Origin of the sequence: Amycolatopsis sp. CFH S0740 (genome assembly GCF_004522315.1) — a bacterium.
In the GTDB taxonomy this organism is placed as follows: Bacteria; Actinomycetota; Actinomycetes; order Mycobacteriales; family Pseudonocardiaceae; genus Amycolatopsis; species Amycolatopsis nivea.
Window position 1 is genome coordinate 1 of the sequence record NZ_SDLS01000048.1, and the last position, 44,344, is coordinate 44,344.

The following is a 44,344-nucleotide window of genomic DNA, read 5'->3' on the forward strand; positions in this document are numbered from 1 at the left end:
GGGTCCACCCACCCACACCCGCACCTTAAAACTCAAGCTCAGGGTTCCCCTCACGTACGTCCGCATGGCCTCGAGACGGGAATGCGTTATTCCGCCTGGCAGCCAGAAGGGCGCCGCCGGGATTCCCGGCGGCGCCCTCACCGCTGATCAACTGCCGCGGCCCCCGCGGCACAGCTGCCGAAAAGAACGCTCAGGCGCTGGCCTTCTTGCGCGTCGCGCGCTTGCGAGCCGGCTTGGCCGGAGCCTCGGTGTCGCGCTCCTCGTACGCCTTCACGATCTCCGCCGGGAGCCGGCCCCGGTCGGACACGGTGAAACCGTTGTTCTCTGCCCACTCGCGCATCGCCTTGTTGCGCTCGCGGTCCGCGGCGGTCGAAGCCGGCCGCGGGGACTGCCCGGCGGCCATCCGGACCTTGCGGCCGCCGACCCGGCGCGAGGCGGCGACATAGCGGGCCAGCTCTTCCCGAAGTGCGGCAGCGTTGTCTTCGGACAGGTCGATCTCGTAGCTCACGCCGTCAAGACTGAACGGGACGGTCTGTTCGGCGATGCTGCCGTCGATGTCGTCCACCATCTCGACATGGACTTTTTGCGCCATGATTCGCGTTCCTTCACCTTCTACAGGATGTGCCTGCGATTACCCTATCGTGTCGAGTGACGGTACGCGCAGCGCGACTCCATTCCGGTTCCGCCGCCGGTGCTTTCCCGGCCGGTTCCCGAACACCTTCGGTGCCCAATCCGCGACGCCGCGCACAGTTCCGGCGCGCTGGAAAATTTCCAGTATCGCGGTATTCGCACGCGGTTTCCCGCTGAGCGGACGGAAGAGCGGCCCCGAAACGGCTGAAGGCCACCGGGTCGAAACCCGATGGCCTTCGGCGGTGCGAGGAGAAAACGCGAGCTAGTTCCGCCCGGCGGGCGCACCCGTGCGCGGGTCGAGCGGAAGCTTGCCCGCCCGCGGCCACCAGAAGTTGAACATGTTCCAGAGTCCGCCCGCGCGAGTGTCGAACGAGCCGTTCCCGACCCGGCCGGAGAACCAGTTGTCCTCGATGAACTTCAGCACCGAGGTCTGGTCGGTCCGGGTGTGGTCGACGTAGTTCACCTTGCTGTAGGGCGAGACGACCAGCAGCGGCAGCCGCGGGCCGTAGCCGCAGCGGTCGGAGTGCCCGCCGAGCCCGGCCGGCTTTCCGGTGCACACGGCCTGGTCCTGCGACGCGTCCTGCGAGCCGTTGACGATCTTCGGGTTCTCGTGGTCGTACCAGCCGTCGGAGTCGTCGTAGGCGAGCACGATCGCGGTCGAACGCCACTCCGGCGACTGCTGGATCTTGTTGATCTCGTCCACGACGAAATGCTGTTCGTCGAGCGGGTCGGAATAGCCCGCGTGCCCGTCCTGGTACTCCGGCGCCTTCAGGAAGCTCACCGCGGGCATCGAACCGGCCTTGAGCGCGGCGTCGAAATCGCTCGTGTCGTACTGGTGGTTGGCCTGGTCGGTCTGCCCGATCGCCTGCACCGAGGACGGCGGCAGGTGGTGCGGGTTCGAAGTGGACTTGTAGTACTGGAACGGCTGGTGGTGCGGGCTGTAGTCCACGGAGGACTGATTGCCGACGTTCGCGTGCTTCTGCCCGCAGACCGCGTAGCCGTTCTGAGTGCCGGTCGGCTTGAAGCCGCCCTGGAACCAGCCCCACGTGACGTGCCGGTCGTTCAGCAGGTCGCCGACATTGCGGCCCTGCATCGCGCCCAGGTTGTCCTTCGCGGTGTGGTTCTTGTCCGAACAGTCGTCCCACGCCGGGTCCGGGTCGTTGATCACGGTGCCGACGCCGTCCTGGTCCGGCGACGCGACGACGTACGGGTCGCTCTTCGGCTCGTGCGTGACCGGGTCGACCGCCTGGATCCCGTGCGTCTGCCCGGAGATCAGGTTGATCGCGCCCGGGGTCGACGGGCCGAAGACGGTGTTGAACGAGTTGTCGCTCATCGAGTAGTGCTGCGCGTACTTCCACATGCCGGTGACGGTGTTGCCGTCGTAGTAGTCCATGACCAGACCCGGCTCGCCGAACAGGACCGGCTGGCCGGTGCACTTGTCGGTCTCGGTCTTCTCGACGAACTTGTCCATCTTGCCGCCGTTGAACGCGGCCTGCTCGGCGCCGTAGCTGTGGTTCTGGTCGCAGGTGAGCGCCTGGTCCGGCCCGAGCCGCTTCGGGTTGTAGGCGTTCGGGTTCCGCGTCAGCAGCTTCTCGTCGAGGCCGTTGACCTTCGGCGTGTTCTTCGCGGCCTGGAACGGGGTGCCGTTCTCGTTGGTGGCCTTCGGGTAGGTGCCGAAGTAGTGGTCGAACGAGATGTTCTCGCCGAAGATCACCACGACGTGCTTGATCGGGGTGAGCGTCGGCAGCCACGACGCCGGCAGCGGGTGCAGCGGCTGGGCCTGCGCGGACGACGCCGCGGACCCGGTGACGATCGCGAGCACGGCCGCCGAGACGAGCGCGCCCGCACCGAGCAGGCGACGGCGCCGCCTGCCGAATGCTGTGTCCACTGAGGATTCCTCCTGGTTTCGCGGGGTGAGGATCGGGGCGCGCCTCAGGCGAGGAGCGCCCGGCCGAAGTGGTCGCCGGGACCGGTGACGCCGGGCAGCGCGAAGAAGTAGCCGCCGCCGAACGGGGAGATGTAGTCGACGAGCGGTTCGTCGATCAGCCGCTTCTGCACCGCCTCGAACTGGCGCTCGAGGTCCTGCTGGTAGCAGGTGAAGACGAGACCCATGTCGAGGTTGCCGTTGGCGTCGACCCCGCGGTCGTAGTTGACCGCGCGGCGCAGGATCCGCTGTCCGTCGGTCTGCGGGGTGCGCGGATTCGCCTTGCGGATGTGGCTGGTGAGCGGGATGACGGTGCCGATCGGATCGTCGGCGTACCGGGGTTCGTCCTGTTCGGACGCTCCGTCCAGCGGCGCGCCGGTGTCCCGGCGGCGGCCGAACATGTTCTCCTGCTCGGTGATCGAGACCCGGTCCCAGAACTCGACCAGCATCCGGATCAGCCGGATCACCTGGTAACTGCCGCCGGTCGTCCACGCGGGCTCGCCCGCCCCGGACACCCACACCAGCCGGTCCATTTCGGACTCGCCCGGATTCGCGGTGCCGTCCTTGAACCCCATCAGATTGCGCGGCGTGCCGGACGGCCTTGACGGCGAACTGAAGCCGTTGATCTTCCAGCGCAGCTGCATCCCGCCACGCGTCGCGCGGGTCAGGTCGCGCAACGCGTGCAGCACGGTGTCGGTGTCGCTCGCGGACAGCGTGAGCGACAGGTCGCCATGGCATTGCGGGGCGTCGAGCGCGTCGTTGGGGAACATGGTCATCGGCTTGAGCTTCTTGGGCTTGCGTTCGGCCAACCCGTACCGACCGTCGAAAAGGGACGATCCGACGCCGACGATCACGCCAAGATCGCTCTGCGGCACGACCGGGCCGAGCACCCCCGAGTCGGCGGGCGGAGCGGTGATCCCGAGCGCGGCCGGAGCACCGCCGTTCGTGAGAAACCGCGCGCGGTCGGTGATTTCCTGGAACAAGTGCGTCAACTCGGCACGATTCTCGGCGACCACGTCGAAGGACGCGATCACGCTCTGCGCCGGCGGCTGGCGGAGAATCGCCGCCTGCCTGGGACCGTGGAAGGGAACGGTTTTGGGTTCTTCGCTCGCGCTGGCCGCCACCCCCATTCCGGCAGCCGCGGTAATCCCCGCGCCGACGACCGTACGACGCAGGAAGGACCGGCGAGAGGACTCCGTCGTCACGAGATCCTCCTCGGCTCCGCGATCGCGGCGATCGGCGCGAGCAACTCGGTCAACTCGCTGACGTCGGCATTGAGCTTCTGCCGCTGCAGCGCGGACAACTGGCTGACCGGCGTCCACGAGTCGTCCGGCTTCTTGGCACTGTCGAGTGCGGCCGCCTGCGCCCCGTCGAGGTTCGCCCGAGCGGCGGCTAGGAAGGACCGGCGAGAGGACTCCGTCGTCACGAGATCCTCCTCGGCTCCGCGATCGCGGCGATCGGCGCGAGCAACTCGGTCAACTCGCTGACGTCGGCATTGAGCTTCTGCCGCTGCAGCGCGGACAACTGGCTGACCGGCGTCCACGAGTCGTCCGGCTTCTTGGCACTGTCGAGTGCGGCCGCCTGCGCCCCGTCGAGGTTCGCCCGAGCGGCGGCTAGGAAGGACCGGCGAGAGGACTCCGTCGTCACGAGATCCTCCTCGGCTCCGCGATCGCGGCGATCGGCGCGAGCAACTCGGTCAACTCGCTGACGTCGGCATTGAGCTTCTGCCGCTGCAGCGCGGACAACTGGCTGACCGGCGTCCACGAGTCGTCCGGCTTCTTGGCACTGTCGAGTGCGGCCGCCTGCGCCCCGTCGAGGTTCGCCCGAGCGGCGGCTAGGAAGGACCGGCGAGAGGACTCCGTCGTCACGAGATCCTCCTCGGCTCCGCGATCGCGGCGATCGGCGCGAGCAACTCGGTCAACTCGCTGACGTCGGCATTGAGCTTCTGCCGCTGCGGCGCGGACAGCTGGCTGACCGGCGTCCACGAGGTGTCCGGCTTCTTGACACTGTCGAGCGCGGCCTTGGCGCGTTCCATCCAGCTGTCCACCTTGGACAGCCCCGGATAACGTGGCGCGAGAACCGGACGCAGCACATTGAGGACCGCCTGGGTCCCGTCGAGGTTCGCGCGAGCGGTGGCGAGGTTGGTGCCGCTGCCGTAATCGGTGCGGGCGGTCAGTTCGAATTGCAGGGTGTTCTCCACGATCTCGTGCGCGCGCAGACCGAGGTCGTTCGGATCGACCTGACTGTCCGCAAAGGACTTGCGGAGTTTCTGCACGTCGCTGTCCAGCTGATCGGCCACCGGCGCGAGGGCGGCGAGGTCTTCGTTGTGCCACAAGCCGGATTCGAGCCGATGGAACCCGGTGAAGTCCGGGTTCTTGATTCCGCCGGGCAGCCCGGCGGCGGTGCCGTTGATGGCCTTGTCGGAGTCGCCGAAGGCGTTATAGGCCGCGCCAAGCCGTTCGTAGTCGAGATGCGCGACGAGCCAAGCGCTCTGGCTCGCGCCGCGATCATTGGCGCGAATGGCGTCCTTCACCTTGCCGACGTCGGCGGCCAACTGGCCAAGTCCTTGCGTCACATGGGCTTGATAGGACTTCAACGGTCCGAGCAGATCGTTCTGCGTCACCGGCGCGACGCCCGGACCACGTTCGGCACCGCCGCTCACCGTGACGGTCGGTCCGACAATCGCCGACGAATCCTCGGGGAGACAACGGAATGCGTAACCTCCATTGCCGAGCGTGACCTGCATCGGCCGGGTCGTCCCGCTGCCCAGTCCCTCGACCTCGCCGTAGACCACCCCGGTCGCCGGGTCGATCAAATCGACCTCGGCGGTCACGGTTCCGGTGTTGTGCAGGCGAAAGGTCTGCACCCCTGCTCGCGGATCCGCCCAGCCCTGCCCGCAGGCCGACCGGGAGATCTGGATCTCCGGATCCTGCGCCGAAGCCCCGTCGGGCCAGACCGCGAACGCGATCCCCGCCGCGACGACCGCGATCGCGACCCCACCGCCGATCCAGCGGGCACGCACAGACCCCGGCACTATTTCCTCCACTCACACGTTCGGGCTACCGGGACGGAATTATGCGTGCGGAAAGTGAAGAAACCCTGGCCGAGAACGTCGCCTACCCGGGAATTCACCAGGACTTCAACCAAAGAACGGAAGAAGCCGGACATAGCCGCCAAAGTGCGTGGTAGTGGCTGCCCGATTCGCCGGAAATAACACCCTCAAGCCATGTCCGGATCATTCGGAATGTCCGGTTCCAGGCAAGGGGAGGTCTCGCAGTGCCGGTCTCGCCAGGGTCTCCCGGACATCCAGAAATCCCGTCAGCCTGTGTCCGTACCTGCTTCCACAGCAAAGGAACGAAGACCCATGGCGGACACTCACTCAGACCTGTTCGACCTGAGCGGGAAATGCGCACTCGTCACTGGCGGCACCAGAGGCATCGGGATGATGATCGCGCGCGGCCTCCTGCAAGCAGGCGCCCGCGTCATTGTCAGCTCACGCACAGCAGACGCGTGCGCCGAGGCAGAGCGCCTACTGTCCGAATTCGGGGACGTCCAAGCAATTCCCGCCGACCTGTCCAAGCACGACGAGTGCCAGCGTCTCGCCGACCTGGTCACCGCCAGCTCGGACCGCCTGGACATCCTCGTCAACAACGCGGGAGCGATGCGACGCGAGCCGCTGGAGACGTTCCCGACCGAAGCCTGGGACGCCGTCCTCGACCTCAACCTCAAATCGCCGTTCTGGCTGGTCCAGGCCCTGCTCCCGGCACTGCGCAAGGCAGGCACCGCCGACGATCCCGCCCGGATCATCAACATCGGCAGCATCGCCGCCATCCACGTCGCCGAGGCGCCCAACTACTCCTACGCCAGCAGCAAAGCCGCACTCCACCAACTCACCAGGGTCCTCGCCAGGGAACTTGGCCCACAACACATCACGGTGAACGCGGTCGCCCCCGGCGTGTTCCCGTCACAGATGATGGCGGCCACCATCGACGCCATCGGCGACACGATCGCGGCGAAAGCACCGCTGCGCCGGCTCGGCCGCGACGACGACATGGCAGGCGTCGCCGTATTCCTCGCCAGCCGAGCCGGGTCCTACCTGACCGGCGCCATCGTCCCGGTCGACGGCGGCACCGCCACCACCGCCTCGGGCACCTAGCGGGGTACTGCCATGGACTTAAGGTCGCGCGGCCCCGTCCGGAGGCGCGGCTTTGCGGTACGTGAGGGGAACCCTGAGGGAATCAGATTCCCTGAGGGTTCCCCTCACGTACCTGGCGGGGGTACTGGCAGGGCCTCCCTCCGGCCGCGGGCAGGGCTTACCGTGAAAGGGTGGCCATGATCGATCTGCGCAGCGAGATCAAGGAGTTTCTGAGCTCGCGCCGTGCGCGCATCACACCTGAGCGGGCTGGGCTGCCCGCCTACGGCGGCAACCGCCGGGTCAAAGGCCTGCGCCGCGAAGAGGTCGCGCTGCTGGCCGGGGTCTCGGTCGACTACTACGTGCGCATGGAACGCGGCAGCCTCGCCGGGGCCTCCGACGGCGTGCTCGACGCGGTGTCCTCGGCCCTGCAACTCGACGAGGCCGAGCGCGACCACCTGTTCCACCTCGCGCGGCAGTCCAAGACACCGGGCGGTGCCCGCCGTCGGCGGCCAGCCGTGACGGTGCGTCCGGCGCTTCAGCAAGTGCTCGCCGCCGTCACCGACGCCCCGGCGTGGATCTGCAACGGCCGCTACGACGTCCTCGCCACGAATCGCCTTGCCCGCGCGCTGTATGCGCCGGTGCTGGCCGACCCGCGACGACCGGCGAACACCGCGCGGTTCGTGTACCTGGATCCCGACGCGGCGAGCACGTTCTTCGTCGACTACGACCGGGTCGCCCGTGACGTGGCCGCGAAACTGCGCATGGAAGCGGGCCGCAACCCGCACGACGACGAGCTGATCGCCCTGGTCGGAGAACTATCGACACGCAGCGAACTGTTCCGGCAGCGGTGGGCCTCCCAGGACGTCCGGCTCCACCGGTCCGGACGCAAACGCCTGCACCATCCCGTCGTGGGCCGGCTCGACCTGGACGTCGAATCGATGGACCTGCCCACCGACCCCGGCCTGCTCCTTAACATCTACACGGCTCCCGCCGGCACGGCCGCCGCGGACGGCCTAGCCCTCTTGGCGTCGTGGGCGGCCGGCCAGGAGGAACTGGCGACCGAGACTCCGGCACTCAGCTGATCTGCCCGGCTCCCCGCTCCGCCAAGCCAGCGCGGAAAACCCGGCACCCCGCAGCGCGGATTCCCGCTAGCGTGACAGCAATTCGCACGAAGGGCGGGAGCATGAACCACACCGAACTCACCGAACGTTTCGCCACCCTGACCACCGCCCACCTGGCCGACGGCTGCCTGCGAGCCCGCCTGACCGTGCGGTGCGCCCCAGCCGGGACCAGGTCCGTCATCCCAGGCCAGAAGCTCTCCGGTCGAGTCCTGCCAGCCAGGCACGCGGGCAGCGTCGACGTCTTCCTGGAAGCGATCACCGCCGCCAGCCCCGGCGACGTCCTGGTGGCCGACAACCGGGGCCGGCTGGACGAGAGCTGTGTCGGCGATCTCATCACGGCCGAAGTCGCGGCGGCCGGACTCGGCGGGATCGTCATCTGGGGGCTGCACCGCGACACCGCCGAACTCCGCGAAATCGGCCTCCCGGTATTCAGCCTCGGCTCCCTCTCCACCGGACCCCTGCACCTCAACGACCGCGCCGCCGACGCCCTCGAATCCGCCACCGTCGGCGAATGGACCGTGACCACCGACGACCTGGTCTTCGGCGACGACGACGGCGTTCTCTTCGTCCCAGCCGCCCAAGCCGAGGAGGTCTTCCGGCTGGCCGAATCCATCCGCGAAACCGAACACCGGCAAGCCGCGAAGATCCGCGACGGCGTCCCCCTCCGCGAACAGGTCCGGTTCAGCGAATTCCTGTCCCGCCGGGAAACCGACCCGTCCTACACTTTCCGCCAGCACCTCCGCGCGAAAGACGGCGCCATTGAAGAATAAGAAAACCGCCCTGGTCACCGGAGTCGGCAGAAAAGCCGGAATAGGCGCCGCGATCGCCACCCGGCTGCAGGAAGACGGCTGGCATGTCATCACCACCTACTGGTCCGACTACGACCGCCGAATGCCGTGGGGCGCCGACGAAACCGTCCAGGGCATCGAAGCCGACCTAGCCGACCCGGAAACCCCGGCGATGCTGTTCGACCAGATCGACGACGACGTCCAAGCTCTGGTGCTAGCCCACTGCGAGTCCGTGGATTCCAGCCTGCTCGACACCACAGTGGACAGTTTCGACCGGCACTTCGCGGTGAACGCCCGCGCGAGCTGGCTGCTGATCCGGGAGTTCGCCCAACGCTACCGCGGACCGCACGGCGCGGGCCGGATCGTCACGCTGACCAGCGACCACGTGGTGCACAACCTGCCGTACGGGGCAAGCAAAGGCGCACTCGACCGGATCACCCTCGCCGCGGCCGGGGAACTCGGCCGCCTCGGCATCACAGCGAACGCGGTGAACCCCGGCCCGACCGACACCGGCTGGATCCCCGAAGCCCACCGCGAGGCGTTCGCACAGCACAATCCCCTTGGCCGGATCGGCACGCCACGCGACTGCGCGAGTCTCGTCGCGTTCCTCTGCGGCCCGGAAGGCGGCTGGGTGAACGGTCAAGTCCTCGTATCCAACGGAGGTGCGCCGTGAACGACAAACATCTCGCCTACGTCCTGCTCCCCCGCGGGGAAACCGTGCTGCTGATCCGCCGCGCGCCAGGGACTTTCCTCGGCGGGCATTGGGAATTCCCCGGCGGCACCGTCGAGCCCGGCGAAGCCCCGGAGACCACCGCGGTACGGGAAGTCGCCGAGGAAACCGGACTGCGGGTGCGGCTCGCGCGCGAACGGGCCCGCCAATCCTGGCCGGACCGCACCGGCAAACCGTTCACCGTGCACGCCGCCTACTACGACGCGCATCCGGAATTCCTCGGCGACCTTCAGCTCAACCCGGCCGAACACGACGACCATCGCTGGCTGACCCCCGCCGACGCGGCCGGACTCCCCCTGTCCGACCACGTCAGGCAGGTATTGCTCGGCTGAAATCCCGAGCCAGCTGCGCGGCCCGGTCCCGCAGCAACGACCGGGCCTCGGCGACGCACCGGTACTCGTCCGGCTCCACGTCGGTCAGCGCGTACACCCCGGCGAAGCCCGCTTCCCGCCATTCCGGCGCGGACAGCAGACATCGCCCGGCCAACGCGACGACCGGCGTGCCGCCCGCTGCACGGAGAACGCCCACTGGCGCTTTTCCGTGCAGCGACTGGGTATCCAGCGAGCCCTCGCCGGTGACGACGAGCCGCGCGTCGCGAGCCGCGGCCGGGAAACCCAGCAGCTCCAACAGCAACTCGATCCCCGGCCGAATGCGAGCGCCGAGTCCGGTGAGCACACCGAACCCGACGCCGCCTGCCGCGCCAGCGCCCGGGGTGGTGGCGTGCGCGGAGCCCACAACTTCGGCCCACCGAGCGAGCCCGCGTTCCAGCAACGCGATCTCGGACGGACCGGCGCCCTTCTGCGGCCCGTACACCGCGGCGGCGCCATCCACACCCAGCAACGGGTTATCCACATCGGACGCCAGGACAATGTCCACTTCGGGCAGTCCGGACAGCTCCACTGTGGACAACTCGGTCAACGCGGCACCGCCCGGCGGAAGCGGCGCGCCGGAAGCGTCGAGCAATCGCGCGCCCAACGCGGTCAGCAATCCGGCTCCGCCGTCAGTGCAGGCACTGCCGCCGACCCCGAGCACGATCTGCGTCGCCCCGGCGGCACGGGCGGCCGCGATCAGCTCGCCCGTGCCGTAGCTCGACGCGGTCAGCGGTTCCGGCCGACCGCCGGGCAGCCGGTGGAGGCCGGACGCCTCCGCCAGCTCGACCACGGCGACCGACCCGCGCAGCGCGTAGTACGCGGTGATCCGGCGGCCGGTCGGCCCGGAAACCCGCACCGGGACCCGCTGGAACCCGGCGGCGACAGCGGCGGCGACTGTCCCGTCGCCGCCGTCCGCCACCGGCAGCTGCCGCACCGGCTCGCCCGGCGCGACCTCGGCGAACGCCGCGGCCACCACCTCCGCGACCTCCGCCGCGGTGAGCGAGCCCTTGAACTTGTCCGGAGCGACCAGAACCGTCACGCCGCGGCCTTGAACGCTCGCCAGTCGCCGATTTCCGTGATGTCCCGCAGCTGCACGTGCGAGGTCTGCGGCCGCCGCAGCAGCATCGCGAACGCCGAACTGCCGTCGGCCAGTTCGATCACGCCCAGCTCCAGTTCCGGCGGTTCGGACGGGAGCACCCGGTCGCGCAGCTGGTCCAGCGTGAGGTCGTACACCTCGCCGGAGATCGCCGCGCCGCCGTGCGCTACCGGGACCAGCGCCGGGCATTGCCCGCCTACCGAATAGAACCGGTACTTCGCGGCCGTGGTCGTTTCGGCCACCAGCGGAGCGCCGTCGAGCAGATGGTGCAGAGGTTCGCCGCGCATCGCGCCGCCGTTGAGGAACATCAGAGGCATGGTGGTCCCTTTCTTTTTAGAGGATCGCCTTCACCACGTCGATTCCGAAATAGACGGTGAACACGAGCGCGAGCACGGTGAGGATCCACCCTGCTTCACGCCACTTCCCGCGGAAGGTCTTGATCAGCACGAACGCGATGAGGCCCGCGCCGACGCCGTTGGTGATGGAGTAGGTGAACGGAATGAGCGCGACGGTGAGGAACACCGGGATCGTGTAATCCGGGTCGTGCCACGGGATGTTGCGGCACTGCGCCACCATCATCCCGCCGATCACCACGAGCGCGGGCGCGGCGGCCTGCGCCGGCACGATGCCCGCGATCGGCGTGAACAGCAGCGTCGCCCCGAACAGGAGTCCGGTCACGACACTCGCCAGCCCGGTCCGCGCGCCCTCCCCGACGCCGGCCGCGGACTCCAGGAACACGGTGTTCGGCGACGAGCCGGACATCCCGCCCGCGATCGCCCCGGCCCCGTCCACGAACAGGATCCGGCCCATCCGCGGCACCCGGCCGTTCTTCGACAGCCCGGCCTCGGCCGACACGCTGGTAATCGTGCCCATCGCGTCGAAGAACCCGGACAGCACCAGGGTGAACAGGAAGATCGTCGCGGTCAGCGCACCCGCCTTGGCGAATCCGCCGAACAAATCGACGTGCCCGAGCAGCCCGAAATCGGGAGCGGCGACCACGGAATGCGGCAGCGTCGGAGTCGTCAAACCCCATTCGCCGACCCCGAATCCGTCGTGCAGCACCACCGCGAGCACGGTGGCGGCGGCGATGCTGATCAGCACCGCGCCGGGCACCTTCCGCGACATCAGCACGGTCATCAGCAGCAGGCCGAAGCAGAACACCGCGATCGGCCAGCCGTCGAGATGCCCGTCGAGCCCGAGCCGCACCGGGACGGTCGAATGCGCCGCGTCCGGGGTCCGCGTGACGAACCCGGCGCTCACCAGGCCGACCAGCGCGATGTACAAGCCGATGCCGACGGTGATCGCGGTTTTCAGCGGCCCGGGAATCGCGTTCATGATGCGTTCCCGGACCCCGCTGACCGCCATCAGCACAATGCAGACGCCTTCGAGCACTACCAGCCCGAACGCCTGCGCCCACGTCATCGCAGGCGCCATCTGGAACGCGACGATGCCGTTGATGCCGAGACCGGCGGCGAGCGCGAGCGGCGCGTTGCCGACGAGTCCCATGAGGACAGTCATCACGGCGGCGGCCAGCGCGGTCGCCGTCGTCACTTGCGCGGCGCTGAGTTTCGCGCCGGTGATGTCGGCGGAGGCGCCGAGGATGAGCGGGTTGAGCAAAACGATGTAGGCCATCGCGACGAACGTGGTCACGCCGCCGCGTACTTCCCGGCCTACGCTGGTGTCGCGAGCGCGTATTTCGAATAGTCGCTCCACAATGGACTTGCGCTGAGGTCCGGGAGCCGAGGTCACCGCTTCGTCGAGGCGTACCTGGGTCATGCGTCCTCCCCTTGCCGGTGGGTGTGCCGCACCGCACCCCTGGCATACGCACGGGGCGGGACGGCGGGACGTTTGCGTTTTTCTGGTGCTCCGGTCAGCACCGGGAGGGTGGCCCGGTGGGGTGGGGCGGGGAACGCTGAAGCCGATTCTGACCGGCATCAGCACTCGCCGAGACTCAGTACTCGATCCGGTCGGACCGGTTGAGCCAGGCGGAGAACGGGGCGAAAGCCTCCGGAGTGGACACTCGCGAAACCGGGGTCTGCCACGTTTCGCGCGGGTGCTCGAACAGCTCGTAGAAGGCCCGGTCGTCGAACCCGGCGCGGGCGGCGTCGTCGCGGTCGGCGGTGTACAGCACGCGGTCCACGCGCGCCCACAGCGACGAGGCGAGGCACATCGGGCACGGCTCGCACGAGGAGACGAGCACGCAGCCGGCGAGGCTGAACGTGCCGAGCGCCTGGCAGGCCGCGCGGATCGCGACCACCTCGGCGTGCGCGGTCGGGTCGAGCGACGGGGTGACGCGGTTGACGCCGGTCGCGACGATTTCGCCGTCCTTCACCACGAGCGCGCCGAACGGGCCGCCGCCGTCGGCGACGTTCTTCTCGGCGATCCGCACGCATTCGGCGAGCCAGGCGCGTTCGACGTCGGCATCGATGGACACGGTCATGACAGTACTGCTCCCAACAGCTCGGGTTTCGGGTTTGCTCAGGACCAGGCCGGACCGGCGGGCGGGGCGTCGTCGCGCAGGACGGTGCCCTCGATCAGGCCGTAGGGCCGGTCGGCGGCGTAGAACACCTCGCCGGGGTTGTCGAGGCCGAACGGCTCGAGGTCGACGAGGAAGTGGTGCTTGTTCGGCAGCGAGAACCGGATCTCCGCGATCTCCGGGACGGCCTCCAGCACCGCCTGCCCCATCGCGTACAGCGTCTGCTGCAGGGACTGGCTGTGCGTGCCGCCGAACGCGTCGAGCAGGGTGGCGAGCGCGGTCTCGTGCGCGTGCGTCCAGTCGGTCTCCTCGACCGAGTACCGCCAGGTCGCGGACACCGCGGTGGCCAGGATCCGGTCCTTGACCTCGACCAGCGTGGTGTATTCGTCGCGCGGGAAGCCCCAGAATTCGGATCCGGTGGAGTTGAGCACGGTCAGGTCCTCGACTCCGCCGAGCACCCAGGCCCGCTCGCCGTCGTAGGTGACGCGCGTGGTGCGGGTGCCCGCCCCGGACCGGGCGAACGAGTGATGCGCCGGCCGTCCGCCGACCTGCAGCCGCTCCCACGGATGAGCCACGATCCCGACCCGGGCGGCGTGGATGCTCTCCTGCGTGGACACGAAATGCCGGGCCAGCCGCAGCGCGAAGTCCTCGATCTCGCCGATGCCGTCGCGGGCGAAGGCGAAGACGGTGTTCTTCTGCGTGTCGGTGGCCAGCACCTTGTCGTTGGCCCCGGTCAGGTGGGTGTCGCTCATGTCGCCCGACAGCGACACGCTCACGGTGAGGTCGGTGATCCGGTGCTCGTCGCCTTCGCGGTCGACGCGGACCAGCCGGTTTTCAGCCTTCCCGTAGCGGTTGTCGCCAAGAACGATCGCCATTGGTCATCCCTTCTCGTTCGCTCGCCGAGTGAGTACACCTGCCGCGGCGTGGCCCGGGCCACGGCAGATCCACCGAAAGCGGCGACGGCGAACGGCCGGTTTTTCGTAGCTTCCGCCAAACCCCTCTGGTGTGCGGTACTGATGGGCGGAAGGAGGCGCGCATGCGGCTGGGTGCACTGCTCGACACCCCGGAGCTGGGGTTGCGGCTGCTGGCGGGCGAGAAGGCGCGCGACCGCGAGTTCGGCCGCGTCTTCCAGGCGACCCTGCAGGATCCGACGCGGTACCTCGACGGCGGCGAGATCGTGCTGTGCGGCATGCGCTGGCTGCCCGGTCCCGCGGACGCGGACGTGTTCGTCGGCAAACTCGCCGCCGCGGGGGTGACCGCGCTCGGGGCGGGCACCGCGGAGGTCGGCGGCCCGGTTCCGGACTATCTCGTGGCCGCCTGCGAGCGCGTCGGCCTGCCGTTGTTCGAGGTGCCAGTGTCGGTTTCGTTCGCGACCGTGGCCGAGCGGGTGATCCTGGGCCTCGCGGCGGAGCGCTCGGCGCCGGCCCGCGATTCGCACCGGCGGCTGGTGGCCGCGGTGACCTCCGGCCACGGGCTGTCCGCGCTGGTCAAGGCCGGTGCGGAGGAGCTGGGCACCGGCTGTCTCGTGCTGAGCGCGACCGGGCAGCAGCTGGCGGGCGGCCCCGAACTGCCCGCCGCGCGCCGCACCGCGCTGGCCCGCCGCTTCCTGCGCGCCGAACGGCTGCCGTGCCAGGACGGTCCGGTCACCCTGCTCGGCGCGGCCGGACGCTCGGGCCACCGGATCGCGAGCTGGTTCCTCGTGGTGGACGGCGATCCGGCGCAGTGGCCGTCCGCGCGCCGGGAGCTGGCGCTGGAACTGGCGGCGCTGGTCGGGCTCGAACGGTCCCGGGTGGACGAGGCCAGGCGGATCGAGAACCGCGCGGCCGAACCGCTGCTCCGGCTGGTGCTCTCCGACGACGCCGCGCCGGGCGAGCTGACCTCCAGGCTGTCCGCTGCCGGGTTCGCGCCGCAGGAACCGGTGACGACGCTGTCCGCCGAGGTCCGCGGCGGCGGGCCGGGCCTTGCGCAGGTGCTGGTGGAGGAGTTGCTTTCGACCACCGGACAGCCAGTGCTGGTGGCGACCGTCGACGGGGAGACCTTCGGCCTCTGCTCCTCGCGCGACACCGAAACGTTGCGGGAGGCGGTGCACACGATCGAACCCGCGCTCGGGTCCGCGCGGCTGACGCTCGGCCTGAGCCGGGCCGCGGACGCCGCCGGGCTCCGCGCCGGGGTGCAGGAAGCCCGGCACGCGCGCACGCTGGCCGCGCTGACGCCGGGCCGCGCGACGGTGCTGTCCGGCGACGAAGTGGCGTCGCATCTGCTGCTGCTCGCCGCCGTGCCGGAGGACCTGCGGCGGACATTCGGCGAAAAAGTACTGGGACCGGTACTCGCGTACGACGCGGCACACGGTTCCGAATTGATAACGACGCTCAAGGCGTTCCTGGAACATTCGGGATCTTGGACACAGACGTCGGCCACTCTGCACTTGCACGTGAACACCCTGCGATACCGGATCACCCGGATCGGCGAACTCACCGGACGCGATCCGAGCCGCTTCGCCGACCGCGTGGATCTTTATCTGGCGGGCTGCTTCACGCAGAACTGGGGGTGGTCTTGACCATCCGTCCGAAATGTCCTGCGGAAACGCCGGGCCGCGGGATTTTCCGTACCCCGTAACGGAAATCCAAGCAGTACGCTTATCCGTAAAGATTTATTGGGAATACTTGACCATTCGATGAACCAGGACGGCACTCGGGAGGAGGATGCACCATCCGACCGAGCGTCCTACTCTGAGGTCATGTACATCGCATTGCTGTCCTACACAGCCCCTCGAAACGAAGTCGACTACGCACTGGCCGAACACGCCGAGTGGCTGCGAAGCCAGTTCGCGCATGGATTGTTCCTCGTTTCCGGAAAAGGAAACGAGGACGCCGACCAGGTCATCATCTCCCGCCCGTGCCTGCGCGGCAAGCTGGACGCCGTGCTCGCCACCGACCCGCTCGTGCTGCAACGGCTCGCGCATTACCGCGTGATCGAATTCTCCGCCACCCGCACCGCGGGCGAGTTCCTGACCGTCAACGAGGCGCTCGCCTCCTGATCGCACCACTCACGCAGGATCGACCGAACGCCCGGACGCAGGTGGCCTCCGGACCGCTCCGCCCGCCACCTGCCGGACGTACTCCCGCCGCGAACTCGCCTATGATCACGCGAGATCTTTCGTTCCGGCCCGGGAGACCGCATGCATACGCCCGACCTCGTGTTCCGAGGCCGTCGCCTCACCAGTGACCGCGCCCTGGTGATGGCCATCGTCAACCGCACCCCCGACTCGTTCTACGACAACGGTGCGACCTTCGAAGAAGCCCCCGCGCAAGCGGCCATCCGCCGCGCGCACGCCGAGGGCGCCGACCTGATCGACATCGGCGGCGTGCCCGCCGGAAAGGGCCCCGAGGTCACCGCGGCCGAGGAGATCCGCCGCGTCGTGCCGACCGTCGAGTGGGCCCGCGAGCACTTCCCCGAGCTGGTCATCAGCGTGGACACCTACCGCGCCGAGGTCGCCGACGCCGTCTGCCGCGCGGGCGCGGACCTGGTCAACGACAACTGGGCCGCGATCGAACCGGAGATCCTCGACGTCGCCGCCGAGCACGGCGCGGGCTACATCTGCTCGCACACCAACGGTCTCGTGCCGCGCACCGAAGCGCTCCGGCCGGTGTACGACGACGTGGTCGCCGCGGTGGTCGAAGGCACCACCGAGCTGGCCGAGCGCGCGCTCGCCGCGGGCGTGCCGCGCGAGGGCATCATGATCGACCCCTGCATCGACTTCGGGAAGAACTCCTACCAGTCGCTCGAGCTGCTGCGGCACGTCGACGCGCTGGTCGCCACCGGCTGGCCGGTGCTGATGGCGCTGTCGAACAAGGACGTCATCGGGGAAACGCTGGACCTCCCGGTCGGCGAACGCGTCATCGGCACGCTCGCCGCCACCGCGGTGTCCGCGCTGCACGGCGCGGCGATGTTCCGCGCGCACCAGGTCCGCGAGACGCGGCAGGTCGCGGAGATGGTGGCGAGCATCGTCGGCACCCGGCCGCCGGCGAACGTTGTACGGTCGGTCTGATGCGCGAGATCTTTCCCGGCAACCAAGACCGCACCGAGGCCGACGTCGAGCAGCTCTACGTCTATCCGGACGTGCCGAAGTGGCTCGCGGTGAACTTCGTGTCGAGTGCCGACGGCGGGATCACCGTCGACGGCCGCTCGGGCGGGCTGTCGACGCCCGCGGACCGGATCGTCTACCGGCTGGGCAACGACCTCGCCGACGTCGTGCTGGTCGGCGCGGGCACCGCACTGGCCGAGGGGTTCGAGGGCCTGCGCCCGGACGAGAAGACCGCGGAGCGGCGGCGCAGGCACGGGCTGGCCCCGATCGCGCCGATCGCCGTGGTCAGCACCGGCCGTTCGCTGCCGCCGGACGCCCCGGTGATCACCAAGGCGCTGGTGCCGACGATCGTCGTCACGAGCGCGGCGACCGATCCGGAACTGCGCGCGGCGTGGGCGTCGGCTGGGGCGGACGTCCTGGTCGCTGGGACAGGCGACCCAACCCTGCACGAGGCCACCGGCGACCCGGCTCTGCACGCGGATCCGGACGACCAGCGCCCGCGCCCCCGGCACGGCGACGTCGACCTGCGGGCCGCGGTGGACGAACTGGCCCGGCGAGGCCTCCGCCGCATCGATTGCGAGGGGGGACCGCACCTGTTCGCGTCGCTGCTCGCCGCGGGCGTCGTGGACGAACTGCGCCTGACCGTCGCGCCGATGCTGATCGCCGGGGACGCCCCGCGCGTCGCGATGGGCGCGGCGATCGACCCGCAGCAGCTCGAACTTCTCTCCGCCCTGGTGGACGACAACTCAGTACTCTTGCGGTATCGCGTCCACTGACCCGATCGTGGCGCAACCGCTCTGCGCAACGCGCGCCGCGCTTGGCGGCTTTGTCCGTACGTGAGGGGAACCCTGAGGGAATCAGAGTCAATGAGGGTTCCCCTCACGTACCTACCGGCACCCCGCCGGGCAAGGTGTCAAGACCGCTGGACAGCATCGTCGGCTTCCTCGAAAGTCTTTTGCGCCTTGGCCAGTTCGTCAGCCGCTCGGGCAGCGCGTTGCTCCGCCTCGGCGAGCCGTTCCCGCAATTCGGTCACCCGCTCGTCGGCCTGCTCGGCCGTCCGCTCCGCGCGCTGCAGATTCCGCTCGGCCTCCGCCCGCGCGCGGACCGCTTGCCGCCGTTCCAGGGCGCGAACCCGAGCTTCCTCCTCGGCTTTCCGGTCCTTTTCGGACTGTCGGGTCTTCTTGGCCGGCGCGGGATTCGTCGGCAGCGACAGCCAGCGGTCGGCGTCCTGGCGGGCCTTCGACGTCAGCCGTCCGGCCAGTGCCAGCCGGGCGACGTCGGCGTCCGCGACGATCGCCTCCAGCGTTTCCTCCACCTCGCGTTCGACGGAATCGCTCAAGCCGGTCGCGTCCCGCACGATCCGCTGCACCAGCTCCGCGCGCTGGTGCGCCAGTTCGCGCAGCCGGGAGCCGTCGAGCTGCTCGTGCGCGTCGCGCAGCTTGTCGCCGAGCGACGCCAGCTCGGTCAGCGGAGCGGAACCGTCGCGCGCCAGGCGGTTGACGTACGCCGCGGCCGCGGTCGGCTTGCGCAGCGCGCGGATCCGGCGCGCCAGCTCGACGTCGCCCGCTTCCTTCGCCGCGCGGGCGGCCGCGGTGCGCTCCGCGACGAAGTCGGCCGGTTCACCTGCGTAGAGCCGGTCGGCGACGGTATCGAAATCCGTGGTTGCCACGTGTGCCACCGAACCACACGAGTAGTCCGAACGCGACGCAACGCGTAACGTGGACGTCCACCCAGCAAGGTCGAGTGAAGCGGGACGGTGCCCATGACGCCTCCGGGCCGGCTCGCGCTGACGGCCAGCCCCCTGGTCGCCGGCGCGCTCAAAGCACTGCAGATCGCCACCGAACTGCCGGTCGCAATGGGCGGACCGGTGTCGGCGGCTTCCCGTTCGCATGTCATCGACCAGCTGCGCGGCACCACCACCCGGTCGTTGCAGCACGTCCAGGTGGACACCGGGGCCGGGCTCGGCGGCAAAGCGGTGGCACTGGCCCGGCCGTCGACGGTGGTCGACTACCTCAGCGCACAGGGCATCACGCACAAATACGACCACGCGGTGGAACCCGAACGGCTGCGCGCGATGGTGGCGCTGCCGGTGCGCGTCGGCGAGAGCACGCGCGCGGTGCTGTACGCGGCGTCCCGGGATTCGATCACGTTCGGCGATCGACTGTTGCACGCGGCGACCGCGGTGGCGACGCGGCTGGGGCGCGACATCGAGGTCGAAGAGGAAGTGCAGCGCCGGCTGGCCGCGCCGACGGCTGTCCCCGCTGCCGAACGCGGCGACCTGCACGCCGAACTCACCGCGATCGCCGGGTCGATCCAGGACGAGAGCGCCCGGCAACGACTGCTGGCGGTGTGCGAGCGGCTGCGTCCGGAACTGGACCTGCCGGGCGTCGCGCTGACCCCGCGCGAGGTCGACGTGCTGCGCCTGGTGAGCGAGGGCTGCACGAACGACGAGATCTCCGACCGGCTCGGCCTGCTGCCCAACACGGTCAAGTCGTACCTGAAACACGCGATGCGGAAGCTGGCTGTGTCCAATCGGGTACAGGCGGTGAACCGGGCTCGCGCCGCTGGGCTGCTTCGCTAGTTTCGCCGGGAGGGCACCCTCCATGTGGGGTGGCTGGATCCGGTCCGGCGAGCGAAAATCACCCGCGCGGGCAGTGCGGCCCGCTGACGCGAAGGGATCGGCACGTGTTTTATGACCTGAGTGTCCGCGATTTCCTCGACCGCGCCGAAACGGTGTACCCGGACCGGATCGCGGTGGTGGACGAACCTGCCCAGCCCGCGCAGTCCTGGGGCGAGGTGACCTACCGCGAACTCGCCCGCCGCGCCCGCGCGCAGGCGGCGAACCTCGACGCGCTCGGCGTTCCGACCGGCGGCCGGGTCGCGATCGTCTCGCACAACTCCGCGCGGCTGCTGACGTCGTTCTTCGGCGTCTCCGGCTGGGGCCGCGTCCTGGTGCCGGTGAACTTCCGCCTCGCGCCCGCCGAGGTGCGCTACATCGTCGAGCATTCCGGCGCCGAGCTCCTGATGATCGACCCCGAGCTGAAACCGTTGCTGGACAGCGTAACCGCGAAACACGTGTTCGTCCTCGGCGAGGACGACGACAGGATCTGGGGCGGCGACGGCGAACCGCGCCCGTGGTCGGCCGACGAATCCGCGACCGCGACGATCAACTACACCTCGGGCACCACCGCGCGACCGAAGGGCGTCCAGCTCACGCACCGCAATTTGTGGCTCAACGCAACGACTTTCGGCCTGCACACCACGCTCAGCGACAACGACGTCCTGCTGCACACGCTGCCGATGTTCCACGCGAACGGCTGGGGCATGCCGTACGCGGTCACCGGTCTCGGCGGACGGCACATCGTGCTGCGCAAAGTGGACGGCACCGAAATTCTGCGCCGCGTGCAGGAACACGGCGTGACGATCATGTGCGCCGCCCCCGCCGTCGTCACCGCGGCACTGGACGGCGCCGCCACCTGGGACGGCGAAATCCCCGGCCGCGACCGAGTCCGCATCGTCGTGGCCGGCGCGCCGCCGCCGACCCGCACCATCGAACGCGTGCGCGCCGAACTCGGCTGGGAATTCATCCAGATCTACGGCCTGACCGAGACGTCGCCGCTGGTCACCGTCAACCGCTTCCGCAGCGAATGGGCCGACCTGGACCCGCACGAGCAGGCGAAACTCCTGGGCCGCGCAGGCGCTCCGGCACTGGGCGTCCGCGTCGCGATCGACGCCGACGGCGAGGTCCTCACCCAAAGCAACCACAACCTCGACGGCTACTGGGAAAACCCGGACGAAACCGCGCGAGTCCAAGAAGGCAACTGGTTCCACACCGGCGACGGCGGCACCTTCGCCGACGGCTACCTCACCATCGCCGACCGCAAGAAGGACGTCATCATCACCGGCGGCGAGAACGTGTCGTCCATCGAGGTGGAAGACGCGCTGAACTCGCACCCGGCCGTCCGGGAAGCCGCGGTGATCGGCATCCCGGACGAAAAATGGGGCGAACTGGTCACCGCGCTGGTGGTGACCGACGGAACCGAGGTGACGGCGGACGAGCTGATCACGCACTGCCGCCAGCACCTGGCCGGATACAAATGCCCGAAGCGAGTGGAATTCCTCGCCGAACTGCCGCGGACGGCTACCGGGAAGATCCAGAAGTTCAAGCTGCGCCAGCCGTTCTGGGAAGGCCAGGGCCGGCAGGTGAACTGAGCCGCGGCGCTCCTTCGGGCCGGGCCCGAAGGAGCACCGCGGCGGCTCAGGACTCTCGCTCCCAGGCCTTCGTGTATTCGCGATATACGCCGTTTTCTCCCCAGAACCACAGGCGCTCGCATTCCGGACAGCGCACGACCAGCGTGGCTTTGCCGAACAACTCGATGCCAGGAGCGTCGACGTCGAATTCGGCATTGGTCAGGAAGTACATGCTGTCCTGCGGGTCGTCGTCGCGGACGATGTTTCCGCACACGCACCGAATTTTCGCCATCCAACCCCCTCAGTCGCGCCTCGCGGCCTGCTTCCTCGACCAAGCGGCGGCGTCGGCACCATACCGGGCCAGCAGTCGCGCGAACTGAACCCGTTCCTCCGCCGACCAAGCGGCGGTGATCTCCTCGAACGCTTTCCGCTGTTCGGCAGCGAACCGGTTGCGTTCCGCCTCGCCCTGCTCGGTCAGCTCAAGCACGGTCCGGCGCCCATCGGCCTGCGAGGCCGCCCTGCGCAGCAACCCATCGGCGATGCACGCGGCGACCGTCCGGCTCGCCACCGGTTGCGCGACGCCCATCTCGACCGCGAGCCCGCCGACTGTCGTCTCGTCGGACGCATCGGCGATCACATTGAGCACGAGATTGCGGGACAAGTCCTTGTTCGACGCCGGGGTTCGCCGGCGCAGCCGGGACAGTGCCGGGCCGATCTGGTCCAGCACCGGATCGTCCGGGGTCCGCTCGGGAGAGCTGCTCATGCGCTTGATCCTAGGCCCGCACCAGCACAGTTGCATACCCAGCGACAAGTACATAGCATTAGGTATGTAAATACTCTGAGCAATGAATCGAGACGACCTCCCATGACACTCACCGCGATCGCCAACGCCCGGGTCTTCGACGGGGAGAAGTCCCTCGGCGTGCAGACCGTGGTCCTCGACGGCACGAGGATCGTCCAGGTCGGCGGCGAGATCCCCGCGGGCAGCGAAACCGTCGACGGCACCGGGGCCACCCTGCTGCCGGGGCTCGTCGACGCGCACGTGCACTCCGCACCCGGTTCGCTGGCGCTGGCACTGCGGTTCGGCGTGACGACCGAACTGGAAATGCAGGGGATGAACACCCGGGAAAACCGGGCGCACATCACCGGCGACGACACCGTGGCCGACGTCCGGTCCGCCGGTTTCGGCATCACCCCGCCCGGCGGTCACCCCAGCGAGCTGATGCCCGAAGGGTTCCGCCCGAAGTGGGACCTCCCGCCGGTAATGCCGCTGATGCCGTTCTCCACCACGCCCGAGGAAGCGGCCGCCTTCGTCCCCCAGCTCCTCGCCCGGGGCTCCGACTTCATCAAGTTCATGATCGACGACGGCAGCGTGGAGGGACATCCCGGACTGCCGTGTCTCGACCAGGCCACCGTGAACGCCGGGGTCGCGGAAGCCAAGAAGTACGGCGCTCTCACCGTCGCCCACGCGCTGACCGTCGACGCGACCAGAATGGCCGTCGAAGCGGGCATCGACGGGCTCGCCCACGTGTTCATGGACCAGCCGCACACCGCCGAGATCGTCAGCCTCGTCAAGGACGCGGGCATGTTCGTCATCCCGTGCATCAGCCTCAACGCCTCGCTGATGGGGATCACCGGCAGCGCGCTCGCCGACGACCCGCGGGTCGCCTCCCGCCTCGACCGCGAGTGGGAGGAAACCCTGCGCTCCAGCTACAACCGCTACCCGCAAGGCAAGCTCGAAGACGTGTACGACACTGTGCGGGCCTTGGACGCCGCGGGCGTCGACGTGCTGGCCGGCACCGATGTCTCCATGCCCGAGACGTTCTTCGGAGGCCTCGCGCACGGAGCGAGCCTGCACCACGAACTGCAGTACCTCGTGGAAGCCGGCCTCACGCCCGAACGAGCCTTGCGCGCAGCCACCGCGACCACCGCCCGCCGCTTCCGCCTCAGCGACCGGGGCCGCGTCGCCGAAGGACTCCGCGCCGACCTTCTGCTCGTCGACGGCGACCCGACCCGCGACATCAGCGACACGCTCAACATCCGCGCCATCTGGCGTCGCGGCGCCCGTCTGGCGGAATGACCCGAATCCTGCGCGGCGAGCCGGTTTTCGGGCAGGGCGAAGTCCTTTTAGGACAGTGTCAGTCGTCGGACGGCCGGTAAACCAGCCGCAGCACCCCGTTGCGGAACGCCGTCGAGTCCGCCAGCTCGAAGTCCAGCTGCGGCCCCTCCGCGGGGAACAGCCGCCGTCCCTTGCCGACCACCACCGGGTACTGCAGCAGGGTCAGCTCGTCCACCAGCCCGTGCGACAGGAGCCACCGCACGAGCGTCGTGCTGCCGCTGGTCATGATGTCGCCGCCCGCGCTGGACTTCAGGTCCGCGATCGCCTCGCCGAGGTCGCCGCGCAGGAGGGTCGTGTTGTGCCAGTCCGCCGCGGTCAGGGTGGTGGACGCGACGTACTTCGGCACGCTGTTCATGAACTCCGCGCCCGGGTCGTCCGTGCGGCCGGGCCACGCCTCGGCGAAGCCCTCGTAGGTCACGCGGCCCAGCAACATCGCGTCGGCGTCCGCCATGCCGTCGCCCACCGCGTGTTCGAGCTCGTCGTTCCAGTACGAGAGCGACCACTGGTCCGGCGCCTCGACCACGCCGTCGAGCGAGACGAACAACGTGGACACGATCTTGCGCATCGAGCGACTCCTTGAGGTTCGGGATCGCCGACACTATGGCGCAGCCGGACCCGCCGACGCAGCCGGTTGGCCCAATACTTGGTCTGTCAGGGCACTTCCGTTACCAACTCGAGTGCCCGACCCAGCGTCGCCAGCCGTTTTTCCAGCGTGTCGCCGGCCGGATACAGCCGGACCGTGTCGACACCGGCGGCGCGCCACACCTTCAGCCGCGCGCGGACCATGTCCTCGGTGCCGATCAGGGTCGTCGCGAGCACCATCTCGTCGGTCACCAGCCCGGCCGCGCCGTCGCGATCGCCGGACTGCCAGCGTTCCCGCACCTCCGCGGCGACGTCCGCCCAGCCTTGCCTGCTGTAGGCGTCGTGGTAGAAGTTCGTGCTCGCCGAACCCATGCCGCCCAGCGAAAACGCCAGCTCCTTCTTCCGCCCGCCGACCATCGGGCGCAGTTCGTCCTCATCGGACGCGAACGCGACCTCCGCGCCTTGGCACACCACGAGATCGCCGCGGCTCCGACCGGCTTTCGCGAGCCCGGCGTCGAGGTGGCGGAAGTACGCGTCGGCGCCCTCGGGGACGAAGCTCGTGCCGAGCCAGCCGTCGGCGAGTTCTCCGGTGAGCTCCAGCATTCGCGGCGACAGCGTGGCCAGGTAGATCGGGATGTCCTCGTTCGGCGTCGTCGACAGCCGCATCGGGCGGGACTCTCCCGGCAGCGGGATCTGGAAAGCCTTGCCCGCGAAGGAGATTTTCTCCCCGGCGAAGGCACTGCGGACGATCTGCACCGTCTCGCGCATCCGCGTCAGCGGCCGCGCGAACGGCACCCCGTGCAGCCCCTCGATCACCTGCGGACCGGACGGCCCGAGCCCCAGCGCGAACCGCCCGCCGGACATCTCGGCCAGGGTGAGCGCGGCCTGCGCGAGCGCGACCGGCGTGCGCACGCCGAGCTGCATGATTCCGGAACCGAGCCGGATCCGGTCCGTGCGCGCGGCCAAGTAGCCGAGCACCGACGGCCCGTCCGAACCCCACGCCTCGGCCACCCAGCATTCGCCGAGACCCAGTTTTTCCGCCTCCAGCACGAAATCCCGGGTCTCCGGCCAGCCGGACGACGCCTCGACGGTGGTGGCCGTGCGCATCATCCGGCGGCTTCCACGCGGTCCTTGATCGCGCCGAGCGTGGCGGTCATCGAGGCCTCGAACTCGCTCAGCCGGACGTGCACGATCTTCTGCTCCTTCTCCGGCATCCGCGCGATCACCTCGGTCACCCCGGACGGCCCCGGCCCCATCTGCGCCCACTGTGTGAGCCGCGTGCCGCCGTTCTCCGGGGCGAGGGTGAACCGCCAGACCGCGGTCGGATTGGCCGGATCGCTGACCGCCCAGGCGAAGACGCGCGGCTCCTCGCATTCGACGATGTAGGACGTGGTTTCCCAGTCGCCGCGCGCCTGGTGGTGGTTGCGCCCGACGAAGGACCGCCCGAGCGCCGGCGCGGAACCCTCGTCGCACCACCGGACCGACTGCAGTTCGCCGCTCAGTTCCGGCATCAGCGCGACGTCCGAGGCGAACCGCCACACCTGCTCGGGCGAGCCGTCGATCCACGCGTCCACCTGCACCGTCGGGGCGTCCGCGTACCGCGCGCCGGTCCACTCCATGGCGAGTCCTCCTCGGTTGGCGTCTCGACCAGCATAGTTGCGTAACTAGACTGACCCTGTCAACGCCACGGACCGCTATTCCTGCGGCGCGAACCTCGCCTGAACGTCCGGCCGCTGCGAGAGGCGTTCCGGAAAGCCGGGCCCGCGCCGCATCCGGGTGTCCTCGGCGGACAACGGCTCGCCGCAGTCCGCGCAGACGACGGTCGCGGTCGTGTCGTGCCCGCAGGCGTCGTGGTGCAGCACGATCGGCGGACCCGCTTCGGTGGCCAGCCACCGGTCGCCCCAGGCCGTCATCGCGGCCAGCACGCTCCAGAAATCGCGGCCCTTTTCGGTGAGCACGTAGTCGTAGCGCACCGGTTCGGCCTGGTAGGCGCGCTTTTCGAGCAAACCCTCGTCGACCAGCCTGCGCAGCCGGTCGGCGAGGGTGTTGCGTGCGATGCCGAGCGCCTGCTGGAACTCGTCGAAGCGGCGGACGCCGTAGAAGGCGTCCCGCAGCACCAGCGGCGTCCACCAGTCCCCGAGCAGGTCCATGGTCCGGGCGATCGAGCACGGCCACTGCGCGAAGGAAGTGCGTTTCATGACGGCGAGGATACGCCGTCCCACAGTGCAACCCAGCAGGTCAGACGCGATGCCCGACGGTCACGTCGACAGTGTCGGGCACTTCTTCGTGCTCGTCGCCGACCGAGAGCGTCCCGGACGGCTCCACGAGCAGCACCACCGCGCCCTCCTTCGACGACGGCTTGTGGAAGGTGCCGCGCGGGACCACGAACGCCTGCTCGCGGGTCAACGTCACGGTGCGCTCGCCGTCCGCTTCGCGCAGGCCGATCTCGATGCTGCCGTCGAGAACGAGGAAGAACTCGTCGGTGTTGTCGTGCTTGTGCCACACGTGTTCGCCGGCGAACCGGGCGAGGCGGATGTCGTAGTCGTTGACGTTGGCGACGATCCGGGGGCTCCACGGGGCGTCGAATCCGGCGAGCACGGCCCGCAGATCCAGGGGCTGAGTAGTCATGGCTCGATCTTGGGCCTGGTCTCGCGCCGCCGGGAGTGCTAGGAATCGCATATGCCGAAAGGATCCTCGCACCGTGTCGTGATGATCGTCGGCGACGGCTCGAATCCGTTCGAGATGGGCGTCGCGACGGAACTGTTCGGCCTGCGCCGGCCGGAACTGCGCCGGCCCTGGTACGACTTCGCGCTCGCGGCCCCCGGCGGGCAAGCTCGGATGCACCTCGGCTTCTTCACCCTCGCCGACGTCGCAGGCCTCGACGCGGTGGACAGCGCGGACACGGTGATCGTCCCGAACCGGCCGGATCCGGCTACTCCTGCCGACCCGGAAATCCTCGCCGCGATCCAGCGTGCGGACGCCCGCGGCGCACGGTTGATGAGCTTCTGCACCGGCGCGTTCACCCTGGCCGAGGCAGGCGTGCTGGACGATCGCCGGGCCACCACGCACTGGCAATGGGCCGATGAGTTCACCGCGCGCTACCCGCGGGTCCGACTGGAGCCGGACGTCCTCTTCGTCGAAGACGGCACAGTTCTTACCGCCGCCGGAAGCGCGGCCGCACTCGACTTGTCGCTGCACGTGATCCAACGCGATCACGGCGCGGAAATCGCCAACGCGGTCAGCCGTCGCCTCGTTTTCACCGGACATCGCGAAGGCGGCCAGCAGCAGTTCGTGGAACGCCCGATGCCGGAGATTCCCGACGCCTCGCTCGCGCCGGTGCTGGAATGGGCCCGGCAGCGTCTCGACCAGCCGCTCGCGGTCACCGACCTCGCCGCCCGCGCGTCGACCAGCGCCGCCACCCTGCACCGCCGGTTCCGCGCGGAACTCGGCACGACGCCGCTCGCCTGGCTCACCGCCGAACGCGTGACGCTGGCCCGCAGGCTCATCGAACGCGGCGAACATGGTCTGGACCGCATCGCCGCCCGCACCGGGCTCGGCACCGGCGCGAATCTCCGGCTGCAACTGCGCAGGCACACCGGCCTGTCGCCGTCCGAATACCGCAAACGATTCGGCCCGGCGGCCTAATTCGCCTCAGGGTCCACTGTGGACCCTACGAAGGGATTGCTCCATTCGGCCTAATCGGCGAAGTTCCGGTTAAGCCCCGATGACCGGAACCCGCCAAAGGTTTTATGCCAGACGAACGAAAGTTGGCCGGAACGGACAGAATTCCGCCGAGCCCTCACCGGATCGCGGACAGATCCGCTAGCTTGGCCGCAGACGGCAGAACGAACGGGGAGACGAGCATGGCCAGACGCCGCCCGCAGGGACGGAACGCCCGCAGCCGGGCTTTCGCCGCCCTCGCCGGAGGCGCGCTCGTGGTGCTGCCGACAGTGACGTCGTCCGGCATCCCGGTGGCGTTGCGCGCCGCTGAGCCGCCGTCGGCCGCCCAGGCCGCGCCCAGCGTTCCCGGACTGCCGCCGGGCATCACGCTCCCGCCGATCGGCGTCGACGGCAGCCTCCCGCAGCCGCCGGTCCCGCAGGCGCTCGGCGTCCCGGGCTACCCGAACGGCCCCGGCTCGGCGACCACCGCCGGCCCGCTGGGCATCCCGGACAGCATGCTGCGCGCCTACCGCAACGCGGCCGACATCATGGCCCGCGAACAGCCCGGCTGCCACGTCGACTGGGCGCTGATCGCGGCCATCGGACGGGTCGAGTCGAACCACGCCCGCGGCGGCTACGTCGACGCGCGCGGCAACACCCTCGAACGGATTCTCGGCCCGGTACTCGACGGTTCCGGCGGATTCGCCGCGATCCGCGACACCGACCACGGCCGCTTCGACGGCGACCCGGTGTGGGACCGCGCGGTCGGCGCGACCCAGTTCATCCCGTCGACCTGGGCGTCCTACGCCTCCGACGGCAACGGCGACGGCGTTTCCGACCCGAACAACATCTACGACGAAACGCTCGCCACCGCGCGCTACCTGTGCTCGGGAGGTCTGGACCTCTCCAGCGACGCCGCCCAGCGCCTCGCGGTGCGCCGGTACAACAACTCGCAGTCCTATGTGGACACTGTGATGGCGTACGCGTACGGCTACCGCAACGGCGTCTCGAAGCTGCCGGACAGCCAGGTCCCGATCGGAGCCCCGCCCGGCCCCGGAGCGGTCGAAGCCGCCGCGGGCAGCCCGGCGGGCGACGTCGCCCCGCCCGCGCCGCCGCCGGTCACCCCGGCCCCGCCGAGCCAGCAGCCCGGCGCCCCGACGCAGCTTCCCGGCAGCAGCACCGCGCCGAGCAGCAGTTCGTCCCCGGCGAAGCCGACCAGCTCGGCGCCGACCACGTCGACGACGCCTACCTCGTCGACGAGCCCCACCAGCACCACGCCGACGACGAGCACGACGCCGTCCACCTCGGCCCCGGCGAACCCGGCGACGTCCAGCACCACGACCTCCAGCACCACCACGGAGGCCTCGCCGACGCACTGACCGCGGCGTTCGTATAGTCCGGACCAAACCGGACTACGGGGGAGCGATCGTGGCGTGGAATCCTCGGCACCTGCCTGACCTGGCCGGCCGGTGCTACGCGGTGACCGGCGGCAACGCCGGGATCGGCTACTTCATCACCGAGCAGCTTGCCGCCGCCGGAGCCCACGTCGCCCTACTGGGCCGAGACCCGTCGCGGCTGCGCGCGGCCGTCGAGATGGTGCGCACCCGGGTCGGTTCGACTTCGCTGAGCACAATCCCGCTGGACCTCGCGGATCTCGACTCCGTCCCGTCCGCCGTCGAAGCGCTCGGCCGGCTCGACCGCTTGGACGCGTTGATCGAGAACGCCGGCATCACTGCCCCCGGACCGGTGCGCCGGACCACGAAACAGGGCTTGGAACTGGCGGTCGGCACCAACCATTTCGGCCACTTCGCCCTCACCGCGCTGGCGATGCCGGTGCTGACCGCGTCGTCCGCGCGCGTGGTGCTGGCGGGCAGCCTGATCACCCGGATGTATCCGTACGACATCCATGATCTGCAGAGTTCGCGCAAGTATTCGGACTTCCGCGCGTATGCGTTGTCGAAGCACGCCGTGCAGTCATTCGCGATGGAACTCGACCGACGCCTGCGTGCCGCCTCTTCACCGGTGCGGGCGATCCTCGCGCACCCCGGGTTCAGCCTGGAGCGGACCAGCCCCGCGCGTCCGGGAATCACCCAGCCAGTGCCGGTGATGCGCCTGCTCGCGCCCTATACGCACGGAAAGGACCATGGCGCTTGGCCAGCGGTCCGGGCCGCCGTCGACCCCACCGCGACCGGCGGCGCTTACTACGGTCCGGCTTTCGGCGGAGTGGGCCGCCCCCGGCTGGGCACGGCGATGGGCGCGTCCCGGGATCCAGCACGGGGCCGTCGATTGTGGACGCTTTCCGAGGAGGCGACCGGGATCCGCTTCGACGCCCGCCGTTGAGCCTACCCGCCGATCCGGGCCGCGATCCCGTCCAGAAGCCGGTCCAATCCGAACTCCGACGCGTCCGACGCCTGCTCCGCGGACGGCTTCTCGAACCCGCCGGCAAGCCACGTCCGGTTCATCGCCGGATGAGACTCGACGTCGAAATACGTGTGCCAGAAAGAAGAACGCTGTCCCCACCACGCCTCATTGGACTGTCCGGTGGTCCGTTCCAAGTGGACGCTTTCCGCCTCGGCCGCCGCGTTCGCGTCCACGTACCCCGCGACCGAATTGGCCGCCGCGACGATTTCCCGGGCAGGCAGTCCCAGACTCTCCATAATGGACAGCAGGTATTCCTGGCCGGCCAGCTGCCCCGGGCCAAGCGCGGGCCGCACGCGCGAACGCTCGCGCAGCCACGGATGCCGACGGTAAATGTCGCGAGTGCGGTCGGCGTAAACACGCACCTGCGCACGCCAATCCTCCGGCCGCGGCTCGCCGGGTCCGGGAAGATTCCGTTCCAGGAGAACGGTGTCGACCATGAGATCGATCAGCTCGGTTTTGCCGGGAACGTAGGTATAGAGCGTCATCGTGCCCGCCCCGAGCTCTTTCGCGACGCGATGCATGGACGTCGCGACGAGCCCCTCGGCGTCGGCGACCGCGATGGCCGCCACGATGATCCGTTCGATGGTGAGCGTCGGCCGCCTGCCGCGAGCCGAGGGTTCCGGAGCGCCCGCACAATCGCGCCACAGCAGCGCGAGCGTGCGCGCGACCTCCTCGCGCGCGGCCTCGGGACCGTCGCCCTCGTGCCCGACGATCATCGTGTCCCCTCCCGGCCTCGTACCGTCAGCGTGGGATCTTACCTGCCGTTTCAGGACCTTCGTCCCCTCCGCGACGACGCCTTGGCCGCTACGCTGGGCAGCGAGGGAGGTGGTTCCAGTGACGGAACGCAAACCACCGGGCGTGTCGTACGGCTCGTGGGTCGACCGGCAAATCGCCGCCGCCGAAGCCCGCGGCGACTTCGAAGACCTTCCCGGAACAGGAAAACCGCTGCCGCCCCCGAGCGGCCGCGACGCCGCCACCGACTGGGCGATCCGCCGCGCCCGCGAAGGCGACCTCGACGTAGCCGCGTTCCTGCCGCCATCGCTCGCCTTGCCGCGCGAAATCCAAGACCTGCCGGGGAAACTGGCGAAAGTCCACTCCGAAGCCAAGGTGCGGCAGATCGTCGAAGACCTGAACGCCCGCATCCGCAAGGCACACGCGATGCCCCAGGACGGCCCGGTGCTGCGAGCCCGCCCGCTGGACGTGGAGGAAACGGTGGCGAACTGGCGCGCGGGACGGGGAGAGTCCTGAGCCACGCGGGGTGAATGCGGGCTGTGTGCCCGTCTCGCCGAACCCGCTGCAGGGCTGTTCCAGCCGCTCGCGAAACTCCGCCTTGGCCGGACGCGCGGCACCACCGCCCACGCTTGAAATCCCGCGCCACCAGCTGCGCGGCTCGCTCCCTTCCGCCCGCAGCGGCACGACCCCGACCGCTCGCGGCGTGGCCAAACGCGCGGCCCTGCGCCCGCTCCGCCTACACACCCCCACGCGCGCCCGAAAACCCACCCCGGCCAGACACACGCCCCCTGCGCCGCAACAGCACGACCCCGCCCGCTCACAGCGTGGCCAGACACGCGACCGTGCGCCCGCCCCGCCACCACATCCCCGCCCACACCCGAATGCCCGCCCCGGCCGGGCACACGCCCTTCGCCGCAACAGCACGACCCCGCCCGGTCGCAGCATGGCCAAACGCGCGACCCTGCGCCCGCCGCCACCACATCCCCGCCCACGCCCGAAACCCACCGCCCACCAGACGCGCCGCCCGCACCCGCCGCCCCTCCATCCAGCCCCACTCCCCTTCACACCCCGGCCCCCACCCTCCGAATGCGGCTACGCTGGGTAGCACGCGGGCGAAGGGAAGAAAACCGTGGTCGGAGTTCGTCGGGTTGCCTTCGTGGTCGCCGCGGTGCTCTTGTTGTTCGGCGAGCCGTGGTCGGTGCTCGTGCTGTTGCCGGAGTGGCCGGTCGCCGGCACCGTCGTGGGCACGATCGTTTTCGCCGTCGCCGCGGTGAGTTTTCCGGTGCTCATGGTGCTCGGGCACGGTCCGAAGCAGAGCGACGCCGCCGCGCGGGTCGGGGACGTCACGCTCGGCGCGGTGTGGGTGCTGTTCACCTGGAGCGTCCTGACGCACCTGCTGCGGCTGGTCCTGCTGGTGTCCGGAGTGGACGATCCCGCGCGGCCACGGATCGTAGCCGCGGTCACGCTGGCCGTCGCGGCGGTGCTGCTCGTCAGCGGGAACCGGATCGCCATGCGGGTGCCGCCGGTGAAGGCGGTCGACGTCGTGCTGCCGAAGCTCGGCCCCGGGCTCGACGGGCTGCGCGTCGCGGTCGTCACCGACACCCACTACGGCCCGCTCGACCGCACCCGCTGGTCCGAGCGCCTGGTCGCGGAACTGAACCGGCTGCAGCCCGACGTCGTCTGCCATGCCGGGGACCTCGCCGACGGATCGGTCGCCAAACGGCGCAAGCAGGTCGACCCGCTCGGCGGCGTGCAAGCCCCGCTCGGCCGGTTCTACATCACCGGCAACCACGAGTACTTCGGCGAGGCACAGGCCTGGCTGGACCACATGGCGAGCCTCGGCTGGGACACCCTGCACAACCGCTCGACCCTCATCGAACGCGACGGCGCCCGCCTGCTCTTCGCCGGCATCGACGACCCCACCGGAGCCGCCTCCGGCCTGCCCGGCCACGGCCCCGACCTGGCCGCCGCCCTCGACGGCGCCGATCCCGACGTCCCCGTCGTCCTGCTCGCCCACCAGCCGAAACAGGTCGCCCAGGCCCGCGAGGAGAACGTCGACCTGCAGATCTCCGGCCACACCCACGGCGGCCAGATCTGGCCGTTCCACCTCCTCGTCCGCCTCGACCAGCCGACCCTGTCCGGCCTCACCCGGCACGGCCCGACCCAGCTGTACAACAGCCGCGGCTCCGGCTTCTGGGGCCCGCCGTTCCGGGTCTTCGCCCCGAACGAAATCGCCCTCCTGACCCTCCGCAGCGCCTAAACCCGCCAGCCCCCTCGCATCCCAGCAGATCCCACCGACTAATTTTTTTGTCTTGACAACTCAAACCATCGGATGCGAGAGTTCTCCTCAACAGCACCACCCCGAGGAGGAACCCCATGCCCACCGTCACGTCCGCCGACGGCACCCAGATCGCCTACTCCCGCACCGGCTCCGGCCCCGCGCTCGTCCTCGTCGACGGCGCGCTCTGCTACCGCACCTCGACCCCCAACGACGATCTCGCCAAAGCCCTCGCGGACCGCTTCACCGTCTACACGTTCGACCGCCGAGGCAGAGGCGAAAGCGGCGACACCGCCCCGTACGACGTCGAGCGCGAGATCGAAGACATCTCCGCACTGGCCAAGGAAGCAGGCGGAGAGATCAGCCTGTACGGCATCTCGTCCGGCGCCGCCCTCGTACTGGAAGCCGCCCATCGCGGCGTGCCGGTCAAGAAGGTCGCGGTGTACGAACCGCCGTTCGTCGTCGACAGCACCCGCAAGCGCGTCCCGACCGACTACCAAGCGAAGCTCGAAGCAGCCGTCGCCGCCGGAAAACCGGGCGACGCGATCAAGACGTTCATGGTCGAAGGCGTCGGACTGCCCGCCCTGATGGTCACGATGATGCGCCTGATGCCCGCCTGGCCGCGGATGAAGCGCGTGGCCCACACCCTCGCCTACGACGCCCAGATCATGGACGACAACCAGTCCGGCCGCCCACTCCCCGCCGAACGCTGGTCCGGAATCACCGCCCCCACCCTGATCCTCGACGGCGGCAAGAGCCCCGAGTGGATGCGCAACGGCGTCGCAGCAGCGGCGGCCCAACTGCCCCACGCCACGTACCGCACCCTGCCCGGCCAGACGCACCTGGTGAAAACCGCCGCGCTGGCACCGGTACTGGCGGAGTTTTTCGCCACGAACTGACCCGCCACCAGCCGTCGTGAGGCAAGCTGCGACACGTGGCCACGCGAGCATTGATCTTCGACTTCGACGGCACCCTCGCCGACACCGAAGCAGCGGTACTGCGGTCCTGGCAGGAAATGTTCGCCGGACATGGAGTCGAACTGCCCCTGGACGTCTGGCACACAGTCATCGGCACCCAGAACACCGCCGCGACGATGTTCAAGCTGCTAGCCGAACAAGTAGAAAACGTGGACCCGGAATCGCTGCGCCCGTCCATGCGCGCCCGAGTACACGAACTCCTAGCCGAAGACGGCCCACGAGAAGGCGTACTCGACTACCTAGACGAAGCTGCCCGCCGCGGTTTGTCCCTAGGCGTCGCCTCAAGCTCCTCCGGCACCTGGGTACACGGCCAACTGGAACGCCTAGGCCTGGCCGCCCGCTTCACCGCAGTAGAAACCGGCGACCGCCACAAACCAAAGCCAGACCCAGACACCTACCTCGCGGCCCTGCGAACCCTAGGCGTAACCGCGGAAGAAGCCCTGGCCTTCGAAGACTCCCCGCACGGCGTGAGCGCAGCGAAAGCAGCCGGAATCACCACCATCGCAGTACCAAACCCCATCACCGCAACCCTGGACTTCGCCAAAGCAGACCAAGTCCTCCCGTCCTTCACCACCACCCCGCTCAGCACATTGCTGCAACAGTTCGGTACGTGAGGGCCACCCTCATTGACTCTGATTCCCTGAGGGTTCCCCTCACGACCAGCCACCGGGCCGTGAAGGACCCCAATGTGGCATTGGGTGCGTCGCACGCACCGAACGCCACATTGGGTGCGTCAGATGCACCCAATGCCACATTGGGGCGCAAGCCCCACCCCCAGCCAACCCGCACCGGTGCACCCACCGATCAAGGCACCCACCCGCAGCCGATGCACCCAACGAGCGAGGCACCCAGCCCCTCCCCCGCACCCCGATACGAAGCGCATCTGCGGTTCGGGGGTGCTTGTCAAGGCATCTTTCCCGCCTTGACAAGCACCCCCGAACCGTCAGCACAATCAAGCTTCGGGGTGCCCCACGCAACCCCACGGCAATGTCGCCGCCAGGCGACGAGCCGATCACTCCGGCACAACAAGCCGATCCAAAAACCCCCGCTGCCCCTTGACCAACTTCTCCCGAGCCACCTCAAGCGAAAACCACTCCACCCGATCCACCTCGGGAAACTCCCGCATCACCCCAGACCGAGGCGGCCACTCCATCTCAAAAACCCCCGGCACCACGACACCAGGATCAAGCTCCCCCTCCACCGCCCAAGCAGTCACGACCTTCCCGGACTGCCGAACCTCCCCCAGCGAAACCCATTCCCCGTCCGGAACCGCCACCCCCAGCTCCTCAGCGAACTCCCGCCGAGCCGCCGCCTCAGGTTCCTCCCCCTCCTCGATCTCCCCCTTGGGCAACGACCAAGCCGCCAGATCCTTCTTGGCCCAGAACGGCCCGCCCATATGCGCGAGCAACACCTCAACCCCGTCCGCGCCCCGCCGATAAACCAACACCCCAGCACTCCGCTTGACCACCATCCCCCCACCCTGCCAGCCCCGCTGACCAGCCCAAACACCGCCTCGAAAAACTTCCCGGCGATGTGTCGATCCCGGCCGGCCACGTTCGACGCATAGGCAGAAGGCAGCCAACAGCCACCCGGGAGGGACCCAAGATGACCACCACCACCGCCCCCAAGACCGCAGCCGCCGCCACGACCGAGGCCACGAAGTCCCTGGCAGACCGAGTCCGCCCGACCGTACTGGCCCTCTTCCGCGCCGTGGTGTCATTCCTCTTCCTCTGCCACGGCCTGATGGGCTTCGGTCTCTTCGGCGGCATCGACAACGCGGGCGGCGCGGTCCCCTTCGGCCAGTGGCCCGGCTACTGGGCCAGCCTGATCGAGGTCGTCGGCGCGGTCTTCGTCTTCGCCGGGCTCTTCACCCGCGTCTCCGCGACCGTGCTCTCCGGCGTCATGGCCTACGCCTACTTCACCGTGCACGCCCCGGAAGGCCTGCTGCCCCTGCACAACATGGGCGAGCCCGCCGCGCTCTTCGCCTGGATCTTCCTCGTCATCGCGGTGGTCGGCCCGGGCGCGGCCTCCCTGGACCAGCTGCGCCGCCGCTGAAAAACCGTGCCGAGAGCGGCAATCCCGGGAACTACCCGGGGTTGCCGCTCACGAGCATCGCCCGCCCGAGCGCGTGCTCCATCAGCACCGTCAGCACCTGCTTGGTGGAATCCCGCTCCCGCGCGTCGCACAGCAGCAACGGCACCTGCGGATCCAGATCCAGCGCCCCGCGGACTTCCTCGGTGCCGTACCGGTAAGCGTCGTCGAAGCAGTTCACCCCGACCACGAACGGCAGCCCGCGCTGCTCGAAGAAATCCACCGCGGGGAAACAAGATTCGAGCCGTCGCGTGTCCGCCAGCACCACCGCGCCGAGCGCGCCCTCGGCCAGTTCGTCCCACATGAACCAGAACCGGTCCTGCCCCGGCGTGCCGAAGAGGTAGAGGATCAGCTCGGGGTTGATGGTGATCCGGCCGAAGTCGAGCGCGACCGTCGTGGTGGTTTTGCCCTCGACACCGGACAGGTCGTCCACGCCCTCGGACGCGGCGGTGATCACCTCTTCGGTGCGCAGCGGCGGCACCTCGCTGACCGAGCCGACCATGGTCGTCTTGCCGACCCCGAACCCGCCCGCGACGAGCACCTTCACCGCTTGCGCGGTGAGCGACCGGCGGGGCTCAGAGTTTCCGGATGCCATCGAGAACCGCCTGGAGTACGTGGGGGCTGGGGGCGTCGGTCACCGGCGTCGCGGTGCGGAACAGCACGAGGTTGCGTTCTATCAAATCGCTCAGCAGCACCTTCACCACCGGCAGCGGGAGATCGACCCGCGCGGCCACCTCGGCGACCGAAACCGGGCGCTGGCACAGGGAAAGAATGCGCGAGTACTCCGGTTCGAGCCCGGGCGTCTCGCTCGCGGCGCGCAACGCGACGACGAGCGTGATGAGGTCGAGCCCGCGCGTGTCGGACCGGGTCCGCCCGCCGGTGACGGCATAGGACCGCACCAGCGGACCGGCCTCGTCCTCGTACCAGGACTCGCGCGCCGTCATGGCGAGGTCCGCTGGACCGCTCCGGCCCGCGGCGCCGCGGTGAGCACCGCACCGACCCGCTTGACCATCAGGTTCATCTCGTAGGCGACGAGCCCCATGTCCGCGTCGACCCCGGCCAGCAGCGCGAGGCACGCGCCCCGGCCGGCCGCGGTGACGAACAGGAACGCGTGGTCCATCTCGACCATCGTCTGCCGCACGTTGCCGCCGCCGAAGTGCCGTCCGGTGCCGCGGGCGAGGCTCTGGAACGCCGACGCGACCGCGGACAGGTGCTCCGCGTCCGCCTCGGACAGATTGCCCGACCGGCCGATCAGCAACCCGTCCGCGGACAGCACCACCGCGCGGTCCGCGCCGGCGACCCGCTGCACGAGGTCGTCGAGCAGCCAGTCGAGCTCGTTGACGCCGTTGTTCGCCATCAGTCGCGATCTCCGTACCTGTTGTCGTGCCCGGGATCGGCCTCGCGGGCCCGCCGGGTGCCCTGCTGGAACGCGCTGAGCCGGGAGCGGGCCTGCTCCGGCGAATCCTCGCGGACCTCCTCGGATTCCGGCGCCGGCCGGTCGCCGCGCAATTGCGGGACGAGGTTCTGCTGCCGGCGCCGCTGCGGCAGCGGGGGCCGTCCGGGCGGACGCGGCGGCGCGGCCCGGCCGTTTTCGACCGCCGGACGCGGCGCGCGGCCGGCGTCCGCGGGCGGGCGCTGCTCGCGGTTTTGCGGCGGACGAGCCGACGGCGCCTCGGCCACCGGACGCATCGCGCGGCGGGTCGGCGACTCCGGGCGCTGCTGCTCCGGCGCGACCCGCGGTTCCGGTGCGATCCGCGACGGCTGCGGCAGGTCCGCCCGCTGCGGTTCCGGACGCTTCCGTTGCGGCAGTTCCGGACGCTGTGGCTCAGCCCGCTGCGGCTCCGGCGCGGGCCGCGACGGCTCCACCGCGAGCCGCGACATCTCCGGCGTCCCGTCCGACTCCGGTTCCGCGGCGGCGTCCGAGGGCTCGGTCTCGCTGAGCGGAGCGAGCAAGTCCTTGCGCACCAACACGATCGCCCGGGTCCCGCCGTACGCGGATTCGCGCAGGTGCACCGAGATCCCGTGCCGCGACGCCAGCCGCGCGACCACGAACAGGCCCAGCCGCGGTTCGTCGGACAGCGCCATGATCCCGAAGTCCGGCGGGTCGGCGAGCATCGCGTTGAACTCGTCGGCCTGCTCCGGCTCGATGCCGAGCCCCTGGTCCTCGACCTCGATCACGACGCCCTTGCCGACCACGTTGCCGCGCAGTTCGACGCGCGATTCCGGCGGCGAGAACGACGTCGCGTTGTCGATCAGCTCGGCGAGCAGGTGCACGAGGTCGCCGACGACCGGGCCGCGCACCGCGACCTCCGGCAGCTTCGCCGTCTTCACCCGCGCGAAGTGCTCGGTTTCCGCCGCCGCGCCGCGGACGAGTTCGACCAGCGACACCGGATTGCGCCACTGCCGTCCGGGCTGGCCGCCGCCGAGGATGATCAGGTTCTCCGCGTTGCGCCGCGCGCGGGTGGAGAGGTGGTCGAGGCGGAACAGCGTGTCGAGCTGGTCCGGGTCCTCCTGCTTGCGCTCGGCGGCGTCGAGCACCTTCAGCTGCCGGTGCACGATGACCTGGCTGCGGTGCGCGATGTTGAGGAACACCGCCTTCGTGCCCTGCCGGGTCTTGGCCTCTTCGACCGCGGCGGCGAGCGCGGACTGCTGCGCGAGGTTGAACGCCTCGGCCACCTCGCCGATCTCGTCCGTCCCGTGGTCGAGCAGATGCCCGCCCTCGTCGAGGTCGACCGGTTCGCCCGCCCGGATCCGGCCAACGAGTTCCGGCAGCCGCACCTCGGCCGCGTCGAGGGTGTCCTCGCGCAGCCGGGCGAGCCGGGAGATGAATCGGTTCGACAGCCGCAGCGCGACCAGCACCACGGCGAGCGCGAACAGCACCGCCGCCGCGCCCGCGATGATCGAGTTCCGCAGCGTGTCGTCCGCGTCGGTGATCGCCGCGTTGGTCGCGTGCGCGCTCTGCGCGGCGAACATCGTCATCAGCGTGGTGGCGACCTGCTTGGCGTCGGTCCGCCACTGCTCCAGCGGCACCGGAAGCTGTTTCGCGCCGGACAGCAAGGCGTTCTCGACCTGCGTCACAGTCGTCCACGCGGGACTGGAGACGAGCTTGTCGTAGTTCGCCCGCACCTCGGGCACCATCTGCGGCACCGACTGTTCGAGCTGCGCGTGGTACGCGCCGATCTGGCCGAGGTACGCGCGCTGCTCGTCGCCGGACAGCCCGCCCGCGGCGAGCCCGGCCGAGGCCAGTGCGTCGCTGCGCTGCATTTCCTCGGCGGCGTTGAAGATCGGGATCGCGGACAGCCGGGCGTAGGCGTTGTCCGCGCCGCGCGCGGCCTGCGCGAGACCGGCGACGCCCTGGGTGAACTGGTCGATGATCTGGTTGTAGAAGGAAAAAACCTCGAGCCGCGGCACCTGGCCGGCGTCGACCCGCTGGCGCAGCTGCGGCAGTTTCGCCTCCAGCGCGGCGAACGTGGCGATGTTCTGCTTGACGCTCGCGGGCACGTTCGAGTCGCTCGCGAAGTTGCCCTGCAGCACCGAGGTGATCTGCGCGGCGGACGCGTCCGTCTTCGGCCGGGTCGCCAGCAGCGCGGCGCGCGCGGCGTCCTGTCCGGCGAGCACGCTCATCGACAGCTGCCGCTCCTGTTCCGCGGCGAGCAGGAACGGAATGCCGGGGCCTTCCGAACCGCGAATCTTCTGCGCGTAACTTCGCGCCTGCGTCGCGTCGAAAATCAGGTATCCGGCGAGCGCGATACCGACGACGAGCAACGCCACGCTAGGAATCAACGCGATCGCGAGCACGCGAGAGCGAATCGAGGAGCCGCGGCCCTTTCGCCCGGAATTCTGCTTCACCGTGATCCGTTTTCCTTCCGGCACTGCTGTGGTATTCGGGTCCTCGGTGTTTTCGTTGCACCGGTCCGACCAGCCGGATCACAGTTCACCGTGGTCTGCGTTGCCCGCGACGACGGTAAGCAACCTTCACGGGTGAGTCAAGTCCGGACCCGCGTTGCCGTCATCCTCTTGTTACCTGCTAGTAACCCACTGTGGTGCTTGGAAAACTGATCACCACCGGACGTGACCTTGGTCGCACCGGCTCCGCCGCCGTCGGCAGGGAGCCCGCGCGTGAGGTCCGTCACGACGACGCGTCCGCGAAAACTCACCGGAAACTCATGCGCATTTCCGCATCGGCGGCGGAATCGAACGGAAAACCGAGATCGATTTCCGGAATTCAGCGCCGCACGCCATTCGGCGGCCGATGCGCGGAAAGCCGCGGCATCGGCGCGGTTTCGGTTTCCTCCGCCGTCTCGCGCCGGTCGCGCCGCAGCAGATCGTGCAGCATCTCCCGGCACGCCCATGCCAGCACCGCCACGGACGCGACCAGCACCGCCACCAGCGTCGATTCGACCGGATAGCGCGCGACCAGCCCGCCGAAACGCGCGAGCACGAAGCCGATGACCACGCCGACGAGCAGGGTCACGAGGTACGAGAGCGGCACTTCCCGGCCGCGGTTCTCGATCATTTCGGCCCCTTTCGCCCCGGATCCGCGCGGCGGACACCGCTGCCCGATCAGCTTCGGCCCGCGAAAAAACAGGCACCGAGCATACCCGCAGGGCAGCGCACGGCGCGCCCGTCGATCACCCGAAGGGGCGAGCACGACACCGATTGTTCACCCGGGACCCGCGAATCCGGCCGGATCCCCGCGAATCCGCGAGGATATCGCGCGAATTCTTTTCAGCGCACCTCGCGCAGCACGGTCACCGCCCGCAGCACCTCGGCGTAAGTCGTGTACAGCGGGGCCAGCCCGAACCGCAGCACGTCCGGCGGCCGGAAATCCCCGAGCACCCCGCGTTCGTGCAGCGCGTTCATCGTCTGCTGCCCGCCCGCGTCCCGCACCGAAACCTGGTGCCCGCGCGTGTGTTCGCGCGGCGTCGGAATGTCGGCTCCGGGAAGGAGTTCGTCCGCACACCGGAAAAAGAAGTCGCCCAGCGCCAATCCTTTCGCGCGCAGCACGGAAAGGTCGACGCCGTCCCAGACGTCCAGCGCGGCGTCGAGCGCGAGCATCGACAGGATGTCCGGCGTGCCCGCCCGGACGCGCGCGATCCCCGCGCTGCCGCGGTACCCGGATTCCATGCCGAACGGATCCGCGTGCCCGGCCCATCCGGCGAGCGGCTGATCGAATTCCGCCTGATGCCGCTGTGCCACATAGACGAACGCGGGCGAACCCGGTCCGCCGTTGAGGAATTTGTACGTACAACCCACCGCGAAGTCGACGTCGCACGCGTCCAGCTCAACCGGAATCGCGCCGACGCTGTGGCAGAGATCCCAGACCGCGAGCGCGCCCGCCGCGTGCACCGCCTCGGTGACCGACGGCATGTCGTGCAGCCGCCCGCTGACGTAATCGACGTGGTTCACGAGCACCGCGGCGGTCCGCTCGCTCACCGCGCCGGGCAGCTCCGCCACCGGCACGCGCCGCACGGCGTGCCCGGTGAGCCGAGCCGCCTGGTCGGCCACGTAGCCGTCGGTCGGGAAGGTGGCCGCGTCGACCAGGACCTCGTCGCGACCGGGATTCGCCCGCACCGCCGCGACGAGCACCTTGAACAGGTCCACGCTCGTCGAATCCGCCACCACGACCTGCCCGGCCGCGGCCCCGACCAGCGGCGCGATCCGCTCCCCGACGCGCTGCGGGGCTTCCCACCAGCCCTCGGTCCACGACCGGATCAGCCGCCGCCCCCACTGCTGCCGCACCACCTGGCTCACCCGCTCCGCGACGTGTTTCGGCGGCGCGCCAAGGGAATTCCCGTCGAAGTACGCGACTTCCGGGTCAAGGTCGAACTCCGCGCGCTTCGCGGCGAGCGGGTCGGCGGCGTCGAGTGCGGCGGCCTCGTCGGCAAGGCTCTCGCCGCGCACGGCGGATTCGGTCATCGACGCTCCTCGGGGTTCCGGTTCGCCCCCTTTCTAACAGGAGGCGGGCCGGTCCCTCGAGCGCCGAGGCTGGCCGGGATTCTCTATCGGCCGCCGCTTCGACGACCTAGAGTGACCTGACCAGGCACCACCGGAGGAGGTCAGCGTTGACCCAGTCGATCGCCGAACAAGCCGAGGGCCAGACCATCCCGCTGCTGCTGCGGCGCAACGCCGTCGAGTACGGGGACCGGCCCGCGCTCACGTCGCTCGATCTCGAGGGCCGTCCGACGCTCACCTGGAGCGAGTTCCGGACCGCGATCGCCGAGGTGTCGCGCGGGCTCGCCGGGCTCGGCCTCGCCGCGGGCGACCGGATGCTGATCATGGCCCCGAGTTCGCCGGACCATCTCGTCGCCGACCTCGCGGCGGTCCATCTGGCGGCCATCCCGTGCACGGCGTACGCGACGCTCAGCCCGGAGCAGATCCGCTACGTCGCGCGGCACAGCGCCGCCCCGATCGTCGTCCTCGCCGGCGCCGACGAGCTGTCGCGCTGGCTGCCGGTGCTCGACGACCTGCCCGCGCTGCGCCGCGTGGTGGTCATGGACGAATCCGCGATCCCGGACGGCGACGACCGGTTCGTCGCGTACTCCGCGGTGCGCGAAACCGGCCGCGCCGCGCTCGCCGCCGACCCTGAGGCGTTCGATCGGGCGTGGCAGGGCATCCGTCCGGACGATCCGCTCGCGATGATCTACACCTCGGGCACCACCGGCGACCCCAAGGGCGTCGTGCTCTCCCACCGCAACGCGATCCACGAGGGGATCGCCGTGCACACGCTGCACAAGGCCCCGATGCACGCCACGAACATCGCGTACCTGCCGCTGGCGCACATCGCCGAACGCGAGCTGTCGATCTACCTGCCGATCGTCGCGGCGGGCCACGTGCACACGATCGGCGATCCGTCCGGCGTCGTCGCGGCGCTCGGCCAGGTGCGTCCGCAGAGTTTCTTCGGCGTGCCGCGGGTGTGGGAAAAGATGGTGGCGGGCCTGAAGAACATGCTCGCCGGCGTGCCCGAGGACCGGCGCGAGGCGCTCATCTCGGCCAACGAACTCCTGCAAGAGGGCTACAAACTCCGCAGCGCGGGCGAGGAACTGCCCGCCGATCTCGCCGAGCGCATCGCGAAGACCGACGAGACCGTGCTCGCCCCGGTGCGCGGGCTGCTCGGGCTCGACCAATTGCACATCGCGTCCAGCGGCGCGGCCGCGTTGCCGCTGGAAGTGCTGTACTTCCTCGCCGGGCTCGGCGTCGAGATCCGCGAGGTCTGGGGCCTGTCCGAGACCACCGGCGCGGCGACCGCGAACAGCGCCGACGCGTTCCGCGCGGGCACCGTCGGGCGTCCGATCGACGGCGTCGAGGTGAAAACCGGCGAGGACGGCGAACTGCTCGTCCGCGGTCCGATCGTCTTCCTCGGCTACCTGCAGCCGGACGGCACGATCGAACCGGCCACCGACGCCGACGGCTGGTTCGCCACCGGCGACATCGGCACGATCGACGAGGACGGCTACGTCACGATCACCGACCGCAAGAAGGAACTGATCATCACCTCGAGCGGCAAGAACATCGCGCCGACCCGGATCGAGGGCCTGCTGAAGGAACACCCGCTGATCGGACAGGCGGTCGCGATCGGCGACGCGCGGCCGTACGTGACCGCGCTGATCGTGCTCGACGACGAGATCGCGCCCGGCTGGGCAGCGGCCAACGGCGTCGAAGCGGCGGACATCGAAACACTGGCCCAGCACGAGGCGGTCCAGGCGGAGATCGCGCGGGCCGTCGAGTCGGCGAACAGCAGGCTCGCGCGGGCTGAGCAGATCAAGCGCTATCACGTCATCACCACCGCGTGGACGCCGGAGACGGGCGAGCTGACCCCGACGCTCAAGCTCAAGCGCCGGGTGATCAACGAGCGCTACCAGCCGGACATCGCCTCGCTCTACTCCTCGTGAGTGGCGGTGCCGGTTCTAATACTCCAGCTGTAGTTCGTGATCGGGT

The 44,344-nt window shown here is 69.6% G+C and carries 49 protein-coding genes; 21 read left to right on the plus strand and 28 right to left on the minus strand.

Features of this window, described 5'->3' with window-relative positions:
• Positions 1-190: 190 nt before the first annotated feature.
• The 7 genes from EIZ45_RS43340 to EIZ45_RS43370 form a co-directional block, all read right to left on the minus strand.
• Positions 191-592, minus strand: a complete 402-nt coding sequence (locus EIZ45_RS43340) for an Lsr2 family protein (RefSeq protein ID WP_037815144.1) — start codon at positions 590-592, stop codon at positions 191-193.
• A 300-nt stretch (positions 593-892) separates the two neighbouring features.
• Positions 893-2,518, minus strand: a complete 1,626-nt coding sequence (locus EIZ45_RS43345) for a phospholipase C (protein ID WP_134670422.1) — start codon at positions 2,516-2,518, stop codon at positions 893-895.
• Between the two features lie 44 nt (positions 2,519-2,562).
• Complete coding sequence (locus EIZ45_RS43350; RefSeq protein ID WP_134736118.1) at positions 2,563-3,759, minus strand: Dyp-type peroxidase; 1,197 nt, start codon at positions 3,757-3,759, stop codon at positions 2,563-2,565.
• On the minus strand, positions 3,756-3,980 hold the full coding sequence (locus EIZ45_RS43355; protein ID WP_240692050.1) for a hypothetical protein: 225 nt from the start codon (positions 3,978-3,980) through the stop codon (positions 3,756-3,758). Before EIZ45_RS43355 ends, EIZ45_RS43350 begins: the two co-directional genes overlap by 4 nt.
• Positions 3,977-4,201, minus strand: coding sequence for a hypothetical protein (locus tag EIZ45_RS43360; protein WP_240692050.1), 225 nt, complete (start codon positions 4,199-4,201; stop codon positions 3,977-3,979). The genes EIZ45_RS43355 and EIZ45_RS43360 overlap by 4 nt, the downstream gene beginning before the upstream one ends.
• Entirely contained in the window at positions 4,198-4,422 is a 225-nt protein-coding gene (locus tag EIZ45_RS43365; RefSeq protein ID WP_240692050.1) for a hypothetical protein, read from the minus strand. Before EIZ45_RS43365 ends, EIZ45_RS43360 begins: the two co-directional genes overlap by 4 nt.
• Complete coding sequence (locus EIZ45_RS43370; RefSeq protein WP_240692051.1) at positions 4,419-5,588, minus strand: EfeM/EfeO family lipoprotein; 1,170 nt, start codon at positions 5,586-5,588, stop codon at positions 4,419-4,421. Before EIZ45_RS43370 ends, EIZ45_RS43365 begins: the two co-directional genes overlap by 4 nt.
• A 330-nt stretch (positions 5,589-5,918) precedes the next feature.
• Between EIZ45_RS43370 and EIZ45_RS43375 the strand changes: the two genes are divergently transcribed.
• The 5 genes from EIZ45_RS43375 to EIZ45_RS43395 all read left to right on the plus strand — a co-directional run bounded on the left by EIZ45_RS43375 (position 5,919) and on the right by EIZ45_RS43395 (position 9,660).
• Positions 5,919-6,710, plus strand: coding sequence for an SDR family oxidoreductase (locus tag EIZ45_RS43375; protein ID WP_134670040.1), 792 nt, complete (start codon positions 5,919-5,921; stop codon positions 6,708-6,710).
• Between the two features lie 170 nt (positions 6,711-6,880).
• Positions 6,881-7,771 carry a helix-turn-helix transcriptional regulator gene (locus tag EIZ45_RS43380; RefSeq protein WP_134670042.1) on the plus strand — a complete coding sequence of 297 codons (891 nt, stop codon included), beginning with the start codon at positions 6,881-6,883 and terminating at the stop codon, positions 7,769-7,771.
• A gap of 101 nt (positions 7,772-7,872) precedes the next feature.
• Positions 7,873-8,580 (plus strand): RraA family protein, encoded by a 708-nt coding sequence (locus tag EIZ45_RS43385; RefSeq protein WP_037815151.1) that lies wholly within the window; start codon positions 7,873-7,875, stop codon positions 8,578-8,580.
• Positions 8,570-9,271: an SDR family oxidoreductase gene (locus tag EIZ45_RS43390; RefSeq protein WP_134670044.1), complete on the plus strand. Its 702-nt coding sequence runs from the start codon at positions 8,570-8,572 to the stop codon at positions 9,269-9,271. The genes EIZ45_RS43385 and EIZ45_RS43390 overlap by 11 nt, the downstream gene beginning before the upstream one ends.
• Positions 9,268-9,660: an NUDIX hydrolase gene (locus tag EIZ45_RS43395; RefSeq protein WP_043835052.1), complete on the plus strand. Its 393-nt coding sequence runs from the start codon at positions 9,268-9,270 to the stop codon at positions 9,658-9,660. Before EIZ45_RS43390 ends, EIZ45_RS43395 begins: the two co-directional genes overlap by 4 nt.
• Here EIZ45_RS43395 and EIZ45_RS43400 read toward each other — a convergent pair.
• The 5 genes from EIZ45_RS43400 to pucL form a co-directional block, all read right to left on the minus strand.
• On the minus strand, positions 9,638-10,738 hold the full coding sequence (locus tag EIZ45_RS43400; RefSeq protein ID WP_134670046.1) for a glycerate kinase: 1,101 nt from the start codon (positions 10,736-10,738) through the stop codon (positions 9,638-9,640). The two genes, EIZ45_RS43395 and EIZ45_RS43400, sit on opposite strands and share 23 nt — an antisense overlap.
• The gene (locus EIZ45_RS43405; protein ID WP_009082380.1) at positions 10,735-11,112 is read right to left on the minus strand and encodes a gamma-glutamylcyclotransferase; all 378 of its coding nucleotides are present in this window, start codon (positions 11,110-11,112) and stop codon (positions 10,735-10,737) included. The genes EIZ45_RS43400 and EIZ45_RS43405 overlap by 4 nt, the downstream gene beginning before the upstream one ends.
• 16 nt (positions 11,113-11,128) lie before the next feature.
• Complete coding sequence (locus EIZ45_RS43410; protein WP_134670048.1) at positions 11,129-12,571, minus strand: NCS2 family permease; 1,443 nt, start codon at positions 12,569-12,571, stop codon at positions 11,129-11,131.
• Positions 12,572-12,746: 175 nt separating this feature from the next.
• Entirely contained in the window at positions 12,747-13,235 is a 489-nt protein-coding gene (locus EIZ45_RS43415; RefSeq protein WP_134670050.1) for a nucleoside deaminase, read from the minus strand.
• A 38-nt stretch (positions 13,236-13,273) separates the two neighbouring features.
• Entirely contained in the window at positions 13,274-14,146 is an 873-nt protein-coding gene (gene pucL / locus EIZ45_RS43420) for a factor-independent urate hydroxylase (protein WP_037815161.1), read from the minus strand.
• Between the two features lie 161 nt (positions 14,147-14,307).
• Here pucL and EIZ45_RS43425 point away from each other — a divergent pair, with 161 nt between their 5' ends.
• The 4 genes from EIZ45_RS43425 (at position 14,308) to EIZ45_RS43440 (ending at position 18,131) form a co-directional block, all read left to right on the plus strand.
• Positions 14,308-15,828 (plus strand): PucR family transcriptional regulator, encoded by a 1,521-nt coding sequence (locus tag EIZ45_RS43425; RefSeq protein WP_037815162.1) that lies wholly within the window; start codon positions 14,308-14,310, stop codon positions 15,826-15,828.
• 180 nt (positions 15,829-16,008) lie between these two features.
• The gene (locus tag EIZ45_RS43430; protein ID WP_037815164.1) at positions 16,009-16,308 is read left to right on the plus strand and encodes a YciI family protein; all 300 of its coding nucleotides are present in this window, start codon (positions 16,009-16,011) and stop codon (positions 16,306-16,308) included.
• Positions 16,309-16,449: 141 nt separating this feature from the next.
• On the plus strand, positions 16,450-17,319 hold the full coding sequence (gene folP / locus EIZ45_RS43435; protein WP_037815165.1) for a dihydropteroate synthase: 870 nt from the start codon (positions 16,450-16,452) through the stop codon (positions 17,317-17,319).
• Entirely contained in the window at positions 17,319-18,131 is an 813-nt protein-coding gene (locus tag EIZ45_RS43440) for a pyrimidine reductase family protein (RefSeq protein ID WP_134670052.1), read from the plus strand. The genes folP and EIZ45_RS43440 overlap by 1 nt, the downstream gene beginning before the upstream one ends.
• A gap of 137 nt (positions 18,132-18,268) precedes the next feature.
• Here the strand turns inward: EIZ45_RS43440 and EIZ45_RS43445 are convergent, their stop codons facing one another.
• On the minus strand, positions 18,269-19,024 hold the full coding sequence (locus tag EIZ45_RS43445) for a hypothetical protein (RefSeq protein ID WP_043835060.1): 756 nt from the start codon (positions 19,022-19,024) through the stop codon (positions 18,269-18,271).
• 93 nt (positions 19,025-19,117) lie between these two features.
• On the opposite strand from EIZ45_RS43445, the gene EIZ45_RS43450 reads away from it, so the two are divergent.
• Both EIZ45_RS43450 and EIZ45_RS43455 read left to right on the plus strand, forming a co-directional pair.
• Positions 19,118-19,936 (plus strand): response regulator transcription factor, encoded by an 819-nt coding sequence (locus EIZ45_RS43450; protein WP_037815172.1) that lies wholly within the window; start codon positions 19,118-19,120, stop codon positions 19,934-19,936.
• 104 nt (positions 19,937-20,040) lie between these two features.
• Entirely contained in the window at positions 20,041-21,567 is a 1,527-nt protein-coding gene (locus tag EIZ45_RS43455) for an AMP-binding protein (RefSeq protein ID WP_134670055.1), read from the plus strand.
• 46 nt (positions 21,568-21,613) lie between these two features.
• Here EIZ45_RS43455 and EIZ45_RS43460 read toward each other — a convergent pair whose 3' ends face one another.
• Together EIZ45_RS43460 and EIZ45_RS43465 are read right to left on the minus strand one after the other, a co-directional pair.
• Entirely contained in the window at positions 21,614-21,838 is a 225-nt protein-coding gene (locus tag EIZ45_RS43460; protein WP_037815175.1) for a hypothetical protein, read from the minus strand.
• 9 nt (positions 21,839-21,847) lie between these two features.
• On the minus strand, positions 21,848-22,309 hold the full coding sequence (locus tag EIZ45_RS43465; protein WP_037815176.1) for a MarR family winged helix-turn-helix transcriptional regulator: 462 nt from the start codon (positions 22,307-22,309) through the stop codon (positions 21,848-21,850).
• 102 nt (positions 22,310-22,411) lie between these two features.
• Here EIZ45_RS43465 and EIZ45_RS43470 point away from each other — a divergent pair, with 102 nt between their 5' ends.
• The gene (locus tag EIZ45_RS43470) at positions 22,412-23,626 is read left to right on the plus strand and encodes an amidohydrolase family protein (RefSeq protein ID WP_134670058.1); all 1,215 of its coding nucleotides are present in this window, start codon (positions 22,412-22,414) and stop codon (positions 23,624-23,626) included.
• A 58-nt stretch (positions 23,627-23,684) separates the two neighbouring features.
• Here EIZ45_RS43470 and EIZ45_RS43475 read toward each other — a convergent pair whose 3' ends face one another.
• The 5 genes from EIZ45_RS43475 to EIZ45_RS43495 all read right to left on the minus strand — a co-directional run bounded on the left by EIZ45_RS43475 (position 23,685) and on the right by EIZ45_RS43495 (position 26,875).
• Positions 23,685-24,230, minus strand: coding sequence for a dihydrofolate reductase family protein (locus tag EIZ45_RS43475; RefSeq protein ID WP_037815178.1), 546 nt, complete (start codon positions 24,228-24,230; stop codon positions 23,685-23,687).
• Positions 24,231-24,316: 86 nt separating this feature from the next.
• Complete coding sequence (locus EIZ45_RS43480) at positions 24,317-25,354, minus strand: LLM class flavin-dependent oxidoreductase (protein ID WP_043835066.1); 1,038 nt, start codon at positions 25,352-25,354, stop codon at positions 24,317-24,319.
• A complete protein-coding gene (locus EIZ45_RS43485) occupies positions 25,354-25,866 on the minus strand; it encodes an SRPBCC family protein (protein ID WP_037815180.1) in 513 nt (170 codons plus the stop codon). The genes EIZ45_RS43480 and EIZ45_RS43485 overlap by 1 nt, the downstream gene beginning before the upstream one ends.
• A gap of 75 nt (positions 25,867-25,941) precedes the next feature.
• Positions 25,942-26,445, minus strand: coding sequence for a helix-turn-helix domain-containing protein (locus EIZ45_RS43490; RefSeq protein ID WP_037815182.1), 504 nt, complete (start codon positions 26,443-26,445; stop codon positions 25,942-25,944).
• A 40-nt stretch (positions 26,446-26,485) separates the two neighbouring features.
• Positions 26,486-26,875 carry a cupin domain-containing protein gene (locus EIZ45_RS43495; RefSeq protein WP_134670060.1) on the minus strand — a complete coding sequence of 130 codons (390 nt, stop codon included), beginning with the start codon at positions 26,873-26,875 and terminating at the stop codon, positions 26,486-26,488.
• A gap of 51 nt (positions 26,876-26,926) precedes the next feature.
• On the opposite strand from EIZ45_RS43495, the gene EIZ45_RS43500 reads away from it, so the two are divergent.
• The 3 genes from EIZ45_RS43500 to EIZ45_RS43510 all read left to right on the plus strand — a co-directional run bounded on the left by EIZ45_RS43500 (position 26,927) and on the right by EIZ45_RS43510 (position 30,247).
• Positions 26,927-27,892 carry a helix-turn-helix domain-containing protein gene (locus EIZ45_RS43500; protein WP_134670062.1) on the plus strand — a complete coding sequence of 322 codons (966 nt, stop codon included), beginning with the start codon at positions 26,927-26,929 and terminating at the stop codon, positions 27,890-27,892.
• Positions 27,893-28,110: 218 nt separating this feature from the next.
• Complete coding sequence (locus tag EIZ45_RS43505; RefSeq protein ID WP_134670064.1) at positions 28,111-29,286, plus strand: lytic transglycosylase domain-containing protein; 1,176 nt, start codon at positions 28,111-28,113, stop codon at positions 29,284-29,286.
• Positions 29,287-29,335: 49 nt separating this feature from the next.
• Entirely contained in the window at positions 29,336-30,247 is a 912-nt protein-coding gene (locus tag EIZ45_RS43510; protein ID WP_134670066.1) for an SDR family NAD(P)-dependent oxidoreductase, read from the plus strand.
• Between the two features lie 2 nt (positions 30,248-30,249).
• On the opposite strand, the gene EIZ45_RS43515 is transcribed toward EIZ45_RS43510, so the two are convergent.
• On the minus strand, positions 30,250-31,044 hold the full coding sequence (locus EIZ45_RS43515; RefSeq protein WP_167756718.1) for a TetR/AcrR family transcriptional regulator: 795 nt from the start codon (positions 31,042-31,044) through the stop codon (positions 30,250-30,252).
• Positions 31,045-31,162: 118 nt separating this feature from the next.
• Between EIZ45_RS43515 and EIZ45_RS43520 the strand changes: the two genes are divergently transcribed.
• The 4 genes from EIZ45_RS43520 (at position 31,163) to EIZ45_RS43535 (ending at position 34,929) form a co-directional block, all read left to right on the plus strand.
• A complete protein-coding gene (locus tag EIZ45_RS43520; RefSeq protein ID WP_037815197.1) occupies positions 31,163-31,576 on the plus strand; it encodes a DUF1992 domain-containing protein in 414 nt (137 codons plus the stop codon).
• Between the two features lie 613 nt (positions 31,577-32,189).
• Positions 32,190-33,320 carry a metallophosphoesterase gene (locus EIZ45_RS43525; RefSeq protein ID WP_167756719.1) on the plus strand — a complete coding sequence of 377 codons (1,131 nt, stop codon included), beginning with the start codon at positions 32,190-32,192 and terminating at the stop codon, positions 33,318-33,320.
• Positions 33,321-33,436: 116 nt separating this feature from the next.
• Positions 33,437-34,237 carry an alpha/beta fold hydrolase gene (locus EIZ45_RS43530; protein WP_134670070.1) on the plus strand — a complete coding sequence of 267 codons (801 nt, stop codon included), beginning with the start codon at positions 33,437-33,439 and terminating at the stop codon, positions 34,235-34,237.
• Positions 34,238-34,272: 35 nt separating this feature from the next.
• A complete protein-coding gene (locus EIZ45_RS43535) occupies positions 34,273-34,929 on the plus strand; it encodes an HAD family phosphatase (protein ID WP_134670073.1) in 657 nt (218 codons plus the stop codon).
• 398 nt (positions 34,930-35,327) lie between these two features.
• Here the strand turns inward: EIZ45_RS43535 and EIZ45_RS43545 are convergent, their stop codons facing one another.
• Positions 35,328-35,786, minus strand: a complete 459-nt coding sequence (locus EIZ45_RS43545; RefSeq protein WP_134670077.1) for an NUDIX domain-containing protein — start codon at positions 35,784-35,786, stop codon at positions 35,328-35,330.
• Positions 35,787-35,920: 134 nt separating this feature from the next.
• On the opposite strand from EIZ45_RS43545, the gene EIZ45_RS43550 reads away from it, so the two are divergent.
• Complete coding sequence (locus EIZ45_RS43550; protein WP_043827891.1) at positions 35,921-36,370, plus strand: DoxX family protein; 450 nt, start codon at positions 35,921-35,923, stop codon at positions 36,368-36,370.
• A 31-nt stretch (positions 36,371-36,401) separates the two neighbouring features.
• On the opposite strand, the gene EIZ45_RS43555 is transcribed toward EIZ45_RS43550, so the two are convergent.
• The 6 genes from EIZ45_RS43555 to kynU all read right to left on the minus strand — a co-directional run bounded on the left by EIZ45_RS43555 (position 36,402) and on the right by kynU (position 42,325).
• The gene (locus EIZ45_RS43555; RefSeq protein ID WP_037815207.1) at positions 36,402-37,001 is read right to left on the minus strand and encodes an ATP/GTP-binding protein; all 600 of its coding nucleotides are present in this window, start codon (positions 36,999-37,001) and stop codon (positions 36,402-36,404) included.
• The gene (locus tag EIZ45_RS43560; protein ID WP_043827889.1) at positions 36,982-37,350 is read right to left on the minus strand and encodes a DUF742 domain-containing protein; all 369 of its coding nucleotides are present in this window, start codon (positions 37,348-37,350) and stop codon (positions 36,982-36,984) included. The genes EIZ45_RS43555 and EIZ45_RS43560 overlap by 20 nt, the downstream gene beginning before the upstream one ends.
• Entirely contained in the window at positions 37,347-37,763 is a 417-nt protein-coding gene (locus EIZ45_RS43565; RefSeq protein ID WP_009082431.1) for a roadblock/LC7 domain-containing protein, read from the minus strand. The genes EIZ45_RS43560 and EIZ45_RS43565 overlap by 4 nt, the downstream gene beginning before the upstream one ends.
• Positions 37,763-40,255 (minus strand): nitrate- and nitrite sensing domain-containing protein, encoded by a 2,493-nt coding sequence (locus EIZ45_RS43570; protein ID WP_134670080.1) that lies wholly within the window; start codon positions 40,253-40,255, stop codon positions 37,763-37,765. The genes EIZ45_RS43565 and EIZ45_RS43570 overlap by 1 nt, the downstream gene beginning before the upstream one ends.
• A gap of 376 nt (positions 40,256-40,631) precedes the next feature.
• Positions 40,632-40,922, minus strand: a complete 291-nt coding sequence (locus EIZ45_RS43575) for a hypothetical protein (protein WP_134670082.1) — start codon at positions 40,920-40,922, stop codon at positions 40,632-40,634.
• 212 nt (positions 40,923-41,134) lie between these two features.
• Positions 41,135-42,325 (minus strand): kynureninase, encoded by a 1,191-nt coding sequence (kynU, locus tag EIZ45_RS43580; RefSeq protein WP_134670084.1) that lies wholly within the window; start codon positions 42,323-42,325, stop codon positions 41,135-41,137.
• A gap of 146 nt (positions 42,326-42,471) precedes the next feature.
• On the opposite strand from kynU, the gene EIZ45_RS43585 reads away from it, so the two are divergent.
• The gene (locus EIZ45_RS43585; RefSeq protein ID WP_043827886.1) at positions 42,472-44,298 is read left to right on the plus strand and encodes a long-chain fatty acid--CoA ligase; all 1,827 of its coding nucleotides are present in this window, start codon (positions 42,472-42,474) and stop codon (positions 44,296-44,298) included.
• Positions 44,299-44,344: the final 46 nt, after the last annotated feature.

Bases quoted from the DNA above. Each gene is read 5' to 3' on its own strand.
- EIZ45_RS43340 (WP_037815144.1), bottom strand. From the start codon at position 592: ATGGCGCAAAAAGTCCATGTCGAGATGGTGGACGACATCGACGGCAGC.
- EIZ45_RS43375 (WP_134670040.1), top strand. From the start codon at position 5,919: ATGGCGGACACTCACTCAGACCTGTTCGACCTGAGCGGGAAATGCGCA.
- EIZ45_RS43385 (WP_037815151.1), top strand. From the start codon at position 7,873: ATGAACCACACCGAACTCACCGAACGTTTCGCCACCCTGACCACCGCC.
- EIZ45_RS43405 (WP_009082380.1), bottom strand. From the start codon at position 11,112: ATGCCTCTGATGTTCCTCAACGGCGGCGCGATGCGCGGCGAACCTCTG.
- EIZ45_RS43410 (WP_134670048.1), bottom strand. From the start codon at position 12,571: ATGACCCAGGTACGCCTCGACGAAGCGGTGACCTCGGCTCCCGGACCT.
- EIZ45_RS43415 (WP_134670050.1), bottom strand. From the start codon at position 13,235: ATGACCGTGTCCATCGATGCCGACGTCGAACGCGCCTGGCTCGCCGAA.
- pucL (WP_037815161.1), bottom strand. From the start codon at position 14,146: ATGGCGATCGTTCTTGGCGACAACCGCTACGGGAAGGCTGAAAACCGG.
- EIZ45_RS43425 (WP_037815162.1), top strand. From the start codon at position 14,308: ATGCGGCTGGGTGCACTGCTCGACACCCCGGAGCTGGGGTTGCGGCTG.
- EIZ45_RS43430 (WP_037815164.1), top strand. From the start codon at position 16,009: ATGTACATCGCATTGCTGTCCTACACAGCCCCTCGAAACGAAGTCGAC.
- folP (WP_037815165.1), top strand. From the start codon at position 16,450: ATGCATACGCCCGACCTCGTGTTCCGAGGCCGTCGCCTCACCAGTGAC.
- EIZ45_RS43440 (WP_134670052.1), top strand. From the start codon at position 17,319: ATGCGCGAGATCTTTCCCGGCAACCAAGACCGCACCGAGGCCGACGTC.
- EIZ45_RS43450 (WP_037815172.1), top strand. From the start codon at position 19,118: ATGACGCCTCCGGGCCGGCTCGCGCTGACGGCCAGCCCCCTGGTCGCC.
- EIZ45_RS43460 (WP_037815175.1), bottom strand. From the start codon at position 21,838: ATGGCGAAAATTCGGTGCGTGTGCGGAAACATCGTCCGCGACGACGAC.
- EIZ45_RS43465 (WP_037815176.1), bottom strand. From the start codon at position 22,309: ATGAGCAGCTCTCCCGAGCGGACCCCGGACGATCCGGTGCTGGACCAG.
- EIZ45_RS43470 (WP_134670058.1), top strand. From the start codon at position 22,412: ATGACACTCACCGCGATCGCCAACGCCCGGGTCTTCGACGGGGAGAAG.
- EIZ45_RS43475 (WP_037815178.1), bottom strand. From the start codon at position 24,230: ATGCGCAAGATCGTGTCCACGTTGTTCGTCTCGCTCGACGGCGTGGTC.
- EIZ45_RS43480 (WP_043835066.1), bottom strand. From the start codon at position 25,354: ATGCGCACGGCCACCACCGTCGAGGCGTCGTCCGGCTGGCCGGAGACC.
- EIZ45_RS43485 (WP_037815180.1), bottom strand. From the start codon at position 25,866: ATGGAGTGGACCGGCGCGCGGTACGCGGACGCCCCGACGGTGCAGGTG.
- EIZ45_RS43490 (WP_037815182.1), bottom strand. From the start codon at position 26,445: ATGAAACGCACTTCCTTCGCGCAGTGGCCGTGCTCGATCGCCCGGACC.
- EIZ45_RS43495 (WP_134670060.1), bottom strand. From the start codon at position 26,875: ATGACTACTCAGCCCCTGGATCTGCGGGCCGTGCTCGCCGGATTCGAC.
- EIZ45_RS43500 (WP_134670062.1), top strand. From the start codon at position 26,927: ATGCCGAAAGGATCCTCGCACCGTGTCGTGATGATCGTCGGCGACGGC.
- EIZ45_RS43505 (WP_134670064.1), top strand. From the start codon at position 28,111: ATGGCCAGACGCCGCCCGCAGGGACGGAACGCCCGCAGCCGGGCTTTC.
- EIZ45_RS43515 (WP_167756718.1), bottom strand. From the start codon at position 31,044: ATGATCGTCGGGCACGAGGGCGACGGTCCCGAGGCCGCGCGCGAGGAG.
- EIZ45_RS43530 (WP_134670070.1), top strand. From the start codon at position 33,437: ATGCCCACCGTCACGTCCGCCGACGGCACCCAGATCGCCTACTCCCGC.
- EIZ45_RS43545 (WP_134670077.1), bottom strand. From the start codon at position 35,786: ATGGTGGTCAAGCGGAGTGCTGGGGTGTTGGTTTATCGGCGGGGCGCG.
- EIZ45_RS43550 (WP_043827891.1), top strand. From the start codon at position 35,921: ATGACCACCACCACCGCCCCCAAGACCGCAGCCGCCGCCACGACCGAG.
- EIZ45_RS43555 (WP_037815207.1), bottom strand. From the start codon at position 37,001: ATGGCATCCGGAAACTCTGAGCCCCGCCGGTCGCTCACCGCGCAAGCG.
- EIZ45_RS43560 (WP_043827889.1), bottom strand. From the start codon at position 37,350: ATGACGGCGCGCGAGTCCTGGTACGAGGACGAGGCCGGTCCGCTGGTG.
- EIZ45_RS43565 (WP_009082431.1), bottom strand. From the start codon at position 37,763: ATGGCGAACAACGGCGTCAACGAGCTCGACTGGCTGCTCGACGACCTC.
- EIZ45_RS43575 (WP_134670082.1), bottom strand. From the start codon at position 40,922: ATGATCGAGAACCGCGGCCGGGAAGTGCCGCTCTCGTACCTCGTGACC.
- kynU (WP_134670084.1), bottom strand. From the start codon at position 42,325: ATGACCGAATCCGCCGTGCGCGGCGAGAGCCTTGCCGACGAGGCCGCC.